At 36.9% G+C, this 57,671-nt stretch carries 41 protein-coding genes (1 of these 41 running past the window's edge); 25 read left to right on the top strand and 16 right to left on the bottom strand.

What is annotated here, in order from left to right:
- From BC008_RS35595 to BC008_RS35575, 5 genes are all read right to left on the bottom strand, one after another.
- Positions 1–2,332, bottom strand: the 5' portion of a protein-coding gene (locus BC008_RS35595; RefSeq protein WP_058184312.1) for a carboxypeptidase-like regulatory domain-containing protein. Its footprint begins 485 nt before the window's first position; 2,332 of the gene's 2,817 nt are visible here — the first part of the coding sequence; its start codon is at positions 2,330–2,332; its stop codon lies off the left edge, out of view.
- Between the two features lie 143 nt (positions 2,333–2,475).
- The gene (locus tag BC008_RS35590; protein WP_235595988.1) at positions 2,476–3,357 is read right to left on the bottom strand and encodes a fimbrial biogenesis chaperone; all 882 of its coding nucleotides are present in this window, start codon (positions 3,355–3,357) and stop codon (positions 2,476–2,478) included.
- Between the two features lie 2 nt (positions 3,358–3,359).
- Positions 3,360–3,821, bottom strand: a complete 462-nt coding sequence (locus tag BC008_RS35585) for a hypothetical protein (protein WP_058184314.1) — start codon at positions 3,819–3,821, stop codon at positions 3,360–3,362.
- Positions 3,822–4,051: 230 nt separating this feature from the next.
- The gene (locus BC008_RS35580) at positions 4,052–4,549 is read right to left on the bottom strand and encodes a hypothetical protein (RefSeq protein WP_027842605.1); all 498 of its coding nucleotides are present in this window, start codon (positions 4,547–4,549) and stop codon (positions 4,052–4,054) included.
- A gap of 467 nt (positions 4,550–5,016) precedes the next feature.
- Positions 5,017–6,264 (bottom strand): vWA domain-containing protein, encoded by a 1,248-nt coding sequence (locus BC008_RS35575; RefSeq protein WP_027842606.1) that lies wholly within the window; start codon positions 6,262–6,264, stop codon positions 5,017–5,019.
- Between the two features lie 352 nt (positions 6,265–6,616).
- On the opposite strand from BC008_RS35575, the gene BC008_RS35570 reads away from it, so the two are divergent.
- The 3 genes from BC008_RS35570 (at position 6,617) to BC008_RS35560 (ending at position 8,897) form a co-directional block, all read left to right on the top strand.
- Positions 6,617–7,279 (top strand): ATP-dependent Clp protease proteolytic subunit, encoded by a 663-nt coding sequence (locus BC008_RS35570; RefSeq protein ID WP_027842607.1) that lies wholly within the window; start codon positions 6,617–6,619, stop codon positions 7,277–7,279.
- Between the two features lie 59 nt (positions 7,280–7,338).
- Positions 7,339–7,932, top strand: a complete 594-nt coding sequence (locus BC008_RS35565) for an ATP-dependent Clp protease proteolytic subunit (RefSeq protein ID WP_027842608.1) — start codon at positions 7,339–7,341, stop codon at positions 7,930–7,932.
- 335 nt (positions 7,933–8,267) lie between these two features.
- Positions 8,268–8,897 carry a J domain-containing protein gene (locus tag BC008_RS35560; RefSeq protein WP_027842609.1) on the top strand — a complete coding sequence of 210 codons (630 nt, stop codon included), beginning with the start codon at positions 8,268–8,270 and terminating at the stop codon, positions 8,895–8,897.
- Between the two features lie 212 nt (positions 8,898–9,109).
- Here BC008_RS35560 and BC008_RS49945 read toward each other — a convergent pair whose 3' ends face one another.
- On the bottom strand, positions 9,110–9,259 hold the full coding sequence (locus BC008_RS49945; protein ID WP_161938199.1) for a hypothetical protein: 150 nt from the start codon (positions 9,257–9,259) through the stop codon (positions 9,110–9,112).
- A gap of 135 nt (positions 9,260–9,394) precedes the next feature.
- Here BC008_RS49945 and BC008_RS35555 point away from each other — a divergent pair, with 135 nt between their 5' ends.
- Positions 9,395–11,800 carry a CHASE2 domain-containing serine/threonine-protein kinase gene (locus tag BC008_RS35555; RefSeq protein ID WP_082650705.1) on the top strand — a complete coding sequence of 802 codons (2,406 nt, stop codon included), beginning with the start codon at positions 9,395–9,397 and terminating at the stop codon, positions 11,798–11,800.
- A 71-nt stretch (positions 11,801–11,871) separates the two neighbouring features.
- On the opposite strand, the gene BC008_RS35550 is transcribed toward BC008_RS35555, so the two are convergent.
- Entirely contained in the window at positions 11,872–12,684 is an 813-nt protein-coding gene (locus BC008_RS35550) for a DUF1838 domain-containing protein (protein WP_058184316.1), read from the bottom strand.
- Between the two features lie 676 nt (positions 12,685–13,360).
- Here BC008_RS35550 and BC008_RS35545 point away from each other — a divergent pair.
- On the top strand, positions 13,361–15,502 hold the full coding sequence (locus BC008_RS35545; RefSeq protein ID WP_027842611.1) for a sensor histidine kinase: 2,142 nt from the start codon (positions 13,361–13,363) through the stop codon (positions 15,500–15,502).
- A gap of 136 nt (positions 15,503–15,638) precedes the next feature.
- On the opposite strand, the gene trpF is transcribed toward BC008_RS35545, so the two are convergent.
- Complete coding sequence (trpF, locus tag BC008_RS48890; protein ID WP_235595995.1) at positions 15,639–15,803, bottom strand: phosphoribosylanthranilate isomerase; 165 nt, start codon at positions 15,801–15,803, stop codon at positions 15,639–15,641.
- Between the two features lies 1 nt (position 15,804).
- Entirely contained in the window at positions 15,805–17,019 is a 1,215-nt protein-coding gene (locus BC008_RS35540) for an AbrB family transcriptional regulator (protein ID WP_027842781.1), read from the bottom strand.
- 1,176 nt (positions 17,020–18,195) lie between these two features.
- Here BC008_RS35540 and pssD point away from each other — a divergent pair.
- The 9 genes from pssD to BC008_RS35495 all read left to right on the top strand — a co-directional run bounded on the left by pssD (position 18,196) and on the right by BC008_RS35495 (position 28,853).
- On the top strand, positions 18,196–18,645 hold the full coding sequence (pssD, locus tag BC008_RS35535) for a PssD/Cps14F family polysaccharide biosynthesis glycosyltransferase (protein WP_027842782.1): 450 nt from the start codon (positions 18,196–18,198) through the stop codon (positions 18,643–18,645).
- Positions 18,642–19,166 carry a glycosyltransferase gene (locus tag BC008_RS35530; RefSeq protein ID WP_027842783.1) on the top strand — a complete coding sequence of 175 codons (525 nt, stop codon included), beginning with the start codon at positions 18,642–18,644 and terminating at the stop codon, positions 19,164–19,166. The genes pssD and BC008_RS35530 overlap by 4 nt, the downstream gene beginning before the upstream one ends.
- Before the next feature lie 198 nt (positions 19,167–19,364).
- Positions 19,365–21,332 carry a GumC family protein gene (locus BC008_RS35525; RefSeq protein WP_161938200.1) on the top strand — a complete coding sequence of 656 codons (1,968 nt, stop codon included), beginning with the start codon at positions 19,365–19,367 and terminating at the stop codon, positions 21,330–21,332.
- Positions 21,329–22,678 carry an O-antigen ligase family protein gene (locus tag BC008_RS35520; RefSeq protein ID WP_027842785.1) on the top strand — a complete coding sequence of 450 codons (1,350 nt, stop codon included), beginning with the start codon at positions 21,329–21,331 and terminating at the stop codon, positions 22,676–22,678. The genes BC008_RS35525 and BC008_RS35520 overlap by 4 nt, the downstream gene beginning before the upstream one ends.
- 1 nt (position 22,679) lies before the next feature.
- Entirely contained in the window at positions 22,680–23,867 is a 1,188-nt protein-coding gene (locus tag BC008_RS35515) for a glycosyltransferase family 4 protein (protein WP_027842786.1), read from the top strand.
- Positions 23,868–23,891: 24 nt separating this feature from the next.
- Complete coding sequence (locus tag BC008_RS35510; protein WP_058184318.1) at positions 23,892–25,097, top strand: glycosyltransferase family 4 protein; 1,206 nt, start codon at positions 23,892–23,894, stop codon at positions 25,095–25,097.
- 44 nt (positions 25,098–25,141) lie between these two features.
- Positions 25,142–26,113 (top strand): glycosyltransferase family protein, encoded by a 972-nt coding sequence (locus BC008_RS35505; protein ID WP_058184320.1) that lies wholly within the window; start codon positions 25,142–25,144, stop codon positions 26,111–26,113.
- Positions 26,114–26,196: 83 nt separating this feature from the next.
- Complete coding sequence (locus BC008_RS35500) at positions 26,197–27,645, top strand: oligosaccharide flippase family protein (RefSeq protein WP_027842789.1); 1,449 nt, start codon at positions 26,197–26,199, stop codon at positions 27,643–27,645.
- Between the two features lie 140 nt (positions 27,646–27,785).
- The gene (locus BC008_RS35495) at positions 27,786–28,853 is read left to right on the top strand and encodes an acyltransferase family protein (RefSeq protein WP_027842790.1); all 1,068 of its coding nucleotides are present in this window, start codon (positions 27,786–27,788) and stop codon (positions 28,851–28,853) included.
- A gap of 178 nt (positions 28,854–29,031) precedes the next feature.
- Here the strand turns inward: BC008_RS35495 and BC008_RS35490 are convergent, their stop codons facing one another.
- Positions 29,032–30,552 carry an HAD family hydrolase gene (locus BC008_RS35490; RefSeq protein WP_153009714.1) on the bottom strand — a complete coding sequence of 507 codons (1,521 nt, stop codon included), beginning with the start codon at positions 30,550–30,552 and terminating at the stop codon, positions 29,032–29,034.
- A 368-nt stretch (positions 30,553–30,920) separates the two neighbouring features.
- Positions 30,921–34,592 (bottom strand): pyruvate:ferredoxin (flavodoxin) oxidoreductase, encoded by a 3,672-nt coding sequence (gene nifJ, locus BC008_RS35485; RefSeq protein ID WP_027842792.1) that lies wholly within the window; start codon positions 34,590–34,592, stop codon positions 30,921–30,923.
- Positions 34,593–35,187: 595 nt separating this feature from the next.
- On the opposite strand from nifJ, the gene BC008_RS35480 reads away from it, so the two are divergent.
- From BC008_RS35480 to BC008_RS35465, 4 genes are all read left to right on the top strand, one after another.
- Positions 35,188–36,444, top strand: a complete 1,257-nt coding sequence (locus tag BC008_RS35480) for an MgtC/SapB family protein (RefSeq protein WP_027842793.1) — start codon at positions 35,188–35,190, stop codon at positions 36,442–36,444.
- A gap of 364 nt (positions 36,445–36,808) precedes the next feature.
- Positions 36,809–37,330 (top strand): host attachment protein, encoded by a 522-nt coding sequence (locus tag BC008_RS35475; RefSeq protein WP_027842794.1) that lies wholly within the window; start codon positions 36,809–36,811, stop codon positions 37,328–37,330.
- Between the two features lie 123 nt (positions 37,331–37,453).
- Positions 37,454–38,185 carry an ABC transporter ATP-binding protein gene (locus BC008_RS35470; RefSeq protein WP_027842795.1) on the top strand — a complete coding sequence of 244 codons (732 nt, stop codon included), beginning with the start codon at positions 37,454–37,456 and terminating at the stop codon, positions 38,183–38,185.
- Positions 38,186–38,264: 79 nt separating this feature from the next.
- A complete protein-coding gene (locus BC008_RS35465) occupies positions 38,265–40,631 on the top strand; it encodes an ABC transporter permease (protein WP_027842796.1) in 2,367 nt (788 codons plus the stop codon).
- A 382-nt stretch (positions 40,632–41,013) separates the two neighbouring features.
- On the opposite strand, the gene BC008_RS35460 is transcribed toward BC008_RS35465, so the two are convergent.
- On the bottom strand, positions 41,014–41,202 hold the full coding sequence (locus BC008_RS35460; RefSeq protein WP_058184322.1) for a DUF2949 domain-containing protein: 189 nt from the start codon (positions 41,200–41,202) through the stop codon (positions 41,014–41,016).
- Between the two features lie 773 nt (positions 41,203–41,975).
- Here BC008_RS35460 and BC008_RS35455 point away from each other — a divergent pair.
- Both BC008_RS35455 and BC008_RS35450 read left to right on the top strand, forming a co-directional pair.
- Positions 41,976–42,647, top strand: coding sequence for an Hsp20/alpha crystallin family protein (locus BC008_RS35455; protein ID WP_027842797.1), 672 nt, complete (start codon positions 41,976–41,978; stop codon positions 42,645–42,647).
- 31 nt (positions 42,648–42,678) lie between these two features.
- The gene (locus BC008_RS35450; RefSeq protein WP_058184324.1) at positions 42,679–43,938 is read left to right on the top strand and encodes a hypothetical protein; all 1,260 of its coding nucleotides are present in this window, start codon (positions 42,679–42,681) and stop codon (positions 43,936–43,938) included.
- 146 nt (positions 43,939–44,084) lie between these two features.
- On the opposite strand, the gene BC008_RS35445 is transcribed toward BC008_RS35450, so the two are convergent.
- Positions 44,085–44,378: an anthrone oxygenase family protein gene (locus BC008_RS35445; RefSeq protein ID WP_058184326.1), complete on the bottom strand. Its 294-nt coding sequence runs from the start codon at positions 44,376–44,378 to the stop codon at positions 44,085–44,087.
- Between the two features lie 51 nt (positions 44,379–44,429).
- Entirely contained in the window at positions 44,430–44,618 is a 189-nt protein-coding gene (locus BC008_RS35440) for a hypothetical protein (RefSeq protein WP_027842798.1), read from the bottom strand.
- Positions 44,619–44,675: 57 nt separating this feature from the next.
- On the opposite strand from BC008_RS35440, the gene BC008_RS35435 reads away from it, so the two are divergent.
- Positions 44,676–45,926 carry an RNA-guided endonuclease InsQ/TnpB family protein gene (locus BC008_RS35435; RefSeq protein WP_058184328.1) on the top strand — a complete coding sequence of 417 codons (1,251 nt, stop codon included), beginning with the start codon at positions 44,676–44,678 and terminating at the stop codon, positions 45,924–45,926.
- 8 nt (positions 45,927–45,934) lie between these two features.
- Positions 45,935–46,309 carry a helix-turn-helix domain-containing protein gene (locus tag BC008_RS35430; RefSeq protein WP_235595989.1) on the top strand — a complete coding sequence of 125 codons (375 nt, stop codon included), beginning with the start codon at positions 45,935–45,937 and terminating at the stop codon, positions 46,307–46,309.
- 196 nt (positions 46,310–46,505) lie between these two features.
- Here the strand turns inward: BC008_RS35430 and BC008_RS35425 are convergent, their stop codons facing one another.
- Both BC008_RS35425 and BC008_RS35420 read right to left on the bottom strand, forming a co-directional pair.
- Positions 46,506–51,170 (bottom strand): tetratricopeptide repeat protein, encoded by a 4,665-nt coding sequence (locus BC008_RS35425; RefSeq protein WP_082650711.1) that lies wholly within the window; start codon positions 51,168–51,170, stop codon positions 46,506–46,508.
- A 736-nt stretch (positions 51,171–51,906) separates the two neighbouring features.
- Complete coding sequence (locus BC008_RS35420) at positions 51,907–52,881, bottom strand: cupin-like domain-containing protein (RefSeq protein ID WP_027845046.1); 975 nt, start codon at positions 52,879–52,881, stop codon at positions 51,907–51,909.
- Positions 52,882–53,713: 832 nt separating this feature from the next.
- Between BC008_RS35420 and BC008_RS35415 the strand changes: the two genes are divergently transcribed.
- The 3 genes from BC008_RS35415 to BC008_RS35405 form a co-directional block, all read left to right on the top strand.
- Positions 53,714–55,183 (top strand): hypothetical protein, encoded by a 1,470-nt coding sequence (locus BC008_RS35415; RefSeq protein ID WP_235595990.1) that lies wholly within the window; start codon positions 53,714–53,716, stop codon positions 55,181–55,183.
- 120 nt (positions 55,184–55,303) lie between these two features.
- On the top strand, positions 55,304–56,674 hold the full coding sequence (locus BC008_RS35410) for a DUF1822 family protein (protein ID WP_235595991.1): 1,371 nt from the start codon (positions 55,304–55,306) through the stop codon (positions 56,672–56,674).
- 274 nt (positions 56,675–56,948) lie between these two features.
- A partial coding sequence (locus tag BC008_RS35405) for a tetratricopeptide repeat protein (protein WP_235595994.1) occupies positions 56,949–57,671 on the top strand: 723 nt, incomplete at its 3' end.

Below are 57,671 nucleotides of genomic sequence, written 5' to 3'. Positions count from 1 at the left end.
TGTCCCGCTTTCCATTATTATTTTTGTCAAAAAATGGTCTCACTAACAGACCACCCTGAGTACGTAAGTCTCTAGAGCGCCGATCCCCTGGGCTGAGACCACCTTGCAAATTTAAACTGGAAACTAAATCAATTTTAAAACTAGATGTATCTGAGGTTAAAGACACTCCTTCATATCGAGCCCGTAACATAATTCCTGGTAATACGGTGGTACCTAACGATGCGATTAAACCATTACCCTGGGAGCCAATACCATAGCCCAATCGTCCTTCCCAACGGTAATTACCATCCCTAGCACGTTCTTGAGAACGATATTGCCATCCTAGAGTTAACAAATTATCATTGCGATTGCGACTGCGGGTTTCGTAATTTAATAAAAAAGAATTACCGGTATTTAAAAAACTGCTGTTATTTGATAAGTTGTAGGTCAATTCTGAGAAAGTACCAATTTCATTTCCACGTTGGGTTAATTTGAGATTACCTAAACGTTGTAACCAATTCCAACGAAACCGATTTTCTGTATCTATGCTTGCACGGGCAAATGTATAGAAATGTTTGCCGCTAAAATTTAGTTGTACGCCAGAAGCAGTTCCACTCTGGCTGGAAGTATTTGCAAATAAACTCAAACCTCTTCCCAAGCGCCAATTTACATTAAAACGATTGGATAAGCGATCGCTAGTGAAGCTTGCATATAAGTTACGAGAGGGATTAAAGCGAATGTCAGAAACTATATCAGCTTCATTACCCATCAAAGCCGAAATCGCAACTTTTAAGGGGAAACCATCGGGAAGATAAAAAATTTCTGCTAAACCTTTAGCTGAATTGTCGTATACTCCACCCAAACCAACCGTAAAATTGTCAGAAACGCCCCAACGTCTAGCGACTGCACCACTAAAATCAGTAAGTTCGCCAAATCCCAAAAAACTGTTTTCCGCAAATTCTCTATCCCAACCACCAGAGAATACCCAAGCAGAAGCACCTACGGGAATTTGTCCTGGTAAGCTTGAATAGCTTGCATTCCGAATTTCTGGTCGAGCTGTTAATCGTCCCTGGGGATACAAAAAAACGCGGAGTTTATTGAAGGAATTACCTTTTGTCTTAATATTCTCAAAACGGTAAATACCAGAAGAATCCACCAATATTTCAGCAATAATATTACTTACACCTCTAACCAACTGAACTAAAGTTCCTGGTTCTGCTTCACCAGTTATAGTACGTCCAATTTCATCCGCTTGCAGACGTTGACGAGGTGATGAAAAACCTCCACCAAAAGGCTTTAGTGGTGTGAAACCCTGTCTTTGAATATAGGTAAAACCCCAATACCTATTTCCACTTCTGGTATCCCAAAAAGTTGACTGAGAACCAAGAAAGTAATCTACTTTATCTGTTTGATGTAAAAACTGCGCTTCAGAAATTCTCCAACTGCTTTGATTTTCTAAATCTCTTTGGTCAGTACGCACAAACCACGAACCACCAAAAGCGCTACCCACAGCAAGGAAATCTCCTCGCAATGATGTCGAAGTATTACCCCTACCGCTTGCGTCTATTCTTTGTTCGATCGCTGTCAGATTAAAATTTTTTGCTTTGAAACTCGGTAAACCATCAAAAATTATAGGAACTTCTTGGTCTGTAACTCCACGTCGAGAACCATTTTTCCAAGGTACTTCTAAAATAATTGCATATTCATTAATATCAAATTCTGCATCAACTCCAAACAGTCTTCTTATCTGTCCAATAGAAAATACGAGTCCTAACTCTTTATCGCTAGTAAGTTTTTTCGGATCGATTCGAATCACAACTCCAGGAGAACGCGCTTCCAACTGACCGTCGGACAAAGTTGTAATATCTATATTCAATACATCGACAACAGCATCATAGGGAATCAACCAATTATTAAAGTTAACAGCTTTTTCCCCATCCTCCGCTCCCCGGATCAAAATACTGCGATTACCATTGCGTACCCCTACATTTATACCGACGGGGAATACATTCATTTCTTGGAAATCCTTAAGCAATTGCACCCAAGTTATATTACTCAGTAGTTCTTCCTTTTGTTCCCTTATTTCTGATAGATTTATTTTTGCTACAGGAGTTTTTTTGGTGTCTTTAAGTCTTTGCACCAAAGTTTTTTTTTGATATTGATCGCGAACAGAATCGGAGCGATTTTTTGAGTTCCTCTTTGATTCTTTAAGTAATTGGACTAAAGTCTGTATAGATGATTTTTTGACATTAACAATTAAAGCATTAGCCCTAACTGGTAAATAAAACAAATAATATTTCAGGAGTAGAAAAGTAATTAAGTAATAACCAAAACGATATAACCTATATTTCACAGTATACTTATTTTTTGTAAGTAAAATTTTTCATAAATTAGGAGACATTGCCATGCAATGCCTCCTCTACATCAATAGCTTTCCCGAAAATACACTGAGACTAACAATAATATTATTTAATTGCTTATTGTTAAATCATAGATTTATTTAACTGCATCTGAAGTCGGAATAGTAACATTTACATTGAAGGGTAGCTTCCGAACATCTTCATCTTCTTTCCATTCCAAGTTTCCACTTAGTTGATAAATACCAGGAGCGAGTTGTTTTTTAGCAGGAAAATTTAACAATATATTGCGATCGCTTTGTGCAATTACAAAATTTTTTCTTGTTTCGTCAGCGTGAATTGTAGTCTTTCCGTGACTTAATTTCCAACGTATTTTGGGTCTAACAGTCTCATTACCTTTGTTACTAACCAAAAGTTGAATTTGCTCTTTCTTGCGATTGAAGCCAGCTTTATCTATCTTTAATTCTGATGCAATATCTCCATTAGCAACAAATACAGTGACCCCAATTCGGGTTTTTAACGCAACATTATTTCCATCACCATCTTTAGTCTGTTTCAGTGTTTCATTAAAGACCACAGCCCTTAATTCTCTGTCAGGTAAATTTGGAGGCATGCGAGTATATAAACGCACTCGACGTCGCGTATTTGGTGGAATAGTTAATTCTCGAGGTGAAAATTGCAGATATGGGGTGAGATCGTTCGGACTAGATTTCAATATTTGAAAACCGGCGTCACGACTATAGGTAAAAGGTTGAGCATATAGACGTACTCGTTTACGAGTATTGCCAGTATTCTTAATTGTAATCATTCCTTGAGCTTGTCCCCGTCGGGCTTCACTTTGTATTATTAACGGCGAAACTCCGACTTGAGCTTTAGCGAGGTTAGGAAATACAGTTAAAGCAGATAGACAAACAGAAGTAATGACTTGAACAAAGAGTTTATTGCCCTTATTACCTAATTTTTGCTTGTCTATAATCTTATTTCCTAAAATTTTATTTTCTAGAATCTTATTGCAAATCATATTTATTCAGAACTGACAACATTAAACTTAAAACCATATCTATAATTTCCTGCTGGAAGAGGCTTTCCTCCATCGATTGCTAAGTTAAACAGCAAAGTAGTTGTTCCCATTGGTAAAGAGAGAGTAGAAATTTCATCGGAACTGATTGATTTTCCAGAAGATGTTTCCACCCTGACAAAGGTAGATGTCGGTTCAATTGCAGGACCAGCAAGCTGAATTGGCTTTAATACACTGAAATTTACAGCTTGCTTACAGGTGATAGAGATTTCTGTTGGGGAACCACCAGCTGTTTCGAAACTCACGAGTCTAGTGGAATGCATTCCAGTCTCAGGAACTAAAGTACCAGAATTTTTCTCACTAAAACTGCATAAATGCGAAGTAAAATTTTCAGCTAATGCAATGTGAGATTCTACGAAATTAACTGCTAGTGTCAAAACCGAAATTAGTAATAAACGACTTACCATTTCGCTTAATTCTTAGATATTTATGCATAACTTTCCGTTTATTCTTAACACAGAATTTAGTTTTTGAAATCACAAAAACCAAAGTTTTTTTAATACGCAAAAACCAAATTTCAGGAACGTTATATGGTAGCATTCCTGAAATAAAATTTATATTTTCCTATAATTGCAGTTATTGTTCCATCCAAAGGATTCAGACTCGGATGGACACAAGACTGCTATTTTTTCTAAGCTTAAGGAGTGGCAGTAATAACTACTTCATAACTGTAAGTACCAGGATCCAGATTAGCACCATTACTCGCCGACATATTTACTCTAATTGTATCTTGCTCACCACTAGCAATAGTATTTTTCGCACCACTACCATCAGAAGCAAAATCCAGACCTAAATTACTACTTGTAGCATTTGCGGACAAAGTAGCACCGGTGAGTGGATCGCCAGTAGCAACTGGTTCGGCAATACTCAAAGTTGCACCAGTAGTACAGTTAATATCAATCGTAGCCTCAGAGCCTTCAGAATACTCAGGATTACTAGAATCACTACCTAAAGCATCGCCTGTTGTGTTGGGTACAAGAATACCAGCAACAGGATCGCTAAAAGTGCAAGCACCACCAACTACTCCACTGAATTCCACAGTACCTGTAGTAGCAGTTTGAGCTTTGGCTTCAGAAGTGAACGCTGTTGTACTTACCAAAATTAATGCAGAAGCGAATAAAAGACGACGCAGCATAAATAAATCCTTTTCCTCTAAGTCAATAAAAATGGGTGTTTAAATTTTGGAACGTTAAATTTGTAAGAGTCATTGATGTCCGTGTTACCGATATTGCATGGTATCCACGATGTTGAAAGACGATAAATAATTACAAATTCAAAGATAAGTGAATAGAACAGAGCCAAACATGCTTAGAATATAGCTCTACAAAAAATACATTGTTAAGAGTGATAATACCTAAGCCTTTGCTCACGGGCTAGTTATTTTATATCCCAATTGCCACAATTTTTAGGACATTTTTCTGTTCCCTGTTCCCTTTAAACCAAAATTACGATGTCCTAAACGAGGTTTTCGTTGCTATAAATCTCAAATTACCTAAAATAATGGGATCGGTACTACAACCAATCCCTTGCTTGGCCCTAAGGCTACCAGTCTTAAATTCATGAATCCTAAAGTTATGGATTCTGAAGTTATAGTTACTGAAACTATGAATCTTGTAACGTTGTTTTTGAGACAATTCTAGTTTTCTTGCGATCAGATTCAGACAATTCTTTTCCTGCTTGCAAGCGAGTTGCAGATGTTTGTAAAACAGTAGCTGCCCCGGTATCTCCCATTTGTAAAGCAGTTTTAGCTGCAGTTTGTAGTAAAGTTGCAGCACCAGCGCGATCGCCTTCTTGCAGTTTCGTTTCTGCCAACTGCGTTTGTCGGTATTTGCCCAAAGCCAAAATATGTTTTTGTACTTCCGAATCAACTACAGGCTGATAAGCGGACGTTGAATTAATTTCTATACAAATAATATCAGAACTTATACCAGTTTCATTTTTCGATGGATCGTCATAAATTACTTGTAACTTAGCAATAGTATTTTTGCCTTCAGGAAACTGCCCCAAGTAGATATTTGTCAATACTACCCGTTCTACATCTTTCATCAGGTCTCCCAGACGAACAGAAAAAATACCATCAGCTTCTGGTTGTACTGGCAATTCAATTGTATCCGGACAGACTTGCGCAACCGGTTTGAGTTCGGCTAGCCGCACCCTAGGCATTAAAGAAAATCTTAAATGAGCATTTGTTAAACCCACAGTTTGAATTCGATCAAACATTTGGTTGAACTTTTCCTCGACTTGGTCGAGTTTTTGGATATGAGATAAACTACCACCCCCTGCATCAGCAATATTTTCTAAAATATCTTGGTTCCAGTTATCGCCAAACCCGAAAGAATTCAAAGTTAAGTTGTAGCTAGTTGCGAGCTCAGCAAACTTTAAACACCGGTGATTATCGCCATGCTCGTTTTCACCATCAGTTAACAAAAACGCCTGGGAAATACTTTCTCTTTTTCCTTTTGCTAATTCTTCTATTCCCAAACGTAAACCTTCATCAATTGCGGTACCGCCATCTGCACTTAAACGGTTAATTTGCTGTTTAATCTTTTCAGGACTTTCAATTGCTTGATTTGGAACTAGGACTTTTGCTCGATGGTCGAAAGCAATTACACTCAAGCGATCTCCAACTTTGAGTCGATCAACTAAGCGATTTGCAGCTTTTTTTACAGTTTCCAAAGGTCGCCCCGTCATTGAACCACTATGGTCAAGAATCAAACATAGGTTCAGGGGGACATTACGGTCTAAACTTTGAGGCTCAGCAGAAATAGAAACAGCCAACTGACGTTGAGAATTTTGCTGATTGGCATCTAAACTCGCATCACTCAACACCGGCTCCAAGCTAACCTTCATAACCCAAACTTCCTATTGTTGGCACAATACGTATTCATAAATAACTTCATAGTGCGATATCAGCACTACGGAAAAACTTTATGTAAAAAATACGTTAATAATATTCACAATCTGTCGTTAAGAGAAACTAACTTAGGGTCTGGAAGAAGAATTTAGTTTCTCATCCTTACGATTCACCTGCAGGAGCACGCGTTAATATCCCCAATTTCTCATTCCCCAATCCAAATTTAACTATAAAAAAAGAAGAAAATCTAACAAATTTTAAAAGTAGCAGGAATCCACACCTCCACCAAAGCTGGCGTCGCGCTAGTATGTATTACAGTTAACGGCATTTATTCAGGCAACAGTTGCTATGGAAACTTCCCCCATCAAGGCTGTGCAAGCCCCCTACTACGCGGATAATCCGAACCGTACCCCCCCACCAGACCTACCTTCTTTGTTATTGAAGGAGCGAATTATTTATCTTGGCATGCCATTAGTGCCTGCTGTCACGGAACTAATAATAGCTCAATTGCTGTACTTAGAGTCTGACGATCCAGAGAAACCAATTAAAGTCTATATCAATTCTACTGGTACTTCCAGTTATAGTGGCGAACCAGTGGGTTTTGAAACCGAAGCGTTTGCAATTTATGACACAATGAGATATACCAAGCCACCAATTCATACCATTTGTATTGGTTCGGCTATGGGGATGTCAGCAATGCTTTTAGGTGCAGGAACTAAAGGTTGTCGCGCCAGTTTGCCCCATGGGACCATTGTCCTTCACCAACCAAAGAGTTACGCCCAAGGACAAGCAACGGATATCCAAATTCGGGCAAAGGAAGTTTTGGCAAACAAGAAGACAATGATTGATATTTTGTCTGAAACAACCGGACAGTCCTACGAAAAAATTGAGAAAGATATGGATCGTCTTTTCTACATGACCCCCCATCAAGCAGTGGAGTACGGTTTAATCGATAAAGTTTTCGAAAAAGAAGAAGTTGCCGATCCCGTCCTACCAGCAGGAGTGATCTAAATAAATAACTTGCAGGTCGAAAACACCAAATTCATTATTATAAAAACGGAGTAGCAAAAATGCCTATAGGCGTTCCTAAAGTTCCATACCGGATGCCGGGAGGACAATACACTCAATGGATTGAAATTTACGATCGTCTCGCAAGGGAACGCATTATTTTCTTGGGACGAGACATTAATGATGAAGTCGCGAACCAAATTATCGCTATTATGCTTTACTTAGATTCAGAAGATCCGGGTAAAGATATTTCTCTTTATATCAATTCTCCCGGTGGTGTTGTTACCTCCGGCTTGGCAATTTACGACACTATGCAACACATTAAATCAGATGTGGTAACAATTTGTGTTGGTTTAGCCGCTTCGATGGGGTCGTTTTTGCTAGCTGCTGGTACCAAAGGTAAGCGTTTAGCGCTACCACATTCGCGAATTATGATTCACCAACCATCTGGTGGAACTCGCGGACAAGCCACTGATATTGAAATTGAAGCAAAAGAAATTCTGCGAATTCGTCACCAACTCAATGGTATTTACGCTCAAAATACCGGTCAGGGGATCGAAAAGATTGAGAAAGATATGGATCGCGATTTCTTTATGTCTGCTCATGAAGCAAAAAAGTACGGCTTGATTGACAAAGTAATTGAAGATCGTCCGTAAATATTATTTTACCCAAAATCCAAATATTCTTGGTCTTCGGGTTTGATGTAGAGACGTGCTAAGGTGCGTCTCTATGAGTTTAATAGCACGCTTTAATATTAGTTAACAGTAATATCAGTTAACAGTTGCCAGTTACCAGTTGTCAGTTTAAGGCACGCTTTTACAGTACACAAACAACACTAAGTATTTCTTACTTGTTACTTATTACTCATTACTTATTACTCATAATTGTTAATTACGAACTTTCAAGAAAAAAAATAATCTATATGATTATCACCTGATTGTTTTAAGCTTGTAGCTAATTGCCGTTTCGAAGTAAAGATAGCTAACAGCCAATGGATGTTGTAGACTGCTACCGTTTATTAGGTTTAAGGTCAGGAGCCTCCGCTAGTGAGATTAAATCGTCTTATCGGCGCTTGGCGCAGCGATATCATCCTGACACAAACCCCAATGATAAAAGAGCAAAAGAAAAATTTATTGCCGTTACTGAAGCATACAAGTTGCTGTTAAAAGTGGTACCACCACATAAAACACATCAACAGCAAACCTCTTCTTCTCAGGCAAACTCAATATATTCGGAAAATAAAGCTAATGGCAAAGAGGTATCAACGAAGGAAAAAGTAAAAACCAAGAACAAGTCAAGAACAAAGCCTCCCAACCTTTCTGAAACTGAAAATCGACTCAAGTGGAAAACTTACAAACAATTACTGCAATTCTTAAAACAAAGACGTTTTCCCCAGGCTACAGCCCTAGTGGAAGCTCTAGTACAGCGTTTACCACAAGATGCAGAAGTTCGTCAGTGGCAGGCTATTTGCTATCAAATGTGGGCAAAACAACTAATTGCCCAAAGAAAATTACTTAAAGCGAGAATCTATCTTAAAAAAGCTCTCAAAGCCGACCCGAAAAATAAAAGTTTACAAAAAGAGGTACAGCGGGATTTTAAATACTTGGAAAAAATTCTTTAATGGTTGTGCACCACTGGTCATTTGTCACTTGAAATAAAACAAAATATAAATAACAAGTGATAAATGACGAGACATAAATTTAACCTAAATTATATGAACTCGGGGTAATTATGGCTTTTGATAAAACTAAATAGTTAATCTCAGTCATATTAGTTTCAAGATTTCATTCTTCTATCCATATATTTTCTGGCTATGTTTGTGTCTGGAAATACTTAGCGATAGAAGAATTTTTTGTGCTTATATATTTGATTGAGAATATTTCCTGTTTCTTTGCCCTTCTTACCTGTCAGCTTTGAAGCAAAATCTATATCTCTACTATTATGACCTTGTGGTGTTGGCAAAGCAATTATTTCAGCAAACATCAGTTACAGTATTATTAAGTTAGGTCAGAACATGAAAATTGACGAAGAATAAATAATGTATTCGGAGATAAAGTATCCTAAATCTCTAAACATACTTTCAACGCAAAGTCGTAATTTATACCATTAATTATCAGCATGTTCAAAAAAATTCGTGCTGTATTGACAAGTAAAAAAAATCCTTTACGTTTACACAATTTCTTTTTTTTGCCCCCACCAAGTGATTCTCATCGTGCTTCGAGATACCAGGGTAGCGAGCACACCAACCTAAGCCAGAAAAACTTAGGTATTACTTCCATAAAATCCTTAGATCGCAATAGAAATGCGATCGAGTACTTGGGATTACTTACAATTGGTAGTGCTGGAGTAGCAGCTTTAATATTAGGAATAAGAGAAATCAGATGGTTGGAAGATTGGGAATTAAATACTTACGACCAAATGCTGCGCATTCGTCCATCTGAACCTGTTGACAAACGACTATTGATAGTTGGTATTGACGGTAAGGATCGTCAAAATTATTCAAATCCCCTTTCCGACGACTTGATTAATAAGTTGTTAGAGAAAATACAGTCCCATAAACCACGTATCATTGGTTTAAATATCCTGCGCCCACAACAAAAAAATTTAGCTTCTGGTCAAAATATAGAAAATCTTATTACTGCTTGTACCCACAGAACTAAAACTAAAGAGGAAATTCCCCCACCACCGAACTTTCCTGAAGTAAATATAGGTTTTAACGATCTACTTCCCGACGCAGATCGAACAATTCGTCGCAGTTTACTAACTTCCAAAATCGATTTATCTGAAACTTCAGAGAATCAATGTAAAGCAGAATACTCCTTTGCAACCTTATTGGCGATTGACTATCTGAAAGAAGAAGGTATTGATTACGAAGTTGAACCATTTCAAGTAGGTGAAATTTTATTACCAGGATTAACAGTAAATTCCGGTGGCTATAAAAATCTTGATTCCAGAGGTCACCAAATATTATTGAATTACCGCCATCTTGATCGCCGTCTCGATAAATTTGTCCAGACAGTAAGTCTTTCTGATATTCTCGAAAATGGAGTTAAACCTAGTATTATTCAAGATAGATTGGTAATTATCGGTATTACAGACCGCAACCAAGACAATTCTGTTTACACTCCCTACACGAATTCTGAAGAACCACAATATTCAACTGCTTCAGTATATATTCACGCTCAAATTGCAAGTCAACTAATTAGTACTGCGTTGGATCATCGTCCTTTGATTGGTTATTTACCCGAGCAACTTGAGGTGATATGGATATGGTTGTGGGCGGCGATGGGTGCTTTTTTTGGGTGGCGCTTGAGAAATCCAATTATTTTATCGGTGTGTGGGAGTATAGTTTTTGCTGCTTTGGTGGGAATTTGTTATCTAGCATTTTTACAAGCAATTTGGATACCTATAATACCCCCTGCTCTCGCTTTAGTAATTTCTAGTGCTGGTATGATGACTTATATCAATTACCAAGTGCAGCAGCAAACTAAATTAATTATTCTACAAGTTGCGAAACAAAAGGAAGCTATCGAACAATTAGATCTTCTTCTCAAAGAAAATTCTGCAGTTCAAGACATAGCCCAACAAGAAGATAAATCTAAACAACCAAAAATATCTAAACAACAAGAAAAATCTGGACAAGAAGATGAATTATTAGATAAGCCGCATTCGCAAATCAGTCCTGCTTATTCTAGGTCTTTTTCTTCTCCACCTTCTTTACTTTCCCAAAGATATGAAATTAAAAGAATACTCGGTCAAGGTGGTTTTGGCTGTACTTATTTAGCCAAAGATACCCAACGTCCTGGAAATCCAACTTGTGTGGTCAAGCAACTAATGCCTGCACGCAGAGATACAAGATTTTTACAAGTTGCGAGAAGATTATTTGATGCTGAAGCTGAAATTTTGGAGACTGTAGGTAAACATCCTCAAATTCCAGAATTACTAGCATATTTTGAAGAAAACCAAGAATTTTATCTAGTAGAAGAATACATTCGAGGTCAATCCTTGGAAACTGAATTATCGACAAGTAATCGGATGTGGAACGAAATCTCTGTAATTGAAATGTTGATAGAAATTTTGGAAATTCTCAATTTCATTCACAAACACCGAGTGATTCATCGAGATATCAAACCCAGTAATATAATCAGAAATAAATTAGATCGCCGTTTAGTATTGATTGACTTTGGCGCAGTCAAGAAAATGCAGCCGCTAGACGCAGAACAAACAGAATTAGCTACAGTTGCAATTGGGACTAGGGGATATACACCACCAGAACAATTTGCCGGACATCCCCGCTTGGCGAGTGATATATATGCTGTGGGTATGATTGGCATTCAAGCATTAACAGGAATATTTCCACAGGAGTTGACGCTAGATCGAGACACAGGAAATATCTTTTGGCGACAGAATGTACAAGTGAGTGATGAATTGGCAATGATTTTGGATAAGATGATATGCTACCACTTTTCCGAGCGATATCAATCTGCTGCAGAGGTTTTAAAAGATTTAAAATCAATAGCTTAGTTTACAAATAAGCTATACTCAATCATCTCATATTTTTCATTACCAATTACCAATTACCAACCAAAGAAATCTTACCCTGCTTTTGGATATGATTGATTTTGGGAATCAAAGCAAGCATTAAAATGTTGCTTGAAGTAAATTCCGGACGTTGTCATTCCTTCAACGTTGTAATGAGAACTTGGTGCTTCTTTGTATGACGGACAACGAGTGTTAATTTCCTTTTGCAATATTTTTGGTAACTGTGTAAAGTCATTAGCTTTCTTGCCACGAGCAGCATATATTAGGTAGCCTGGGAACTTTCCCATTCTCATCCAGGGAAGCCATTGACCTGTTCTGTTCCAGTTTAATTCAAGTTTAGATACAGTCTTGACTTTCAAATCAAGTAAGTCTGCAGTAGAAACTGTGAGTTTGAAAAATTCTGCTGTTTCATAAGTTGGTTGGGGGCTATATTCAACAAATTTTGGTTCTTTGGTTAAAGGATTAGGATAAGTGGGAAAAATATCAAATGCAAAAGTTGTTCTGTCACCATCTACATAAGCCGGAAACTTGCCTTTAAAGTATCCTTGTACTGGATTATTAACAATTTGAACAATTGGAACTGTTTCCCTTGTCCAAGGATTTTCCCACCTACGCAAAACTTCATTTGTTACTGGATGTAAATAATAGTTGAGTTCCCTAGAAATATAATCCCATCCTCCACCAGCATTGGGAATGCACCGACTGACACTTACTCCTATAAGATTAAACAATAGTTTTCTCTTTTTCCCTGGGATAGATGCGTATATCGAACCATTCCAAAATAAAAAAGTAGATTGTTCGGGGTTTAGAGATGCACGAGTTTTTACCCAGTATTGGGTATCAAATTCTTGGATGTTGGCAATCATAACTAAAAATATATGTATGGTATGAATAGGAGCCAATAAATCTCAAGAATATGTATCTGCTTAGAAAAAATAATTCTGTAGTTTTGAGTCAAAAGCAATCTTTTGCTCAGATGCATATGCTGAGACAGATGCAGCTCCATGTAACTTTTAGTTTTAACTTAACCTAGATTAACGGGAAGTATTAAATCTGGCGATAGGTTATAAATCCCTTGCCAATCAAAGAAACTGAAGGTTATATTAAAAAGTTGGCTTTCTGTAAGTAAATGGAGTTTGTAGTGCAATTGACATAAAAAATACTCAAAATACTTGGGCTTTAGGTAAATGCAATTACATATGGGACGTTGGGAAAGTTACAAATCATGAATTGATAGAAAAATAAATCAATCCCAATATAAATTCATTTAGTATCTAAATGCATTCCCTATATCCAGGGTAACTATTACGAAGGAACTATGGGAAGAGCATCAGTAATAACTGTAATGAAAACGAAAAAATCTAGATATTTTCCCAAAGCTATTTACTGCAGATCGAAATAACAGATAAATTCTCTTTAGTCCGGATTTGAAAAAAATATACAGCTATAGATACTGGGGGTTGATATTAAAAATTTATACTTTATAAATAGATTAAAAATATATTTTTAAATTGATTTAATTTTACTTTTGATTTATGGTTTATGACTCATAAGAGTTTCCTTGTCCGCTGGTTTTATAATTTACCGATTCGACGCAAGCAGCTAACTGGGTTATTTGCTTCAGAAATTATTTCAACTATTGGATTAGTTGGAGTCGGAGCAATTTTAATTGTTACTGGGGGACAAAGTATATTATTTCATCAGGCTAAATCTGAGTTAATAGTCAGCCAGATGAGCTATGATATCAAAATTAACCAAATGGGATTTGGTTTTCGCGGTCAGTCAGATAATATAGCTATTATTAATGCACTCAAGGAAAGTAAAGGTTCAAGAAATTTAAATCCTAGTTTGCAAAAACAAGTTAAACAAATTCTCCAAAATGAAATTACAGCCAGAGAGATTGAAGATGCTGTTTTAGTGGGAAAAGATTTACGGGTAATTGTTAATGGCAAAACTGATAAGAGTGGTGAAATATACAATCCAAATAATTTGGTCAGTAAAGTTTTGGAATCTAATACACAAATTAAAACTACTGAAATAATTAACGAAAAAGAGCTATATCAAAGGGATTTACCATTACCTTCAGAAGTAAAAGGCGAGGATATATTAATTCGTTATACTGTTACACCAGTACAAGACCCTAAGACAGGGGAAGTTTTAGGAGCTTTACTTTCTGGTGATGTAATTAATCATCAGTCACAAATAGTTAAACAAATTCTTAATGCTACTGGAGGTGGTTATAGTGCTATTTATCTACATCAATCCACCGGAAAATTTAGTCTTGTTACAGCCGCTTTAGAAAGGAGACAACATCGAGAAAATCGAGATAAAAATTTAAATCAAAGAAATGAAAAGTATTATAATAAATATCGATTTAATGTTCCTTTAGAAAATAATTTCTTACTTAAACTTGCTGTTGAAAAACCTGGTCAAGTAGCAACTACACGTTTAAAAGTAGGAAATAATACTTATACTATAGCAGCACAATCAATTAATAATTTTGCAAAACAACCTGTAGCAGTTTTAGTCAGAGGAACTCCAGAAAGAGATTTAAATCTTTTACTCAGAGATAATTTGTTTGTTCAAGGGGTGGTTGCAATTATAGCATTGGCAATCGACATTGGGTTAGCAATCTTGTTAGGAAGAGCGATTGTCTATCCAATAAAGTGTTTACAGAAAGCCGCTCAGGATTTTTCGACGGGAGACTTACAAGCACGAGCGGAGGTAATCGCACAAGATGAAATAGGAGAGTTAGCACATAGTTTTAACTTAATGGTAGAACAAATTGCTAGACGCGATAGAACTATTTTGCAACAAATGCAACAACTACAAGGTACTTTAGAACAACTCCAAAATACTCAGAATCAGTTAATTCAAACAGAGAAAATGTCTGGTTTGGGTCAAATGGTCGCAGGGATTGCTCACGAAATTAATAATCCTGTCAACTTTATTTATGGTAATCTCGATTACGCGAAAGAATATACACAAAATCTAATTGAATTATTACAAATTTACCAAATAAAATATCCCGAACCAGATTCTACAATTAAGGCTAAAGTTGAAGCTATAGATGTTGATTTCTTACAAAAAGATTTGCCCAAACTTCTGAATTCTATGGAAGTAGGTTCTGAGCGTATTAAGGAAATCGTTAATTCTCTACGTAATTTTTCTCGAGTCGATGAAGCCGAATTTAAAGCAGTTAATATCCATGAAGGGATTGACAACACATTAATAATTTTAGCAAATAGGTTGAAAGAAAATATAGATCGTCCTGAAATAGATGTTATTAAAGAATATGGCAATATTCCTTTAGTTGAATGCTACGCAGGTCAAATAAATCAAGTATTTATGAATTTGATTAGTAATGCAATTGATGCCTTAAACGAACACACCATAAATGTACATTCACCTAAAATTTGGATTTATACTGAGCGGCTCAAATCAAACTGGATAGTAATTAAAATCAAAGATAATGGACAAGGAATAGATAGAGAAGTTAGCTCTAAGTTATTTGAACCTTTTTTTACTACCAAACCAGTTGGTAAAGGTACGGGATTAGGTCTTTCAATTAGCTATCAAATTGTTGTGGAAAAACATCATGGTAGCATCTCATGTAACTCTAATTTAGGTGAAGGAACTGAATTTGTCGTGAAGATACCGATTCAACAAACTATTGAGTTATAGCGGATTGCAACTAAGTGAGGTACAGTTCAAAAACTGAAAGTCAGTTATAAAGCAGATTCTACTCCTGACTNGTCTTCAAACAAATCAATAAGAATTGGCAGAACTGAAATTAGCTCCGTCAGGTTTTTAATTAAATCTAAAAATTTAAATTTTCGAAGAAAGACCTGAGTTTGCTCTCATCTAAATCACCTAAACTGCAAACTCCACTACATACATCTACTCCAAAAGGAGCTACTTTTTCAACCGCAAGATTAATATTTTCCGGGTTTAATTCCTGCTCTGACTTATAACTTATTCTCAAATTAAGCAGCTTCGGAAAGCTGACGATCAAGACGACGGAATAAAAATACCCAGACAGGTAAAGAACTATTAATTGCAATTAACCTTACCAAATGACCAACGGTTACCACTTCTACATTATGATTTAAAGTCAAAGCCACCAAAATCATTTCTGCAGCGCCTCCTGGTGCAGTTACTAACATACAAGTTAACCAGTCCCAAGACGTTAATTGCATAGCAAAATAAGCTGCGATCGCACCTGCAAATAAAGTCATAAGAGTTGACATCACAGCATAAGCAATAGTTTTCTTACCAAAATCTGGTTTTTCACCCCAATATTCGCCAATAGTAATCCCCAGGAGCGTTTGACCAATGATACGAATAATTGGCGGTAATGCAAAGTGAGTAATTCCAGTTGCGATATGTAAACTATGAATTAGTGGATTAAATGTTATTCCCACCAGTAAAGCTGCAAAAAAATGAGCTGCGGGAATTTTAAATAATGTGGCAATATAAACTGCAATTAAGCTTACAACTAAGAGTAATAAAAACAAACCAAAATATGAAGGTGTAAAAGTGATAAATTCTACTGCTGTAATAATTGTTGGAGAGGTGATGTGATCATCTGTTAAAATTCTTGCGATCGCTGGGATAAATAATACTACTGAGGTCACACGAATAACCTGTACTAATGCTACTTGTGTAACGTTTTTATTATAGTCTGCAGCTATAGCTGCCATAACACCAACACCTCCAGGAACTGTGGCTAGCATTGCTGTTAATAAATTTGTTTTACTGAGGCGAGAATAAATGTAACCAATCAGAGTACCACTTATGAGTAAAAAAAGAGTCAGAAAAACAAAAATAGGAATTCCTGTTACAACACCAATTAAATTATTTTGAGTTACAGAGAAACCAATGGTCAAACCTACTAAGACTAAACCAACATGTCTAGCACTCCGGTTTGGTTTAAGTGTAAGCTGATAAAAAATCCGACTGACTTGCAGAACGATTACGCCGGCTATTATCCCAGAAAATATCCATGCCATTCCACCAATATTGAAATGGGAAAGAATTAGACCTACAGGTAATGCTAAACATATCTGCAAAGCAAGAATGGTCAAGGATTGCCAAAATAACTGCTTTGTGCTTTTAGAGGAGGCGTCTATATCGATATTATTTAAGTTTCTATCGCTACTTATCTGATCGGAAGTAACTAACTTTACAGCTTGTTTCATAGATAAATATTTTTTAACTTTACTTTACTATGTATCCACGCTAACGCGATCTTGGTTGTAAAGATAGTCAGATAAGTAGATTTGACAGAGATTAGAACTCTGAAGCAAGAAACAACGGAGAATAGTATGGAATGTGATTCTTTGTCAACAGCTTTAAGTCATATCAAGTCCGGTAAATTAGTTTTACCTCAGGGCTGAATAACAAGATCATCATATCCTCGAATAATACTTTTGAAGAATCAAAGTCTGTTAAAGCAAGTAAGGTCCACGGAAGTGGACTTTTTATTTACACAATTTGAATATCTCGATTGCTGCTCACATGTATTTCTCGCTACACACAAACTGCCTGGAAGTTAACTATGATAAATACCTATAGTATTTGCTAAATCTTATCTTACCAGTCTATGGAGTTTTGTACTTGTAGAAAAAATATATTTTTTTATTATATGGTTAATCAAAATAAGTATTAAGAATTACTTGATTTACTTTCGTTAATAAGTATATTTTTATATTGCATCTTACCTTAAATCTTTCTCAAAAATATTCAGCGATATTTCACTGATATTTCTCTTAAACCGCGTTCATTTATCTATCACTTATTATACAAGTGATAGTATGATATTTTTTGCATCATTTTTTCCAAAAAATATATATTGACTAAATTTGTAATATTACGGTTTGAATAAATATATTTTATTTAACTCAATTTGCTTGGTCTTAATATAGTCAATTAATAACTTTTGGGAATCAAAGTAAATGACTTAAATAGGTTTACTTATTTTATTGCTAGATTTGTTATATCTATTGAAATTATAAAGTAATAAATGTATTAGCTATTTTATAATAGGCGAACTAATACATTAATACTCAGAAGTAAATAAATATTAGTGACATTGTTTAAATGTGTTTTAGCTAACTTTTTTTATTTTTTACACGATTTTATTGAGAATGAATAAAATACTCATCTAAAACACCCATCGTTTTTTGCATCATAAGTCATGAGTAATTTTTAATTACTTACAGTGATTAATGTCACTTTAATTAAATATTTTTTATCTTTCGCAATCTTAGCTAAATAAGCAAAAATAATATTGTATTTTGACGAGTGATTCTCTTAAATTAGGGCTCTAACCAATCAATTGAAACTATTTTTAACTACTCAAGCAGCCAACAAAAATGAAACTACTCCTAGTATGTACTTCTGGCGGACACTTTTCTACAATGCGAAGTCTTAAATCTTTCTGGTCCGTTCATGAAAGAGTTTGGGTTACTGATTTAAAGAAAGATACAGAAATGCTTGAGGATAATGAAAAAGTACATTGGTTACCTTATCAAGCCCCAAGAGATTTCCTAGCTCTAATATTTAATATCCCCGAAACTTTAAAAATTATTCTGACTGAAAAACCAGATTTAATCATTTCCACAGGAGCAAGTATAGCTATAAACTTTGCATTTATGGCTAAACTTCTTGGGGTTAAATTTCTTTATGTAGAAAGTATTTCTCGTGCTGAAGAATTAAGTGTGACAGGAAGAATAGTTTATTTACTGTCCCACGAATTTTATGTTCAATGGCCTGAGTTAAGTAAAAAATATTCTAAAGTACTGTTCAAGGGTTATGCTTCATGATTTTTATGACGCTAGGAACTATATCTTTCCAGTTCAATCGAGCTATTAATTGGTTAAGTGTTTTAATAGAAAATGGTGTAATTTCGGAACCTGTCTTTTTACAGCATGGTTCCAGCGATGCTTCTAGGCTTGTAGGACATCCTTTAGTAACCTTAGAGTCGACAGTTAACGGACGAAAAATGACTGAGCTCGTTGAAAATTCTCGTCTAGTTATTTCCCATGCAGGTCAAGGTTCAACGCGTATGCTAGCAGCTAAGGGATGTAGTTTTATTCTTATACCAAGGCTAAATAAATACAGCGAACACGTTGACAATCATCAGTTATTATTTGCCCAAGCGGTGGAAAAATTTGGCATCAAAAGCTGCTTATCTTTAGAAGAGCTTAAAAGTGCAGTTTTACAGCCACCACCTATTTTTCAGGGGCAAATCTTCCAAAATCCTAAGCTGACAGAACATCTTTTGCAATTGTATCCACCAGAACATAAAAAAGTGGAACAGCAGCAAGCATTAAATTCAAATTAAATTGAATTACCTTAACTAAATATTGAGACGAAACGGAAAATTAAAATTTTATATATTTCCGATTCATTTATCTCTTTTTGGTATGACACGTGTATTTTGTAAGAATTAAGGTTGAGGACTGTGAAGGTATCTGCAATTATACAGAGGCTATGGTTACCTCTACTTGGGTTAAATGGTGTTATTGTTGGGTCTGTGATAATGATTGCTACATTTTCACAGAAAACTTGGACAGCTAACGCCCAGTTGATTTTGCCTGATACCACAACAAATCTAGATGCTAGTTTAGGTACATTGGGTCAGTTGAAGGAGCAAGGGGTTGCTTTTACTAACGAGCTTAATCCGCTTAAAGTTCTAACTTCTATCATTACTAGCGATGATGCGATCCGTCCTGTTCTCTTATCTGATCCTGAAAAAGATAAGTTTCGTAGTTTGAGTAGTTATAAAAAGTTGTTTAAGGTAAAACCTACCGATCAGTCAACAAATATTCAGCTACAAGTTACAGCTTCGGAGCCAGAATTAGCAAAACAAAGGGCAAAAAGATTAATTGAAAGTTATCAAGAGCGCTTAAATGAACTGAGACAGGGTACAGCAAATGCTCGAGAGCAATTCACTCAGCGTCAGCTTAAAGATGCTGAACGTAACTTGCAGTTAGTCAAGAGTAAATTAGCACAATTTAAAAAGTCTACGGGGTTCGTTAGTGATGAGGAGCAGACTAAAAATCTAGTTACGGCGATTAATACTCTAAGAACAACCCAAACAGATGTACTTGCTCAAGCAAAAGCAACAGCTACCCGTTCTCAAGAATTAAGCCGCACACTGGGAATGGCTCCACAGCAGGCTATTAATTCATTACGTTTAAGCGAAAATAAAGAATACCAAGCATTACGACAAAAGTTAACTGAAGTAAATACTGAAATTGCAGTTAACCGGGGAACTTTAACAGAGGAACATCCTACTGTTAGAGCCTTATTGCAACAGCGTCAGAAATTACTAATGGCGCTTAATCGACAGCTTAACGCAGTGGTACCGAGTGCTGATGGAATAGATGCTAATTTTGGTGGTAACAATTTCAAAGATGCCACTATAGAATTGATTGCACAGCTAATTCAGGTTGAAAGTGAGAGTAAAGGGTTGCAACAGCAGGTATTAATAATTCAGAACAAATTAGAAAGACTGCAAACAGAACTTAAAAATATCTCTACTCTGCAAGCTCAATTATTGGATCTGCAGCGTCAATATGATATTGCAGAAGGCGTTTACAAAGGGATTGTAGCTCAGTTAGAGCAATCAAAAATTGCTGCTTTTAATGCTTACCCCAATCTGCAAGTACTCGATCAACCCACTGTCGATCCAAAACCGACGAGTCCGAAAAAATCTCTAATTGCTATTGGTGGGATTTTAACTTCGGTTTTTGCTAGTCTTGCCTTGATCTTATTTTCTGAATCTCGTAACCCATTACTCAAACAAAAAGATCTGCAAGATATTGAGCTACCATTGCTGGCGCGGATTCCGATTTTTAAATCTGCTCCATTGGGTTTAACAATGGAATCTGATGCACAGATACCCTTTCAACGCTTGGCATCTACCATTAGTTTAATGTCATTAGAAAATCACCGCTTAATGGTAACTAGCTCTACTGCAGGAGAAGGTAAAACTACTGTCACTCTTGGGTTAGCAAAAGCTTTAATGGTTTTAGGTTTTCGGGTGTTGATGGTAGATGGTGATTTCCGTAAAGCTAAGTTGAGTCGGCAATTTGGTCATGTTATGCACCCACAAAGTAATGATTTGCCTCAACCAATGCAAATCAGTCCCGGCTTGGATATATTACCAACTGCGCCCAATCAAAATAACAAAGTAATGGAATTTGTAGCCCGTGGGGGTTTTGAAAAGTATCTTAATACCATTCAAACCAATGGTAATTACGATTACGTAATTGTTGACACGGCTCCAGTGACCTCTACCAGTGAAACCGCTCTAATGGCAAAAGTGATCGCCAATGTGCTCCCAGTCATTCGGCTAGGGATAAGCGACCGCTACATGGTTCAAGAAACCATAGAACAATTGATGCGTCATAATGCCAACATTATTGGCTTGGCGCTTAATGGTATTGAACAACGCTCCGAAGGTTACATCTACAAGCACGATAGTTCGCAAGTTAACTCATGAAACAGCAACGGCGCTTTCTGGCGCGTTCATCCACAGTCGCAACCGAAGAAAGCCTCATACATAGGGGTTTAATTCGTTGGGGTGCTTTAACCGAAGCGGAGCAGCTCTTTTGTAGCTTCATTATTCTTACCCCTGTGTGGTGGTTAATGGGATGGGGTTATCAGTTACTGCTATGGTCAATAATAGTTGCTATCAATCAGATACTCCGGAATGGAACACTTGGTCTGAAGCGTCCCAGTCTGACCGTAATTTCAATTATTGGATTTGGTATATATAGAGCTATATCCACAAGTATTAATAGTTCACAGATCAAACCAAGTTTTATCTTAGGTCCACTCGCAAGTTTGTGTTGCTTAGGATTAATCATTTGGTATTTACAGAGTAAAAATATCCGCATACGTTTGGAGGTTATAACCTGGGCGTTTTCCGTTTTGGTTATTGAAATGTTAGTGTTTTGGATTGTTGCTCAATTAATTTTACAAACACCACACTACACCCCAAATCTTTCCCTTTTTGGTTACCTTACCAATAAAAGAGAACGGTTTATTCCTGGAGCTGGGAATGGGAATTATCTACTTCCTTACTTTCCCGATGATAAAGTAGCTGCAGGATTTAGTCGTTTTAGTTTTTTCTTCCCTGGTCCAGAGTCACTCGCCATATTGGTAGGGTTTATTGGTCTAGTTGCTTTAGAAGTTAAAAATCGTTCGTGGTCAATTGCACTTTTTTTTGCGAGTGCTTTTCTATTGTTGACTAGTGCGACTCGTTCTAACTGGATTGTGTTTCCCTTAATACTGGTTATTCGCTATGTAACAACTATTGGTAAAGGAATGCAAACTTGGCTGATATTCTCCTTGATTGCTGTGGTAAGTTTCGTTTCATTTTCACTACCACCTGCAACTGATTTTATCACTAATACTTTTACAAATACGGTAGAGAGTACGGGTAATGCTCGCGCTGATTCTACTGAAGTTCGTGCATTAATTTACCAAAGAACATGGGAAACCATTATAACGGAACCAGAAGATTTTATATTTGGTCGCGGACTTCAAGGGCCCACAGTATTACCTGGATATGCACCTGCACAAATTGGCTCCCACAGTTTTATCTTGGGAACATTGTTCTATCGTTCTGGGTTTATGGGTAGTACCATTTTTGTGAGTTTTTGGGTTTCGCTAATTCTCTACTTGTATCGAACCCGGAAAGATAGACCAATCTGCTCTTTTTTGATGATTCTCTACATAAGCATGACATTTAGTGTGATGGAACTTGAATCCACAGTTCCGTTAATACTTATTATTTGTGTCGCCTTAACTACAACTGCAAAGCCTATCAGGGGGAGGATTTAACATGCGCAAACTTATGATTTTACCTGGAACTTGTCATGCTCTTGGAGGAACATTAATTACACTCTCCCTATTAATTAAAGGATTTGAGCAATATGGTGTAAGAGAAGAATTCTGTGTTTTAGTGCATGCAGGCTCGATTACACAGAAGTATTTGCAGGATGCTGGACAGGGTGCTTACTTAAAAGTAATAGCTGCTCCAACAGAACCTGAATTTTTTAGAAAAGCATTGCAATGGGTAAAACAGCAACCCCGTGACTACCCGTTATTATTAGATAACTGTCTTAATCGTTCTTTACTATTTACACTTGTAGCTGCTGCTCCTTGGATGCGCTGGAGTGGTCGCCCGATTTACCACTTTTTTCATGACTTAGCACTTTCTTATAATCGTATGGGTGAAGTGTTAAGAAAATTAATCTGCAAATGTCTTGCTCCACAAGCTATCTGTAACTCTCAATTCACCGCTGAGTGTATTCGTCGTCGCTTAATATCTGATATTGTAGGTATTCTCTATCAACCAGTAAATACAGAACGTTTTAACGTTCGAGTTTCTTGTGCTCTCCCTGCTCCTTTAGAACCTATTCTCAAATCAGGAGCAAAGTTAATACTGACCCCATCAAGAATTAATCAGCCAAAGATTGTCAATGATAAAAATCTACGTGCCTTAATCCCAGTATTAGTCTCCTTAAAAGCAAGTGGTCATTTCTACCACAGTGTGGTTATAGGAGAGGATTTATCTCCTGGTAAAATCTATTCCCAGGAGTTACTCCAACTTGCTAAAGATGCAGGTGTTGAAGATCGCTTTACGATGTTACCTCCCACATTTGCGATTGAAGATTATTACCAACATGCTTCAGTAGTCTTGACCCTTGCTCCCAGAGAACCCTTTGGGCGTACCGTTGTTGAAGCACTCGCCTGTGGTGTTCCTGTAATTGGTAGCAAGAGTGGAGGAATTGGGGAAATCCTGAGTAATTTTGCACCGGAGTGGATGGTAGATCCAGAAGATGCAAAAGCTGCTGCTGAAGCAATTGTGCGTGTCACTACCGATGCGAATACAACTCAAATACTTGAAAAAGCAAGAAATTGGGTGCACTCAGAATGCAGTGTTACTAGCTATGCAAAAAAGATGATGCAAATCACAGGGATTGCTCTACCCGAGAACAATCAAAAGGAATTAGTTCAAATCAGTTAAATCAGACCTTCCTCTATTAATAATATGCTCCAAATAGCAAATACAGATGGTGTTAAAACTGAACCATCTCAACAACCTGATATTTTGGTTATCTCCCGTGTTTTTCCTCCCGATGCAGGGGGAATTCAAGAGTATGCTTACAATCGCTGCTTGCAAGATCCAGATCGAATAATGGTTCTTTCCTCTGCTTGTGCGGGTGATGAGTCATTTGATAGAGTGCAACCATTTCCAATATACCGCTGGTTAATGCCTGCACTATCTCGCTTTGGTGCATGGGGGAGTATTCTCAAACAGATTCTGAATATGTTTTGGTCGGTGGTGCTTGGGGTTCAACTATATCAACGCCATCGCTATCGTTATATTGAATGGTGTCACGGTTATGATTTTCCATCATTGCTAGTTTTGAGCTATTTATTACCTGTGGAATGTTTTATGTATCTCCACGGTGACGACGTACTTTGTCCCCAAAAAAATCCTGTTTTTCGCTGGTTATTTGAGTGGACACTCCAGCGCACCAAAGTAATTATCTGTAACAGTAATTTTACTGGCGATCGCCTTAAAGAAAGTTTTCGAGTTGATAGTCCGACTCAAACAATTAATCCAACTGTCAGACCAGAAAAATTTGGTAACGTAAACCTGGAGGAATTAAATACCCTAGGCTCTCAAATTCGCTCCAAATACCAAATTCCCCAAGAAGCTATTGTCATTTTGTCTGTAGGACGATTAGTTAGGCGCAAGGGTTTTGACCGCGTAATCGAACATTTACCAACTTTGTTAGCTGAAGGAATTGACATCTACTATATAATCTGCGGTAAAGGCGGGATGGAGTCCGAACTCAGAGAATTCGCTGCAAACTTGGATGTCGCCTCGCGGGTTATTTTTGCAGGATATGTACCTGATGAAAAATTAGCTAGCTATTACGCTGCGTGCGACTTATTCTCGATGCTGACTTTCTTTGATAGCAAAGATAAAAGTATTGAAGGCTTCGGAATTGTTTATTTAGAAGCAGGTTATTTCGGTAAACCTGTAATTGCTTCACGAGTTGGAGGTGTTGGGGAAGCTGTGATTCATGGAGAAAATGGTTTACTCGTAGACCCAAATTCGACCAATGAAACTTTGAACATTTTACGTCAGTTATGTACAGATGAGGAATTGCGGGAAAAGCTTGGGCGCAAAGGTAAAGAATTGACAAATAGGGTTGTTCCTCATTCTTGTCTTTATATAAATTAATTACTTCTTATAATTACCTCTTACTGATTAAGTATATACAATTAATGCAACAAGAAATACAGAATATGTCTCAAAAAGATAGTGGTGTTATCACCTTGGCTTATGGGATACCCAAGTATGTTGAAATGGCAAAAACTCTTGCACGTTCTTTACGTCTTCATTCACCAAATATTCCCCGTGCAATTGTTACTGATAATCAAGACGATCGAGAGTTAATGGAACTTTTCGATGACATTATTCCATTAAGAAAAGAATACGGATCGAATCTGAGACAAAAACTCCACCTCGACAAGTATTCGCCATATGAAAAAACTGTTTACATTGACAGTGACTGCATTGCAGTAAGAGAAATTAACTTTTTTTTTGAACTTTTGAAAGACAGAAATTTTAGCGTTCCAGGAGAAAATTTACTTAAGCCGGGTCACAAAGACAGTTTCATTGACGTAGATTTTGTACTTACACATTTCGGCTTGGAAGCCTTACCTCAATTTAACGGAGGTCTTTTCTATTTCAATAAAAATGAAACTGCAAACTTGGTTTTTGATACAGCACGAGATATCTTAAATGATTGGAAAAAACTTGGCTTTTCCGAATGGCGTAGCGATGGACCTAACGATGAACGTATATTCGCGATCGCGATGACCTTGCATAAAGAAACCATGTTTCAAGATAAAGGTCAGATGATGTGTACTCCTATCGGACTTAAAGGTCATTTTGATATAGATGTTTTCACAGGTAAATCTACTTTCCAAAAGTACGATAAAGTTGTATCTCCTGCTATTGTCCATTTCGCATGTGTTTGGGGCGAGCATCCTGTATATTCTCGCGAAGTTTTAAAGTTAAAAAATATTAGTTCGGGTAAAGAAAATAATATTGAATCTGGAATATTGTCTGCAATTAAATATAGATTTGGTTATCAAATTGCTTTTGTCAGATATTTGGTTTATCGAGTGCCTAAAAAGCCTAAATATTTTATATCTATGGCTAAAAGAATTTGGAAGAAAGTATTTAGTTGAGGTCGCCAATTGAGTATTAACAACTGCAATTAAATGTAAGTTGAGCTACTAAGTATCCGAACAAATGAAATATATAACCAATTATGACTAAAACCAACTCCACAAGGATTGTCAAAGCCAGTCTATGGATGACTATAAGCTTTGCTTTAAGTAAAGTTGCTCAACTAATTTCTCAAATTATTTTAGCTCGCTTACTGTCGCCCAAAGACTTTGGTATTTGGGCTATGGTGTTGATTGTAAGTAATTTTTCAATCCTGTTTAGAGATGTGGCGATCGCCCAGGTTTTAGTACAGCGAGGCTTAGATGACAAAAAGATAGTTAATACTGTTTACAGTTTGGGTGTAAATATCTCGATTGGTTTGTTTCTCGTACAAGCAATCGCAGGTTTCCCACTTTCTCATTTTTTTGGAGTATCTATAGTATTTCCACTAACTGTATTGTCTGCGGCTGTATTTTTGATTGGTGCAGGTGCGGGTTCACATACTGCTGTCATGCAACGACAAATGAAATTTACTCAACTCGCGATCTGTGACAGTGTTGCTAGCTTTGCAAGAGTTGGTGGTGCTATTACTTGTGCTGTGATGGGTGGAGGAGTTTGGTCTTTTGCGGTGGGAGAGCTTGCTATGGGGTTAGCAGATAACTTACTCAAACAATCATTTAGTGGATATCGCTTCACCTACCGTTTCCGATTGGATCCCTCTGCTGTGAAAGAGGTAAGAAAATTTATTGCTGGTATTCTTGGGAGTAAGTTTGCTGTTCAGATCAATACAAATAGCGACAACCTAATTATTGGTAGAACCCTAGGTACACAAGCACTTGGATATTATAATTTAGCGTACCAATTGGCAATGATGCCTGTATATGCTTTATCTCAAGTAAATAGAGTAGTTTTTGCTGCTCTGTCGCAAAAAGATAATGCGGGTCAGAAAGTTTTTCTGGCGAAGGTATTGGAATTATATGCAGTACTTTCTGCGCCAATTTACGGTGTAGGACTAGCGATCGCACCTTGGGTAATTCCTTTAGTGTTTGGTTCTGAATGGGTGGAGACAGTTAGACTTTTTCAGATTGTATTGATTTTTGCCTATACAAGAGGCTTCATGTCAATTCTGGGAACTACGCTACTTGCTTTAGATAAACCTTTAAAAATTGCCATAATTGATTGGGTCTTAGTCCCAGTTTCTATCTCTTCATATTTATTTGGGGCTAATTTAGCAGGAATTCAAGGGGTTGCGATCGCTGTTGCACTAGTTATGGGTGTTGGTGCAACTATCTGGTTTTTGTTCGCAACTTGTCGTGCTGCTGGTTGGAATCTTGGACTTTTAATTCAACCAATTTTATTACCAACTGTCGCAATGAGTATTGGATTAATGCTAATCTTCGCGATTCCTTTTCCTGAAAGTTTACGGCCTTTTTTACAACTAGTAATTCTGATTTTAATTTATGGAACTACTCTAAGTATATTTTCCAAAGGACGTATTCCTACAATGCTAATAAATTTGATTAAAATTTCTATGAATAAGAGTAATAAATAATATAACTTGAATTTCCGATGTTTCATGTATATTTTTACCTATATCAGTCAAAATTATTTATGAAAAAATAATTATGTTTATTACAAAAAATATACTCCCGACGTAATTACTAAGAATTGAATAGTGATCGTATATAAACTATGAACAATCAGCAAACAGGTAGGCTATTCTCACTTGACTTGCTCAAAGCAATGAGTATTGTTGCTGTAGTCTCTTTTCACTCAATGATTTTACCAAAGGAAAGTTTATCATCAAGTCAGCTAGCTGAAGGTATTCTCTTTTCTCCTTTAAAATTCTGTGTTCCAGTTTTTCTGACAATTTCTTTTTTACTTTTTGAGAGGGGAGCAGATAAATATAATGATTCTAAATTAGCTGCGATTAAGAAGCGTTTATACCGTCTTTTTATCCCAACCATATTTTGGTTTACTATCGCAACTTTATTAAAGCTATTAAATAGAAAACCTATACCAGAAATCATTGGAGACTTAGCTAGAGGTGAAGTATTTACAGGAGCTTATTATTTATTAGTCATTATCCAGCTTATTCCCATTTTTATTCTTATTAGAGGCTGGTTAAATAAGAAACTAAATATTTGGTTTTTAGGAATTATTCAAGCTTTAGTTTTTTTATCAATTTATATCATACCTTCTAACTCATACCAGGAACAAATACTTACGATATTAAGGAGCATCAATAGACCTTTATTAATTTATTGGTTTATTTACATTGGCTTAGGTATTTTTTTCTTTAAAAATTGGTTATTAGTTGTTAAATTTTCTAGTCGAATTAATATAAAAATCAAGGCATTATTATTAATAATATATTGCGTCGTTCAAATGATAGAGTATCGCTGGCTATTTATTAGATTTGAAGGGAATATACTACCATTTGATTATGTAATGTTTTCCTGCATTATTAGTGTATTTATAATGTTTTTTTGTTTTGCATCTCTTCAAGAGACACAAGTTTCTTCATCAATTAGGGATCTAGTTAAAATTTTATCAAAATATAGTTTGGGTATTTTTTGTATTAATGGTATTGTTTCGCAAATTTTTATTTCAATTAGTACTCGCTTTCTTAGCCAAGCTACATTCAGTTTTCCTGAAATCATAGGTTTGAAGCTTTTCGTTTGGATGATATTACTCTTTATTTCTTTGGGGTTATCAATATTCTTAGAACGTATTGGTCTCAAAGCAGTCGTTTGTTGATAGGACAGAACATATTTAGGTTTTAGAAGTACAGTATATAAACTTGAAGGTAAGTGTAGAATCCTTCTTACTTATCAATCTGTACTTTATCATTTTGAGATTCCAAATACCTAATTGATACGACACCTAATTGCTCATTATGGGTAGATGAACTCTGGTTCAATTAATTCGAATGACTTCATTTACTTTCTGAATTGTGTGTACCCCATTGGTCTTTCCACACTGGATGTGCGGACCGAATTATCTCTAAGGGAAGACGGCGTCCTCTGTATCCACAATAAGCAAAGATTGTAAATGTCTGCCAACTAATTAAAATGGAAGTGTCTTGAGTTCCTAAAGTAACCGCAGTAAGTAATAGACCAAATATAAGAACGCGGAATAATTGGGCTATGTTTTTTGGCCAACCATCAACCTTTGCGTAGCGGTAAATAATGTAGGGAACCCAACGAGAAATTACGTGAGCTGTAAATATCATTGTTCCAACCAGGTTACTAACAGTCACAGTTAGAAATCCAAAACATCTACAAGCTTGTAGAACTGGATACAACCAAACCCGTGTCTTCTTATCGATATGGTTGTAAATCCAGAAAACAACTCGGACAAAAATAAGTAAACTTATCCAAATTAAGGTGTCAGTTAAAAGGCTGGTTGCGTGACTAGAAACAAATTCAAAGTTAAGAGTTAGATTAGCCGTTAATTCTTTACTTAGCTCTAGAAGCAGGATTCCTGGAATTGTGAGAATTATTGACCAAATCCAGGGTTGCCATAGATTAATTCTTGTCTTGTAACGTTGATATGTATCTGTTAGTTTAGGTTTTTTCTCAAATTTCTCGGCAACTAAATCATTCTCCATATAGCCTGTTTCATAGATACACCAGAAAGAAAGTATCATAAAGGTCATGCTAAAGGCATGAATAATTGGTTGAAAACTTATCCAACTTGATGCCAAAATTAGGAATAGCAGGTCATTTCCGAGAATTTCATTCATAAAGTATGGTTGACCTGGCTTTTTGACTTTTTCTAAATAAAAGAAGGGAATGTATACGTCAATCATTGCATGAATATTTTTTGCCTCGGGCCACACTAATAAACAGGGCTTAGATACACGAGACAGTAAGGGTAGATCATCATTGGAATCTGTAATTAGTATTGCATCTTTGACAACATCTTCACCTAATGCTGTTGTTGTCATTGCTAATTTACCTTTGTATCGGTCGCTTCCTCCCTGCCAAAATCTACAACAAATTATTTGCTCTATTTTTACTGGTAAGTGTTTTGCTAGAGGACGAATGATAAAATCGAAGCCCAGAGAAGAAATAATTACACGAGAATTAGGATTATTGTTAATCGCTTCAATTAGAATTTTGTTACCATAAAGCCGGGCAATTTTTTTAGCTTTAAATTGCCATAAAATAAGAGTCCATGGAAAAAATAAAGTTGCTAATACAACTTTTAACCAATCTCTTGATATGTCTCCTTTAATATTATTTGGTAACCAATTCCAAGGTTTAATTAAGCTCAGCATAACTAGGAAAAAAGACCCAAGTATACGAGGTTGCAAAGAGTTAAGATACTCCTGTGTTGAGTTGCGAAGAAAGAGAGTCTCATCGAAATCTACAAGAATAGAAGTACCATCTGGCGCTGTCTCAATTAGATTTACCACTTCTACAATAGACGACTCGGGATAGTTATTTTCCATAGTTGTTAAAACCTGAAGTATGGGTAATAGAAATAAAAATATTCTATTCTTATAATCAATCTACAGCTTAAGTATAAAATAGTACGTCTTGTTTTTGTTTAAGTATTATATTAAGCTTTAACAACCTTGGATGAATTTTATTTAAATAAGAACTTGTATTTGTTTTATCTTATATAAATACTTTGAAAAAAAAACAATTAACGAGTGCGTAAGTCCTATATTGAAAAGGTTAATAGTAAATTTAAAATGATAGTAAATGTATGGCAATACTAAATAATTTATAAAAATTAGTATACATATAAAAATTAATATATAGAGACCTAGCATTGCTAGATCTCTACATTTTTGGTAACTAATTGTATGTGATATCAATCCTCGCTGTTTGTGATTTTCCGTTCTGCTAAATATTGATAAAGTTTCCATCTTGCATTAACTTGAGCTTGTGCTGCTTGCAAGAGATTTTTAGCGAGTTCGGGTTTGCTTTTAGTCAGCATCTTGAAGCGGTTTTCTTGATAGACTGATTGTTCGATTGATTGCTTTGGTTGCTTCATATCCAGTTGCAAGGGATTTTTTCCTTGTTGAACTAAATTAGGATTGTAACGATATAGCAACCAACGTCCCGAATCTACCAAGGCTTTTTGATGGGTCATGGCGGTTGTCATATTAATACCATGGGCGATGCAATGACTGTAGGCAATAATTAGAGATGGACCATTATGGGCTTCAGCTTCAATAAATGCTTTAAGTGTGTGTTCGTCCCGCGCACCCAATGCAACGCTAGCGACATAAACATTATCATAGGTCATTGCAATTAAGCCCAAGTCTTTTTTCCCTGCAGGTTTACCACTTGCAGCAAACTTAGCCACTGCACCGATTGGTGTTGCTTTGGATGATTGACCACCAGTATTGGAATAGACTTCCGTATCCATAACCAAGATATTGACATTGCGACCGCTTGCAAGTATATGGTCTATACCATCAAAATCAATATCATAAGCCCAGCCATCACCTCCTACAATCCAAACACTTTTCTTGACCAGATAATCAGCTAGGGATTTGAGGTTTTGAATTTTGGATTTTTGTAGAGATGTACCAGAGCCTGCGGTGTCGGCGTTAAGCCTCTGGTAAGTCTCTACAGGATGGCACGTTTTCATAGAGGTCAACAAGTTGTCTAATTCTTTTTTAAGTTGTGCAACCCGTTCCCTTTGTTCCCAAATATCAGCTTCACTATTTTGTTCTGCGTTCAGAATGGAATTAACTAGGTCTTGAGGAATTAAAGTTTGTTTATCCTTCCCATTTCCTGTTTCCCATTTCTGATTTCCTAATTTTTCTAACAATTGGGCTGCATATTCTGTTTGCTTGTCTACAGATAAACGAAAGCCAAAACCAAATTCGGCGTTATCTTCAAACAAACTATTAGACCAAGCTGGACCCCGACCTTCAGCGTTAGTTGTCCAGGGAGTCGTCGGTAAATTACCCCCATATATGGACGAACAACCCGTTGCATTTGCAATTAAAGCGCGATCACCAAATAGTTGAGTTAATAATTTTAGGTAAGGTGTCTCCCCACAACCAGCACAAGCACCAGAAAATTCAAATAAGGGTTCTTGCAGTTGTTGTTGACGAATTTGTTTGAGTTTTAAATGTCTGCGATCTGGAAGTGGTAAATTTAGGAAAAAGTCCCAATTTTCTCGTTCTTGCGATCGCAAAGGTAATTGGGGTTCCATATTAATTGCTTTGCGTTCGGGTTGGGATTTATTTTTTGCGGGACAAATATCAACGCAGATACCACAACCAGTACAGTCTTCTGGCGCTACCTGAATAGTAAGTTTTTGGTTTGCAAAGTCCTTATCTTTAGCATCAATAGATTTGAAACTAATTGGTGCATTTACTAATTCAGATTCGCCATAAATCTTGCTGCGAATAGCTCCATGGGGACAAACCATCACACACTTATTACATTGAACACATGCATCTGGTTCCCAAACTGGAATCTCTTGGGCGACATTACGTTTTTCCCATTTTGCCGTTCCTGTTGGAAAGGTACCATCTATTGGTAAAGCACTTACAGGTAGTTCGTCACCTTCCCAAACCATCATCTTACCAAGGACATCCCGGACAAATTCCGGCGCATTTGCAGAAACTGCTGCTTCTAGTTCTAGATTACTACTAACAGTTGCAGGGACATCTACTTTTTGTAAGTTTGCGACCGCATTATCTACTGCTTTTAAATTCTTATTGACAATATCTACCCCTTTCTTACCATAAGTCTTTTCAATCGCTTGTTTAATTTTAGCGATCGCTTCTGATTGGGGTAACACATCGGCTAATGCAAAGAAGCATACTTGCATTATTGTATTAATTCTTTTGCCCATACCACTTTCTCGGGCAACTTTATTGGCATCGATGATATAAAATTTCAGCTGCTTGTTAATTATTTCGGCTTGAACTGAAGCAGGTAAATACTCCCATACAGTCTCGGAATTATAGGGACTATTAAGCAAAAATATTCCCCCAAGAACAGCGGATTTGAGAATATCAACTTTTTCTAGGAATACCCACTGGTGACAAGCAATGAAGTTAGCTTTGTCAATTAAATAGGTAGAACGAATAGCTTGGGGACCAAAACGCAAATGGGAAACAGTCATCGACCCAGATTTCTTTGAATCATAAACAAAGTAACCTTGGGCGTTATTATCAGTTCCTTCACCAATAATTTTAATAGTATTTTTATTTGCTCCAACTGTACCATCAGAACCCAAGCCATAGAACATTCCTCGGACAACGTTGTCTGCTTCCGTAGAGAAACTGGGGTCAAATTCCAGAGAACTGTGACTCAAATCATCATTAATCCCGACTGTAAAATGATTTTTTGGTTGTTCTTGGGCTAAATTTTCCAAAACCGCCAATACCATCGCCGGGGTAAATTCTTTGGAGGAAAGACCGTAACGACCACCAACTATTTTTGGTAATGGTGTTGCAGATAATCTTTCGACAAAGGCGGTGATGACGTCTAAATATAGTGGTTCGCCAGCACTACCGGGTTCTTTAGTGCGATCGAGAACAGCGATTGCTTTGACGCTATCGGGTAAGACTTCGACAAATTTTTCAATATCAAAAGGACGGAACAGTCTAACTTTAACTACGCCAACCTTTTCTCCTCGAGCATTAAGATAATCTATAGTTTCATGTACGGTTTCACACCCCGAACCCATTAGTACAATGACCCGTTGTGCATCCTCTGCACCGTGATACTCAAAAATTTTATAATGCCTTCCCGTCCGTTCTCCAAATTCATCCATTACCTGTTGTACAATTCCCGGACAAGCATTATAGAAAGGATTAATGCGTTCCCGAGCTTGGAAATAAACATCAGGGTTTTGTGCAGTTCCCCGTAACACCGGACGATCTGGAGTTAAGGCGCGATCGCGGTGAGCTAAAATCAATTCTTCATCAATTAACGCCCGCAAATCGTCATCTGTTAGTAGCTCGACCTTTTGAATTTCATGGGAAGTGCGAAAACCATCAAAAAAATGAATAAAAGGTACTCGTGCTCTTAAAGTTGCAGCTTGAGCAATTAATGCAAAATCATGTGCTTCTTGTACCGATGTTGAACAAAGTAATGCAAAACCACTCCCCCGGGTCGCCATCACATCACTTTGGTCCCCAAAGATTGATAAAGCATGGGTAGCCAAAGAACGAGCAGCGACGTGAATTACAGCGCTTGTTAATTCGCCAGCAATTTTGTACAGGTTGGGAAGCATTAATAACAAACCTTGAGAGGAGGTAAAGGTTGTTGTTAGGGATCCCGTTTGTAGCGAACCATGTACTGCTGCTGCTGCACCACCTTCACTTTGCATTTCTACAACACTGGGAATTGTATCCCACAAGTTAGGACGACCCCCAGCTGACCAAGTATCAGCCCATTCTCCCATCGGTGAAGAGGGGGTGATCGGATAAATTGCAACTACTTCGTTTAAACGATAAGCAACACGGGAAACAGCCTCATTCCCATCAATTGTTGCAAAGGTTTTTTTCATTTGTTTTACCTGGTTCTGCTAGATTGAAGTTCCACACCAATTAATTCCATACCCATTAATTCCAAACCCATTGCAATGACCCTGGGGTATGATTATTTTTCCAGTGTTGTGTCAATCAATAAGTATTAAAAAAACATTTGCTTTGGAAGCAAAAGTAACCAAGAGTTACTGTAAATGAGAAGGTTGATGATGAGTCAATCTCTAATGCATGCAGAGTTAGAGGAGAGGCTCTACTATTTAGTTAATTAATGTGACACAGTTATCTCGATTTTATTGCTATTCTGTTACATAAAAACAGCAAAGAAATGTTAATTCAGCTTTACCTCAGATATTTGTATTAGACAATAAATATATAAGCAGCAATTAGTTTTGAGAAGCCTCAAATTTTAGGAAAAAGGCTGCTCTGGAGGTGGAACTATGTTTGATATTTCAGTATCCGATGTAATTAAACATATAACTCTCAAAATAAGCGTGTTGATTCTGTTAGTTTTGCTAATACTGGCTATAACTGCAATCCCAGTTTTTTAATCCCAGTTTTTTAATCATGACTGAGGGTTAATTAACTATTAATTAACCGCTTAATTGGTCGTAAAAAATGAATACTATAACTGCATTTAGGCTAGCGCTCGCCCTTGCTGTGGGTCTTATTATCGGTATGGAACGCGGTTGGAAAAGCCGAAAAAGTCCCACAGGTTGGCGGGTTGCAGGGGTGAGGAGCTTTGCATCCATAGGGTTATTTGGCGGTATATCAGCCCTTTTAGGAGAAAAGTTTGGTGCAGGTTTCCTAGCGGTGACATTTTTTGGTCTAGCGCTAATGGTTGCTGTGTCTTACGTGATGACTGTCAAAGATACCCAGGATTTTGGGATCACAACTGAATTATCTTTATTAATTACGTTTGTTTTAGGTGCATTAGCTGTAAGTGGTTTTGAGAGTGAAGCCGTTGCAGGTTCTGTTATTTTGGCGGCATTGCTAGGATATAAACGGGAATTACACCGAATTCTGAGAAAACTAGATCGACGAGAACTAATTGCCACATTACAACTATTGATAGTTGCAGCAGTTGCACTTCCTCTACTTCCCAATAGTAATATTGGTCCTTGGGAAGCATTGAATCCTCGGACGATTGGTTGGTTGGTACTGTTAATTGCAGGTATTTCTTATATTGGCTACTTTACAATGCGAATCTTTGGGAGTCGCATTGGTTTGCTTGCGACTGCGATCGTTGGTGGATTAGTCTCATCCACAGCAGTTACGGTCGCCTACGGAAGAATGGCGCGCAAGGAAAAAGGAAATTTTGCTTTACTGGGTGCGGGTATTTCTCTTGCTGCTGCTACTATGGCTGTTCGTTTACTAATTGAAGTTGGAGTTGTCAATCCTGCTTTACTCCCTTGGCTTACGGCTCCAGTAGCTTTATTAGCAATAGTTCCCCTTATAGCGTCAGTTGTGATTGCAACTCGAGTTGAGCAAAACCCATCATCAGCACAGTTAAAGCTAAATAATCCAGTCGAATTGGGAGCAGCTTTCGGTTTTGCTGTGGTTCTGAGCATTTTATTTGTCCTTGTTCGTGTAGCTCAAAGCTGGTTTGGAAATACGGGTATCTATGCGCTCTCAGCAATTTCGGGAATAGCAGATGTAGATGCAGTGAGTTTATCTTTGGCACAAGCTACTCGAGGAAACTTACCTCTTCCAATTGGAGCGACGGGAATTCTAATAGCTGCAACGGTGAATACAGTTGTCAAAGCTTTGCTAGCTTCATTTATTGGTGGAGTGTTTTTAGCTCGATGGTGTGCAACTATTTTGTTGGGTGCATTGGGGTTGAGTTTAATTACAGCTTTTTTTATATACAGCTAAGAAATAAATTTACAGCCGATTTCATCTAAGTGAGGTACACCTAATATCTTTATAATGCAAGGGAGTAGGGAGCAGGGGGAATGCACCTCATCTACTTACAAAGTGCTGTATCTCTCTTTAAACTTTTGTTGACAACATTTTCCTCACGATTTCCTCATATTTATTTTCTAATCTTAAAATAAACGGGACTTACGCCTTTAAAAGCAGATTTCTAAAAAGGCTTGTGCAAAGTAAATATATTTTAGAGTCTATTTTTAGTCACAAACCTCAATCTTGCTGATGAATGAAAGCGTAAATTCCCATCAATGTAAACTCTCATAAATTCAGAATCAAGCGGTATCGTTTCATAGAAGCTATACGAAAAATGAACGTTAATACATCGCTCGAAAGCACAAGATTTCTCGTTGCAGTAATTGATAGTACAAAGGCAAGATTTTTGACTTTGGAACTAGAAGAATTAGTTGATAATGATTTTGGACCAAATTTGATCGAACGGGAAACTTTACATAATCCAACGAAAAAACTACCGGGTCAAGAACTTTGGGCAAATACTAAAACCGGACGGAATCGTGGTGCAGGGGCTCGAGCCCATAGCTATGATGACCATCGTGAAAATCATATGGTTGAATTTGAACGGCGCTTTGCTCAAAATATTTCTAACCAAATTTTTAGTTTAATTCGGGTTTATAAAACTGGGCATTTACTTTTGATTGCCGAACACCGAATTTTAGGATTGATGCGAGACATTGTCGTACCCATATTACCTAAAAATCTTAGATTATTTGAGTTAGCTAAAGATTTGTGTCAAGTTAAGCCAAAAGAACTTCATGAATATCTAGCTCAGAAAAAATTACTACCAGAACGACAGGGCGTATCTCAAAAATAGTATTTTTTGACACTCTGCCGTCCTATAAGGACGGAGATTCTTAGTTCAACAAATCCACGTAATTTTCCTATATTAAGATCTAAAGGAAGATTTTGGATTTTGACTTCACAGAAATTTCAGTAAATGCAAAATGTTATTGCAAATTCGCCACCAAAAGTAATTTTTCATATCCAAGAAATCACTAAGGTTTATCGCATGGGTGAAGTGGAAGTGCAGGCGCTCCACTCAGTTAACCTCGATCTTTATGAAGGGGAATTAGTAGTCCTACTAGGACCTTCCGGAAGTGGTAAGTCAACTTTACTTAACATTATTGGGGGACTAGATATACCTTCTAGTGGTTACGTTTTCTTTCACCAACGTGACCTCACAGATGCTAATGATGCGGTGCTAACTCGCTTTCGGCGCGAATGCGTGGGTTTTATTTTTCAGTTTTACAATCTGATTCCCAGTCTTACCGCACGGGAAAATGTTGCTCTTGTTACCGAAATTGCCTCAAATCCCATGCTTCCGGAAGAAGCACTAGAACTTGTAGGTTTGGAGGAACGTCTAAATCATTTTCCATCCCAGATGTCCGGAGGAGAACAACAAAGGGTAGCGATCGCCCGCGCGATCGCTAAACGTCCAGAGGTTTTACTATGTGACGAACCTACTGGAGCCCTTGATTTCCAAACAGGTAAACTAGTGTTGGATGCATTAGAACGGGTGAACCGAGAACTTGGAACCACGACAGCAGTAATTACCCATAATGCTGGAATTGCAGCAATGGCAGATCGGGTTATAACTATGCGTAGTGGTGAGATTACCAGTATTCATTGCAATCAAGCAAAGGTAAAACCTGAAGAACTGGAATGGTGATTTTTAAAGATGATGGCTTGGGGAACAGGAAACCTGGAACGGAAAAGATTAAAACTTTAGGGACTATTTTCGTAATTTAATGAAAGCCCTGGATAAAAAACTACTACGAGATATTCTCCACTGGCGCGGTCAAATTATTGCAATCGCCTTAGTTGTTGCTTGCGGAATTGCCAGTTTTGTCAGTATGTTGAGTGCTTATGAATCTCTGCAACTTTCCCAGACAACTTACTATGATAACTATCGTTTTGCGCAGGTATTTGTACAGTTAAAGCGAGCACCAGAAAGCTTAGCCAGAAAGATTGGAGATATTCCAGGGGTAATGCAGGTAAATACAAGGGTCGTAGTTGATGTAACTCTTGATGTTCCCAAGCTTTCAGAACCAGCGACAGGTAGACTGGTTTCAATCCCAGAACGGCAAACACCAATCCTCAACGATCTATACATTCGTCAAGGACGTTATATCGAACCGGGTAAGAGTGATGAGGTTTTAATTAGTGAAGCTTTTGCTAAAGCTAATAATCTAAAATTGGGCGATAATGTTGAAGCAGTAATTAATGGACGCTGGCAAAAGTTACAAATTGTTGGTATCGCACTTTCACCAGAGTATGTTTATGCAATTCGCGGTGCTGGAGATTTGCTTCCTGACGATAAACTATTTGGTGTTCTGTGGATGGGTCGTAAGGCTTTAGGTACTGCTTTTAATATGGATGGGGCATTTAATGATGTAGCGTTAACATTAATGCCAAGGACAAACGAAAAAGAGGTAATCTTTCGATTAGATAGACTTTTGGAGAAGTATGGTGGATTAGGTGCTTATGATCGAGAAGACCAAATTTCCAACCGCTTTCTCTCCGAAGAAATCGAACAACTCCAAGGAAGTGCAATCTTTGTCCCGACAATTTTCCTTGGTATCGCAGCATTTTTGTTGCACATGTTGCTTTCACGTTTAGTTAGTACCCAGCGTGACCAAATTGCAGTACTCAAAGCTTTTGGTTACAACAATATCAGTATTGGTTTACACTATCTGAAGTTTGTCCTAATCATTGTCTTTTTTGGTGCTTTTCTCGGTACGGCTTTGGGTCTGTGGTTTGGTATAGCTGTCACCCAAAATTACACTAGGTTTTTTAATTTTCCCTTGCTGCGCTACGAAGCAAGCTTAGGTTTGATTTTAGGGTCAATTTTTATTAGCGGTGGTTCGGGTGTGTTTGGAGCTTTTGTTGCCGTAAAACAAGCAGTTTCCTTACCACCAGCAGAAGCAATGCGTCCCGAACCACCAGCACAGTTTCGAGCAACTCTTTTAGAACGTCTAGGGTTGCAACAATTAGTTTCTCCCGCCGTCAGAATAATTCTACGTAACATTGAACGCAAACCATTCCAGGCTTTATTTTCTGCGTTAGGAATTGCTTTGGCTGTCGCCATACTAGTTGTCGGACGTTATTTCTCTGATGTGATGGTACATATTATTGACGTACAGTTCCGTAATGTCCAGCGCGAGGATGTAACTATTGTTTTCAACGAACCACGTCCCGCACGAGCAAGATATGAGGTCGAACATTTACCTGGGGTTATATATGCCGAACCTTTTCGTACTGTAGCGGTGAGACTGCGCTTTGAACATCGTAGCTATCGCAGTGCTTTAACAGGAATTAATCCTCAAGCTGAATTAAGACGTTTAATTAACCGCGATTTAAATTCCGTGAACTTGCCTGGTAATGGAGTTGTATTAACAACACAGCTAGCAAATACTCTAGGGGTAGATTTAGGTGAATCATTAACGGTGGAAGTATTGGAAGGCGCTAGACCTATTCGCACTGTCCAAGTTGTGGGAAAAGTTGATGAATTACTAGGGATGTCTGCATATATGGATATCGGAGCCCTCAACCAATTAATGCGGGAAGGCGGAACAATTTCAGGTGCTTATTTGATGGTTGATGACAATATTCTTAATCGCCTTTATGGTTTACTCAAACGAACTCCTGCAGTCGCTGGTGTCTCGATCCGTAAAACTGCAATTGAAAGATTTGAAGAAACGATTGCAGGAAGTTTAAGTATTTTTACCACTGTCTTGGTTATATTTGCTAGCATTATAGCCTTTGGAGTAGTTTACAATGCCGCCCGTATTGCACTTTCCGAACGCAGTCGCGAGCTTGCAACGCTGCGAATTATTGGGTTTACCCAAGCTGAAATTGCTTTTATTTTGCTAGGAGAACAAGCAATCATTACCTTAATAGCAATTCCCTTAGGTTTTATGATGGGTTTTGGGTTATGTGCTTTGATGTCCAGTGCTTACCAGTCAGAACTTTACCGCCTTCCTTTGGTTGTCACTAATACTAGTTATGGGTTTGCATTAATTGTAATTGTGATAACTGCAATTCTTTCTGGGTTTATAGTTCGCCGTCAGTTGAAGGATTTGGATCTAATTGCTGTACTAAAGACTAAAGAATGATGTCTTTGATTTTTTCTTAGGGAACCAAAACTATTCATAAAAAACTGCTTATAAATAGTTGTATAAAGTTGTACATATCTAGACTTTTCCATATTTTCTATAATTTTAATAGGGAAAATACTGTATGTAATTAATTTAGTTTTTAAATTTATCTATTTGTGACTTTAATTTATGACTATTCTATTTTCAGAAAATTTTTCAGGCAATGTCATATTCTATTTTGAGAGATAATTTTTCAATACATTATCCTCCCAAATTCTAATTACTCATAGATATTTGGAAGGATAAAATTTATTAAACAAGTAAATACTATTGATTATCGATTTAATTTTTGCTAAGTTATGAAGTTTTATTAATGATTAATTCACTACTTTCAGCACTTTTAACTTTCAAGCCAGTCGAAAATTTCATCCAACTGTGAGATATTTACTAAGCCATATTGCCAAAGTGTCATTGGTAATAAGCTAGGACAATCCTTAATATCTCGTAAAGCTAAATCGATCGCAGCAATAGAAATACCAAAATGTTTCTCTAAAAAGCTAATGAATTCAGATTGTCTTGTAGATAGCATTTCACTTTCCCCATCTGAAATAGATTCTAATTTGTAAGTTTTAGGCTGTAAGTGGGTTAAAGATATATTATAAATTTGAGGAAAATATGAGGAAATCCAGGAAATTATAAAACTTCACCTAACTTTATAAATCAGGATTTGCAAGATATTCTCGGAGGAGTATCTCAATTTTTTAAATTTACCAAAATTTAGGTTGTCATTGCTTAGCCTTCGCGTTAACGAAGTCTACCTCAAAGGTTTAGCGCGTTCTCAGCGTATGCAAAGGGCATAAGTATGTTAGTAAGAAAAATCATAACTTGTTTGTAAGAGCGCTTTAGCGCTAAAGCGCTACTACGAGCAAAATACAGATATTTTATATTTATTTACATAGTTTACTTTTTTTTTCTTCCCTACTTACTTATGCAGTGTAGCGAAGCTGTTAGCAGAAGGGTGACTTTATTCATACGCAAGAAGAAAACATGTTTTTCAAAATGTGAGATGTTCCCTGTTTTCAGGAATCTAAGTAAAGGATAAAAGCTGTTAATTTATATTAATATATATACTCGCAAATTGTTAACTATTTTGTCATTCAGGCTTAGCAATGCGGAGAAAAATAGATAATTGGTAATTTATTTCTCCCATTACTCTTAAATCTTATAAATTACGATATATCCTCACAACTTCCCCAAATTTTTTCCTTAATCTAAAAATAGAGCCGATGCTAGGAAACAATTATTCTTCATCTTTGCTTTGGCTCCCGATTCAGTTGCAAAAAAATTATTAGAGGAAGGAAAATGTCTTGGATTGGTTGGCAACCACTTAAAGATTTAGATATTTTGCGACATCAAATGAATCATCTATTTGATGAACTAATGGAAATTAAGCATACAGAAAATACTGCCTGGAAACCGGCGATTGAAATCAAACAGACAGATATAGATATTATCTTACAGGCTGAAATTCCCGGTTTAGATGCTCAAGACTTAGATGTTGAAGTGAGTGAAGAAGCCGTTTCTATTGCAGGAGAACGAAAAGAAGAAAAATATATTTCTCAACAAGGTTTGTTCCGCTCAGAATTTAACTACGGTAAATTTCGACGTGTGGTACCGTTACCTGTTTCTGTCAATTATAGAGAAGTCAAAGCAGAATTAGAACGTGGTATTTTGAAGCTGAAATTACCCAAATTAAAACTAGATACACCCAAGAGTGTAAAAATTGATTTGACTATAGAAGAAAAAGCACGCGAAGCAATGACTGGAACACGCCAAGATGAAGAGCACTTGGTTGAAACAATGCGCGGACGTGCTGGTGAGGATTTAGAAATATCAAATCACGCTAATATCTCAGAAGAAGCAAGAACTGCACTAAGCAAACAACGCCATCATAAAGAACATTTAGAAGAAACAATGCATGAGCGTACTGCAAGTGAAATTCAGGTACCGACAAAAATCAAAAGCGAGAAATAAGTCCAACAAATAAGTTAACAAATACAAGAATATGTCAGCGATTAATTTATTAACTGTCTTCAATCCCTCTAACTATTTACGAGGGGGTTATGTAATACTACCTTGGGAAGCGATTTATAAAAAATTTCAAATTTCATCGGAAGAAATCGTACTAAGCGATCTGCATGACCTTTCACACAACCCAATCAACGCCCAAGTTGACAGGATCGATCCTAACGATCCGAGTCGCGATACCCTAGTTTTTTCTTTGTCAAAACCTATATTCCCTGGTTCTGAATCAGATCGGCTTGCTTCTGGTTTTATTCGAATAGATAAAGGTAAAGCAATACCAAAACAACTGGGTGAGTCATACTTAGATGTGGTTTATGGAGCTTCAGGACAGGTAAGGGGAGTGAGGCTTGTTAATAGTCGTTTAATAGTTTGGTTTAACTTGATACCTTCTCCTGAAGATAACGAACGTAATTGGTTTTCTGGATCTGCTAGCAGCGTGCAGCTCGACCGTGAGGAAATTCTCGACCCATTTCGTGCTGCGAGAGGTGAATGGTTGGGACAAGATCCAGAAAAGCGTTGCATGCAAATATCAGAACTTTTGTTACCTGGATCTTCCCACCCAAAATCACCTTACTACCGCGTTTCCTTATTTAATCATTCCTACAGACTCATATCTCACTCGAGTGGAAGTGTCAGAGCCTGTATAACCATAGCCTCAGAACCCTTTGATTACATTGGTGCAGATCCAGTTACAGGTGCAAATCGTCATTTAGTGTGTGAGTTATATCGCGTAATTAGTTTATATGCTGGAGCAGACTACTTGATAGAAGAATTATTTGTGAAGGGAAAACCAAAAGCTGCTGAAGGCAAAATTTTAGATTCATCACTAATTGTCAATCTTGATTTTGCTGCTCGCTACTTTGCACACATGGATATGGGAAAAACTGAGGATATTGAACAAGTATTTCCCCGAATGGACTGGTTTGCTGTTAGTTCTATTGCACCACCTTACCCAGCTTATGGTTTTGCGGCTGATGTACATATAGATTCAGTGACACATCCACACGAACAAAAGGAAAACTGTTTTTCTTGGCAGCTATTACCAGGGAAATCTGCAAAATGTCTACACCTATTCATGCGCGATCGAGCAGAAGGATTTGATGCTCGGGTAGGTCATGCGTGGTACGAGATGATCTACCATCCACTGAAAGCACGAGTGTATTCTGATGTTGCTGTTCGTAATACAGATTTAGAAACTAATAATACTGATGCGTTAGCACTTGCTGAACATAAATATTAAATTTTTGAATGAGGTGGTAATTTTTCTATAATTAGACCTCTCCGCAAATTGAATATGCATAACCCAAAATCTTTGTAGAGACGTACCAGAGGCTAACGCCGACGCCGCAGGCTCTGGTACGTCTCTACATTCTTTTCCGGAGATGTCTATTGTGTGGTTCGCTCGCAAAGCGATAGCGTCAACAATGCTGCTGCTACAATTGCGGCTGTTGTCCGAACGTGGTTCCAAAATGTCCAATCTATCAGGAATCTTCCCCATAGCGTTGCACCTTCAGAACTATTTGGGGTAACGATCGCAAGGGCATCATTCAGCGGGATGTTACAGGTGATCGTCACACCAATTGTACCAATCAGGTAAAATAGGCTACCCACTAGCCAATACAGAGCACCCGGTTGCTTCCACTGCAGCAATAAGAAAATAGTTATAACAATACAAGCCACGCCAGTTCCCAAAAATTTTGGGTCTAAAGCCTCGTCCTTAAGCGGACGACTTTATTCTGCATCTAAATCTTTTCTAATTAATCGCTCCAAATACTCAGAAGCACTTAATCCCGCTTTGATAGCTTTTTCTTGCATTCCATGCCATGCGTAATCTGTTATCAACGGATTCCTCTTCTTCTTAATTCCTTCGTATAAAACAGGCTGATTCTTCATACGTTTTTTCCCTTTTCCTGTTGACATAAATAGAATAGCCTCCTAAGCTAAATATAGTTTATTCAAGGAGCAGGAGAAAATCAAGTGTTAGTTCTGGAATACAAAGTAGTTGCTAAGAAAATTCAATATCAGGCGATAGAGGATGCTATTAGAACTACCCAATTTATCCGGAACAAAGCTATTAGATATTGGATGGATGCACCTAAAGAAAAGAACGTAAACAAAGCTGTTCTAAGCGCATACTCTAAGGTGCTGCGGGATGAATTTAAGTTTGTTAAAGATTTGAATTCTATGGCTTGTCAAGCAGCCACTGAAAGAGCGTGGTCAGCAATTTATAGATTCTACGGTAACTGCAAAAAGAAAGTTGCTGGAAAGAAAGGTTTCCCCAGATTTCAAAAAGATAACCGCTCTGTTGAGTACAAAAATACAGGCTGGAAACTGCATCCAACCAAACGACGGATAACCATTACTGATAAAAAAGGTATTGGTGAATTAAAGCTTTTGGGTAAATGGGATATCCACACCTATGACGTAAAGCTAGTCAAACGAGTTCGTTTGGTGCGTCGCGCTGATGGGTATTACTGTCAGTTTGCTGTCAAGGTAGACAATTCTCAACCATTAGAACCAACTGGGAATCAAGTGGGGCTAGATGTTGGATTAGAGTATTTCTACTCTGACAGTAACGGTAATCACGTTGAGAATCCAAGGTTTTTAAGAAAGGCTGAGAAAAATATTAAACGTTCCCAACGTCGAATCTACAAGCACAAAAAAGGTTCTAATCGACGCCGTAAGTCAAGAAAAGTATATGCTCAAAAACATTTAAGAGTAAGTAGGCAGCGTACCGAGTTTGCTAAGAGACTAGCACTCACGCTTGTGCGATCTAGCGATCTAGTCGCCTATGAAGACTTAAATGTTAAGAACATGGTAAAAAATCACTGCCTAGCTAAATCCATCAACGATGCAGCATGGTATCAGTTCAGGGAATGGATAGAATATTTTTCTGATAAATACGGTCGTCAATATATTGCTGTAGCACCACACTACACATCTCAAAACTGTTCTAGTTGTGGTGCAAAAGTTAAGAAGTCTCTAAGCACTCGTACCCATAAATGTAGTTGTGGATGTGAGTTGCAAAGAGACGTGAATGCAGCGATAAACATTCTTGTAAAAGCGCTTGGACCCCGCGACGACGTAAGTCGCAAGGGAATGCCAAGCAAGACAGCTACCGGCGGGCAGCCGGAAAGTAACGCTCGGGGAGTTGCAACCTCTACTCTGCTTGGTGAAAGCCTGGTAGAGCAAGTGGCGACATTGAACCGAGAATCCTCATGCCTTTAGGCTGAGGAGTGTCAATCAGACAGCATGCTGCAACAAAACCTCAGTTACCAATTTATGAGGGTGGTTTACCTCTGCATCAATTACAAAAAATCTTGAATTACATTGATGCACATTTAGAACGAGACATCAAACTTACAGATTTAGCTCGATTGTTGGATATGAGCCAATTTCACTTCAGTCATTTATTCAAACAATCAATTGGGATTTCTCCCTACCAATACTTGATTCAGCAACGGGTTGAACGGGCGAAGAAGTTGTTGAAACAAACAGATCGATTAATTGTGGATATTGCTTTGGAGTGTGGGTTTAACAGTCACAGTCATTTAAGCAAGAAGTTTAGACAATTTACCGGGATGACACCGAAAGCATATAGAGCTAGCTAAATCAATACGATTTTTACAGTAAAAGCATAAAGTTTTAATTGAGTAGCCAAAAGTAAATTTTACGCGATCGCCAGAATTGTTGGGTAGAATGAAGCAAAAATAAAATTCAAACAAAACCTAACTCAGCGATCGGCAAAATCATCTTAAAATAAATTAGATACTAATTGAATATGAATCAATTCAGCATTTTTACTACTTATAAGCCATTACCAATTAGGACGAATGGAGCCCAATAGTAAGGATGAGCAAAATTTGTTTTTGTCTTTGTACTTTGGCTTGAGTCTGTTAAAGCTTCTGAAGGAACTATCCCACCAGCACGCTTAATATCATCTAGTTTAAATTTCTTACCGTAAAGAAGTTTTAATTGTGCTAAACGCATAGCTTCAGCTTTTGTGATTGGTGTTTTGCTGGTAGCTAGATTTTGATAGAAGTTTTGCATCAGTTCGCTAGTACTTTGGTCTGCAACTTGCCATAATGAAGCCATTACTGATTTTGCACCTTTATTAATAAAAGAATAGGCAAGACTTGCAATTTCGACACCATCTTGACGCTCATTTGCAAGGGCTGTTTGACAAGCGGATAGTACTACCAAATGAATATTATTTAAACCTGCTAAAGTTTTAATTTTGGGTATTGCTAATTTTTTGCCATTTCCTAATAGCAAATATGATGCGTTTTTCTGCTCTGGAACAAATTTTCCATGAGTCGCAAGGTGTAATATTTTGTTACCTGTAAGATTATCTCGCAAGCTCTTATAATCGAAGGATTTATTGAGATATTCTTTACCTGGGTATATCCCTTTATCCTTGCTACTACTTCTAACAATTGTATCAACTTCTTTAGGTACATTATTTAAGGCAGAGAAACCAGGAAATGCACTCGAGACTCCCATTGCTAAAACGCTTGTATTTTGAGCTTGTGCGGGTAGTCTGCTGCTAGTATCTGTTAAGTCTGCAGAAAGTACATTATTAATCGTGTAGTTTTCAATTAAATATTGCTTACCGTCATATAATGCACTCATGGGAACATAGCGGGTGACTCGATCGAGTGCAAACACCAGATTTTTAATTTTATTTTGTTTAAGTTCCCCTTCCAAGGGCTTAATTAGCCAGTTATAAAGCTTTTGACTCACTGGTTTGATTTTGGCAATATCCGCAGCACCGCAATAAGAACGTTTTTCGCATTCTTCCATTAACCCACGGAATTGTTTAACAGTATTTCCTAATTCATCCCGAGATACTTTGACTTCGAATTTTTTCGCTGCATCACCGGAATATAATAACAACCAAAGTTTATCTTCCATCACTAATGGATAAATCATCACCGTATTCGGTTGTGCTTTGACAAGATCTACCGCTTTGGGACTATCAGGACGAAATGCACCGGGGTCGTTCGCTAGGCGATCGCGAATTTCTGTTTCGATTTTTTCTAAGTCTCGGTTAAACTCATTGATTGAAGCTGTGAGTCTGTCATTGAGCTTACTTTTATCTTTGCAGTTTGTGCGATCGCATTCACTGATTTGTCTAGATAAAGCTACTATCGACTGACTTCCAGTTTTAATTTTTTGTTCGCTTTGATTTAGGGGTAATTGAGTTTTTGTTGTGTCTGTTTTATCTTTAGCAAAATCGCGGATTTCCTGGATTTTCAATAAATCTAATACCTGTCGTGCTTCAGCTTGTCTTCCTTGAGAAATCAACAATTCTGCTAGTTCGCGATAAATATCAGCAGTTTTAGTTCCTTTGAAATCAATAACCGTATCCAAGAAAGATTTTTGTAACTCTGGGGGTAAACCTTCGATTCCGCGACGAAATTCTTCAATACCGTTGACTGCTTGTTTGTAATAACCAATAGCAATGCTAGGTTGATTTAATTTGCGATAAACCCGACCTAAACCAGCATAAATACCAGACTTGTCACCAGTTACGTTTTCAGGAGTTTGAATTGCAAGTGCTTGTTGATATGCTTTGATTGCTTCTTGATTTCTACCAAAATTGTAATGCAAGCTCCCTAAAAGACTAAGTGCACCTTTTTCAAATACCGGATTTTCAACTCTTCTTGCAAATTCTAAAAAGCTTTGGGCTGATTTCATTGCATTCGCATCATTACCCAACTCACCATAACCAATACTTAACATTCGATGAGCAAAAGCTTGTAGTCTAGGTACTTTAATTTCCTGGAAAATGGTTAAAGCTTGTTGAGATAGCTCTACAGTTTTTTGTGGTTCTCCTTGAGTAAAATAATTACCTGCAAGAGATAATAATGCTATACCTTCACTACGACGGTTTTTCAGTTTTTGTGATGTCGTTAGTGCTTGTTGATAAAAATTACGGCTTTTTGGGTAATCTCCTAAACTACTGTAAATATCACCTAAACTGAACTGAGGAGAAATCAAAAGATATGAACTATCTTTAAGCTCTTGAGCAATTTGCAAGCTTTTCTGCGTTAGTTCTAAAGCTTTCTGATAATTTTTCTGTGCAGCGTAGTAATCACCAAGACTATTCAAAGCGATGAGTTCCAAGGGATAATTTTTTAATTCTCGTCCGATTTTCAATCCTTGCTCAATCAATTCTTTGGCTTTAGTATATTCACCAACTATTCTATAAGCATTACCTAAATTAATTAGTAACTTTGCTTCTTTGTCAGGTTTATTAATCTTTCTCGCTTTTGTTATTGAAGGTTGAGCAACAGCAATGACTTTTTTATAATCCCCCAATTGATTATACATTTCACTCAGACCAACTGAAGCTGTTAGTTCTCCCTGAAAGTTTGAAATTTCTTTTGATGTCGCTAAAACTTGTTTTGCTGTTTGTATACCTTGTTCATATTTTCCTTGAAGCTTATATGCGTTAGTCAGATATATTAAAGCTAATATCTTTCCAAACTTATTACCACTTGTTTTTGCTATTCTTATAGCTTGCTTTGCAGTTTCCTCAGCTTTAACTGTGTCTCCTAATAAAATATAAATTTGACTCAGACTACCCAATACACTAATGCTATACACCTCAAGATTTCCTTTTTGCACTAAAGCATAAGTTTGTTGTGCAAATTCTAATGCTTTTTGATAATTCCCTTGTTCGCGGTAAATATCACTGAAGGTATCCAACGCTTGATATTCTAAGTTGGAGTTTTTCAATTGTTTAGCAATTATTAGAACCTTCTCAATTGTTCCCAGGGCTAAAGTATAATTTCTTTGTTTATTATAAATATTGCTCAGCTTAAGCAATGCATCTGCTTCTATTTCTGGTTGTTTAATTTGTTGCGCGATTTTTAAAGCCCTCTGAGAGAATTCAGTTGCTTTTGGTAAATTTTCAAAAGGATTATCATACAAAGAAGCTAAATCAAGCAGCGCTTTTACTTCTAGCTGAGGTTTTTGAAGAGATTGAGCTTTTTTTAAGGTTTTCTGAGCAAAATCTAGTGCTTGATTATATTTTCCTAAAGCTTGGTAACTAGAACTTAATCCATATAAAGTATAAAATTCATATTCAAGCAATACCCCTTTTTGAACAGGTAATAGCTTATTAGTATTAATTTGTCTTAGTACAGCCAAAGATTCTTGGTTTGCTTTCAATGCTTTTTCATGGTCTCCTATAGCATTGTAAGTAACAGATAAACCCATTAAAGTACTTAATTCACTTAATTGGTCTTTCTGCAATCGATAAATTTCTAATTCTCTAAGACTATTTTTGATAACTCTATCACGTTTTCCCCATTGAGTGTAAATCAAATTTAGTTGTGATAAAGCAGATGATTCTATATCTAAATCCTTGACTTCTCGTGCAAGCATTACTGATGTTTGTAAAACATCTAAAGCTTTTTGGTAATCTCTTGATAAGATATAAACCTGACCCAAATTACTTAAAGCATCAGCTTCTAGTTTTGATTTTTTTAGTTCCCTTGCAATATTTATAGCTTCTTGAGCGTACTCAACCAAACGGGAAGCAGAAGTACCCTTTGTAGTAATGTAAACTGGTATTAGCCAATTTAGTCTGTACAATTCGTCAAGACGAAGATTATTTTCTCGTGCAAAAGCTAAAGCTTGCTCACCAACTTCTACAGCACGTTTTTTGTTATTCTGTATGAAGTAAATCCAAGCTAAAGCAGCAATCCTTCTAGCTTCAGCAAGGCGGTTGTCTGTCTCACGGTTCACTAATTTCGCTTTTTCTAATGCTGCAAAAGCGCTATTATAGTTATTTAGTTCAGCATATACTTGCGCAATTGCATAGAGAGTAARGCCTGATTGAAATTTATCTCCTACTTCTTCTTGAATAGTTAAAGCTTGCTGTAGAAATTCTAATCCTTTTGCATGTTGATTTAAGCCATAACTGTAAACCGATCCAATCCTTGCAAGGCTTTTACCTTCTCCTTTCTTATCTTTTACTTCATGACGAATAGCTAAGGCTTGCTGTAATAACTCTAAAGCTTTGTCATATTCTTTCTTAAGATAATAAACAAAACCAATATTATCTAAGGTTTCTCCCTCACCTTTTCTATCTTTTAACTCCCGACGAATAATTAGAGCTTGCTGTAAAACTTTATTTGCTTTATCAGGTTCTTCTAAACGGTTATAAACTTCACCAATGTTATTGAGAGTTTGAGCAATTCCTGCTCGATCGCTCTGCTGTTTTCGTATTTCCAACACTTGCTCATAGGTTTGTAATGCTTGTGGAAATCTCCCACGACGAAACTGTTGTAACCCTTGCTCAAATAGCTTATCTACTTGTGTCTTTGGGTTATCAGTTGTGGTTGTTTGCGCTAAAGCTTTGGAATAATGATCACTCTGTCCCGAAAGAAACGGAGGAATAGCATTAGAGAAGAACACAGAACAAGTCACTAGGAGAAGATATCTGAAGCGATAATTCATTATTAAATCCTTTCAAAACCAAATAAGTGATAGTAGTGGTGCGTTTGTTTCATTGATTTTGACTGTTTTTTTGGTCGTCAAAATACTCGTAGAGACGCAGCATGCTACGTTTCTACAACAGGTCAAGGCTAATGAAGCAAACTAGTCAAATATGAGTCAAGTCAGTATTTTGAGTATGTGCACTCAAAATTGGAAGTCATCAATCCGTTCTTCTTCCTTTACTACCCCCTCAACTGACGGAATCAAAGCTTCCTACGATTTTTGCTACTGCTTACCACTTGTCTGCTAAGCTTTGTGAGCTATGTTATTTTATTTGCACATTATCACAGGATGTATGCTATCTGATTACATCTTCAAATCAAATTATTTTTAGATTGACTTTATAAATCATCTCACAAACCACCTCTAACTGCTTGACACTCATGTATATTTCTAGAGGAAGAGGGGTTATGCAGTTTTTGATAAAGAAGAAGGAACGAAAAAATAGTCGAAAAATTATACCAATTTAGAAAAATAATCAGACAAATAGATTTCTGTAGAGATGTAGCAATGCTACGTCTCTACCGGAGAATCTGTTGCAATGATTTATTGAATTGGTATTAAATTTACAAATTAAACTTGCAAAAAAATAGAACATAATATCAGACGGTTATCAGTATTAATGACTATCTGATATCATGCTCGATAAATTGATTATTGAAGAATTGATATTGGAACCGAGTTTACGCCGTTTCAGTTAAAGCCTTTGTACCAAATGACGCAACTTTTGTTTTCTATCTTTACTGGCGATCGCAGTGAACCAGGCGCTAACAATATGAGGTGCAGCCATTAAAGCACCAAGGTGTAAACGCCATTTATTCCAAGTGGTAATTGCCCTTAATAGAGGCAAAACATGCCAAAAGCGATTAATTGAACAAACAAATCCATCGCCCAAAGAAGTAACTTCATGCCACCATCCAGCAGGAATAAAGAGGATTTCACCTGGTTTGAGAATTACTTCATAACCGTGAGAAAGTGCCTGTTCAAACTTAGGGAATTTTACTAGGTCAGGGCGTTCAGGATATACTTGTGAGTAACTACCACGCAATTTTAAACCGTAGCGCAAATAATTAAGTATTGACAGTGGGTAAAGGTTGTAAGTTTGAGAAGGTGGAAATAGTAGGACCCGCTTTGAACCATATAACTGTATTAGAGTACCATCCATTGGATCGTAGTGGAGTGGTGCAACATGATTACCTGGAGCAACCCAAAGGTTAAGGCTGGTAGCTGGCATCTTAAAACCCATTTGTGCTTCAGCCTGTTTAAGTTCGGATATATTTTCAAGAGGTGTATTCTTTAAAGAACATCTACCGAGATAAATATCGTTGTTATAGGCTTCTTGGCTTCGTAGCATTTGAGCATATTTACGAAATGTCATGCTGCGAGACTCAACACCACTACCAATGTTAGACCACTGACTTTTTTCCTGGTTATACCTTTCCCAACCATTGACACGAAATGGATATTCACCATCTCCTAATTTTTCACAGAGGAAGTCTAAATCCCAAGTAGGCATAGAATCAAGCAATCCAGTAACCACTACTGGAATACCATCAAATTTATACTTTTGGAAAAAATTTTCTGGAGTTAGGGAGGTTTTATTAATTCGTACAACTTTCTGAAAAGAATAGTTTGTTGAGGACGAATTATTTTTGTCAAATTTTTTTTCCATTGACCTGTATTGAGCTGTTAATAAAGGTAAATGTTGGCCCTAATTGTAGTTTGATTATTTATTTGTAATCAAACAATCTAACTAACGGTAGGAATCTGTAATTTTTAGTTATTTGGGGTTGTGTCACTAAAGTTTAAAGATGCTGATGTATTTTGAAGAAGTATTAATTATTGTGTATATATATTTACCAGTTTATAAATAATAATTTTTTACCACTGTTAATTAACCTCTCCATATTTTCTCTGACTCTTTTTCAAAAATCAAATCGGATTTCTATATAAGTTTTCCAAAAAAAACTTGCAGCCATATTCGAGGATACTTCTGGTGCTCTTGGTGTTCTTCCTTACTTTTATCTTTACTATGGTGGGTTAGAGCCAGTAAAACTTAAACAAGAAAATACTCCACCTACCCTAGAAGCTTAAACAGATATTAGATGGATAGTAAAACACTGATATCGAGTATATCATGATGTTTTACTTATATACCGATGGACATATCTGTTAGGACATCACATTTTGCTTCAAAGGAAAGAACGCTCAAAATCTACACTTTTTCAAAGCGCATCCACCGCAAGTTTTTGCACGCATCTGCGGTGTTAGTACCTATCCTGCGGATGTTTGGACGCACTACGTGTTCATCCGCAGGATGCGTCCAAACACCTCCGGTGCGTGCGTCAACAAACAGCTTGCTGTGTCCAAATGCGTACGTAGCGTAGCGGGTTCAAACGAGAAAGGGAACGGGAAAAGGGGGACAGATAAATGTCCTAAAGGTAAAGAAAAAACTGCATAACCCCAAATCAATCAAGAACTAAGAATAAACGACAGCAAAAATTATGGGAGATAAATCAAATCAGCATCAATTCAAATCTATGACCAATGTCAATAATCAAGTCATGAATTTTTCCAAATATTGGATGCTAGTAACAATTGATGGGATGGGAGAGCGCAAACTCAAAGAAATCGCACTTGCAAAGACTTTTATGATCGATGTTTTTGCTAATTTAAGGGGTATTGATGAAATGTCAGATACCTTAATTCAAAAGCAGTTATTTAACTTGTTTGAGAATAACACGGGCGAGCAAAGTCTTCTTGCACAACGCTCTTTACTTTGTTTTATCTCTTGGAATATTGAGCAAGTCTGCTTACAACTTGTCAGACAGTTTGGAACTTTTCATGGATTTACTCAACGGGATTTATTACCCTATGTTCTAGATGATGATGGTAGCTTACAACCATCAAATAAATATCAATGTGTATCTAGACAAATTTTACAAACTTTCAACCCAGAAAAAAGTAGTCTTAGCAGTTGGACGAGCAGAAAAGTTAAACAGCACGATCCATTGAATAAATTTCTTTTGGAATGTGGAGTATATCTTATTAGTGATTGGGCTATTCTCAATGATACTAAAACTCAACAATTACCAAAGATTTTAGGTGAGTTTCATTCCTTAACATCAATTGAAATTGAGCGATCGCAAAAAATCCTTGCAGCATATCACAGTATATATCGTATAGAAAGACTAGAACAACGAGGTCGAGGGTATAGGGGAAGGTGTAAGGTACCGACAACTGAACAACTGGAGAAAATTCGAGGAATATTAAATCAAACAGAAATGTCTAAATTTTCCCATGAAAGATTATTAGGAGAATTACAACAACTTGCGAGTCAACTGAGAGAATATCGGATTTATGTGCGGGGTGGTAAATTTATTAGAGATTCTTTAGACGAACAGCTAAATCAAAACTATACTTTATTAGAAAATATTCCAGCTGAAAATTCGGAAAATCTGACAATAGAAGTTGATCGCACTCAAGAATTTTTGAAAGCTTATCGTTTACAAATGTCAAATTGTTTAGATAGTGCGCTAAATTCAGTTGTGCGATCGCGAGTGGGAAAACTACAGAAAAAAAATGTAGATAAAGCAAACAACTTCACCACAGCATTATATTTATTTCACTGTGAAAGGTTATCAATGAGTGAAATTGCAAAAAAATTAGGTTTACGGGCCCAAGATACAGTAACTCGATTATTAAAACTCAAAGAATTTCGTGCTGATGTACGACAAGAAATATTATTAAGATTACGAGAAAACATTCTGGAACTAGCTCAAAGTTATTCTACTCCAGAACGTTTAAAAAAATTATATTTACAAATTAATGAAGCTATAGAAGAAGAAATCAATAAAGTAATTTCCCAAGCTGATAAGGAAGCATCGACAATTAAGAGCAATGTTCCAATGAGTTGTTTTTCTCAAACCCTTTGCAAACAATTAGAAGAAAGAAGAAAAATTCATGACTCATAAATTAAACTTTATATTTTTTGATTTTCGCTATCGACGAATACTATTTTTTAGCTCAAAATTAAAAATTCAAAACCTAAAATTCAAAAATATCTAAATTCCATTCCCATGAGTACTTTACTAATGTCTACCCATTTTGAACCTTTACCGATTGAAACAATTTATCTTGATTCTGAAGATATTAGTCGGGCTGTAGAAGTTAGCAACAAAATTCCTAATTATTCGCGTCAATGGCAAACTTATTTAAATGCTTTGACGTTATGTATTTTTGAAAAATGGTTAGAAGAACGTTATAACACCCTAACTGTTGATTGGGAAGAATCTACAATCAATAAACCAGCATTAGCAAATCTAATTCCAGCCACTACTAACTTGAAAGTTGGTGAATTTAAAATTTGTTTAATTACCATTCCCAGTATTTTTGAAGAACAAGTATCTCTATCAAAAATAGTCGTAGATATTCCAGAATTTGTTCCTTACTTTTATGTTTTAGTAGAAGTTTTGGAAGAACAAGAATGTGGTTGTGTTAGGGGATTTCTTTCTTATTCTAAATTACTTGAAAATCTTGAAAATATCGGGACTATAGAAAAAAACTCTCTACAAACAGACTGGAATTATCAAATACCTTTAACTTGTTTTGAAAATAATCCTAATAACTTACTATTATATTTACGCGCTTTGGAACCAACAGCTATTTCCTTACCTGCAATCCCAAGCGATCGCAGGGAAATATTAGCAGCCATGGAGAGCGAATTCGTAAAATTATTACCTAACTTGCGATCGCCAGAAACAGAATTTTGGCAAGTTTTAAATTGGGAACAAGCAACAGCAGTTCTTACCAATATTGAATTAGTTGATTGGATATATAATCTACAGATTCAAACACGAAATCATCAAACACAAAATAATCAAACTCAAAACCATCAAACTCACAACTTAGAATTAAATACTAGTGTAAGAGATTTAATTCAATTACTCGTACAACCTGCGATCAATGTCGGACGTTGGTTATGGGATGAATTAGATGAAGTCGGAGAGCAACTATCTTGGACATTATTACCCAGCTTTGCATCTGCTACAGCTTTCAGAAGTCCTCTAGAAGAATTTGAAGCAATTAAATTACAACTGGAAACTCAAGGTATAGAAATTTCCTCAGTAGCACGATCTGGATACCATGATTTTGTCTTAGCTGGTATTCCCTTGAGATTATATGCTGTGACATGGAATTCATCTACAGAAAATGAGCCTAGTTCCTGGAGTTTACTATTAATTTTAGGTACACCTGTACCAGATACTTTACCGGAAAATTTGAAGTTACGAGTCAGCGACCAAACTGGTATTTTAGTCGAGCAGGGGGTAAATCCAGAGCAAGTTGAATCTTATCTGTATACTTGCGTGGCTGGAAATTGGAATGAGAAATTTATTGTAACTGCGAGTTTAAGCAATGGTGTGGAAGTCACATTACCACCATTTGCGTTTGATATTAGGCGATGATTTTTTATTAATAACACAATTCACCCAGGGATAACCTAATTAAATTCGTTACGATGCAAGCTTAGCAAAGTATTTCCATGGAGAAGTAGCAATTCGAAATATTTGATTTCTGGTAATGAGCAAGAATATTTCCTATAGATTCCTCATAAAGATTGCATACCCTGTATGATGCTCAGAACTATATGTGATTAGCAAAGAATTTATGCAGCATGTTGAGACAAATAACGCAATATTCGTTGTAAGGATTCCTTAAATTAGTTGTGGCTCAAAAAAAGTGAATCAAAAAACCTTAGTCCGAAAAACTCAAATCATCAGTTGCACGAAATTAGCGTCCTTTTCAGTCACATTTGCAATGGTACTGGGATTGCTCGTGAGTATACCCAAGGAAGTTGGAGGAGAAACCCAGCCAACACCTTCAGCCCAACAGTCAGCAGCACTGGAGGAAGGTAAGCGGTTATATCAAGAAGCTTTGAAGTTGAAGGAGGAAGGAAAATATACACAAGCGATTCCTTTGGCGGAACGTTCACTGGCAATATTAGAAAAGTTATTAGGTCAAGAATATCCTATTGTTGCTACTAGCCTTAATGATTTGGCATTACTTTATAAAAAAAGCGGSAGTTATGAGAAAGCACAACCACTCTATCAGCGATCGCTAGCTATTAGAGAGAAGATACTAGGTGCATATCATCCCCATGTTGCCACTAGCCTCAACAATTTGGCACAACTATACCGGGCACAAGGGAGTTATGAGAAGGCACAACCACTCTATCAGCGATCACTAGCAATTTTTGAGAAGGTGTTCGGTGCATATCATCCCGACGTTGCAGCAAGCCTCAACAATTTGGCACAACTGTATGAAGAACAAGGGAGCTATGAGAAGGCAGAACCACTCTATCAGCGATCGCTAGCTATTAGCGAAAAGGTACTGGGTGCATATCATCCCCAAGTTGCAGTAAGTCTCAACAATTTGGCAGTACTATACAAGACACAGGGAAAC

Origin of the sequence: Mastigocoleus testarum BC008 (assembly GCF_001456025.1) — a bacterium.
Lineage (GTDB): Bacteria > Cyanobacteriota > Cyanobacteriia > Cyanobacteriales > Nostocaceae > Mastigocoleus > Mastigocoleus testarum.
Note: the sequence above shows the minus strand (reverse complement) of the source record. Positions and strands in the feature narration are given on the sequence as shown.

What these genes read in the sequence shown, in the direction of transcription:
- BC008_RS35515 (WP_027842786.1), top strand. Translation starts at nt 22,680, where the DNA reads ATGCGCAAACTTATGATTTTACCTGGAACTTGTCATGCTCTTGGAGGA.
- BC008_RS35560 (WP_027842609.1), top strand. Translation starts at nt 8,268, where the DNA reads ATGGATGTTGTAGACTGCTACCGTTTATTAGGTTTAAGGTCAGGAGCC.
- BC008_RS35520 (WP_027842785.1), top strand. Translation starts at nt 21,329, where the DNA reads ATGAAACAGCAACGGCGCTTTCTGGCGCGTTCATCCACAGTCGCAACC.
- BC008_RS35530 (WP_027842783.1), top strand. Translation starts at nt 18,642, where the DNA reads ATGATTTTTATGACGCTAGGAACTATATCTTTCCAGTTCAATCGAGCT.
- nifJ (WP_027842792.1), bottom strand. Translation starts at nt 34,592, where the DNA reads ATGAAAAAAACCTTTGCAACAATTGATGGGAATGAGGCTGTTTCCCGT.
- BC008_RS35550 (WP_058184316.1), bottom strand. Translation starts at nt 12,684, where the DNA reads ATGATTGCCAACATCCAAGAATTTGATACCCAATACTGGGTAAAAACT.
- BC008_RS35545 (WP_027842611.1), top strand. Translation starts at nt 13,361, where the DNA reads ATGACTCATAAGAGTTTCCTTGTCCGCTGGTTTTATAATTTACCGATT.
- BC008_RS35470 (WP_027842795.1), top strand. Translation starts at nt 37,454, where the DNA reads ATGCAAAATGTTATTGCAAATTCGCCACCAAAAGTAATTTTTCATATC.
- BC008_RS35455 (WP_027842797.1), top strand. Translation starts at nt 41,976, where the DNA reads ATGTCTTGGATTGGTTGGCAACCACTTAAAGATTTAGATATTTTGCGA.
- BC008_RS35410 (WP_235595991.1), top strand. Translation starts at nt 55,304, where the DNA reads ATGTCTACCCATTTTGAACCTTTACCGATTGAAACAATTTATCTTGAT.
- BC008_RS35505 (WP_058184320.1), top strand. Translation starts at nt 25,142, where the DNA reads ATGCAACAAGAAATACAGAATATGTCTCAAAAAGATAGTGGTGTTATC.
- BC008_RS35495 (WP_027842790.1), top strand. Translation starts at nt 27,786, where the DNA reads ATGAACAATCAGCAAACAGGTAGGCTATTCTCACTTGACTTGCTCAAA.
- BC008_RS35440 (WP_027842798.1), bottom strand. Translation starts at nt 44,618, where the DNA reads ATGTCAACAGGAAAAGGGAAAAAACGTATGAAGAATCAGCCTGTTTTA.
- BC008_RS35450 (WP_058184324.1), top strand. Translation starts at nt 42,679, where the DNA reads ATGTCAGCGATTAATTTATTAACTGTCTTCAATCCCTCTAACTATTTA.
- BC008_RS35460 (WP_058184322.1), bottom strand. Translation starts at nt 41,202, where the DNA reads ATGCTATCTACAAGACAATCTGAATTCATTAGCTTTTTAGAGAAACAT.
- BC008_RS35415 (WP_235595990.1), top strand. Translation starts at nt 53,714, where the DNA reads ATGGGAGATAAATCAAATCAGCATCAATTCAAATCTATGACCAATGTC.
- BC008_RS35580 (WP_027842605.1), bottom strand. Translation starts at nt 4,549, where the DNA reads ATGCTGCGTCGTCTTTTATTCGCTTCTGCATTAATTTTGGTAAGTACA.
- BC008_RS35590 (WP_235595988.1), bottom strand. Translation starts at nt 3,357, where the DNA reads ATGATTTGCAATAAGATTCTAGAAAATAAAATTTTAGGAAATAAGATT.
- BC008_RS35525 (WP_161938200.1), top strand. Translation starts at nt 19,365, where the DNA reads ATGATTGCTACATTTTCACAGAAAACTTGGACAGCTAACGCCCAGTTG.
- BC008_RS35555 (WP_082650705.1), top strand. Translation starts at nt 9,395, where the DNA reads ATGTTCAAAAAAATTCGTGCTGTATTGACAAGTAAAAAAAATCCTTTA.
- BC008_RS35510 (WP_058184318.1), top strand. Translation starts at nt 23,892, where the DNA reads ATGCTCCAAATAGCAAATACAGATGGTGTTAAAACTGAACCATCTCAA.
- BC008_RS35490 (WP_153009714.1), bottom strand. Translation starts at nt 30,552, where the DNA reads ATGGAAAATAACTATCCCGAGTCGTCTATTGTAGAAGTGGTAAATCTA.
- BC008_RS35475 (WP_027842794.1), top strand. Translation starts at nt 36,809, where the DNA reads ATGAACGTTAATACATCGCTCGAAAGCACAAGATTTCTCGTTGCAGTA.
- BC008_RS35420 (WP_027845046.1), bottom strand. Translation starts at nt 52,881, where the DNA reads ATGGAAAAAAAATTTGACAAAAATAATTCGTCCTCAACAAACTATTCT.
- BC008_RS35570 (WP_027842607.1), top strand. Translation starts at nt 6,617, where the DNA reads ATGGAAACTTCCCCCATCAAGGCTGTGCAAGCCCCCTACTACGCGGAT.
- BC008_RS49945 (WP_161938199.1), bottom strand. Translation starts at nt 9,259, where the DNA reads ATGTTTGCTGAAATAATTGCTTTGCCAACACCACAAGGTCATAATAGT.
- BC008_RS35585 (WP_058184314.1), bottom strand. Translation starts at nt 3,821, where the DNA reads ATGGTAAGTCGTTTATTACTAATTTCGGTTTTGACACTAGCAGTTAAT.
- BC008_RS35575 (WP_027842606.1), bottom strand. Translation starts at nt 6,264, where the DNA reads ATGAAGGTTAGCTTGGAGCCGGTGTTGAGTGATGCGAGTTTAGATGCC.
- BC008_RS35500 (WP_027842789.1), top strand. Translation starts at nt 26,197, where the DNA reads ATGACTAAAACCAACTCCACAAGGATTGTCAAAGCCAGTCTATGGATG.
- pssD (WP_027842782.1), top strand. Translation starts at nt 18,196, where the DNA reads ATGAAACTACTCCTAGTATGTACTTCTGGCGGACACTTTTCTACAATG.
- BC008_RS35565 (WP_027842608.1), top strand. Translation starts at nt 7,339, where the DNA reads ATGCCTATAGGCGTTCCTAAAGTTCCATACCGGATGCCGGGAGGACAA.
- BC008_RS35480 (WP_027842793.1), top strand. Translation starts at nt 35,188, where the DNA reads ATGAATACTATAACTGCATTTAGGCTAGCGCTCGCCCTTGCTGTGGGT.
- BC008_RS35540 (WP_027842781.1), bottom strand. Translation starts at nt 17,019, where the DNA reads ATGAAACAAGCTGTAAAGTTAGTTACTTCCGATCAGATAAGTAGCGAT.
- BC008_RS35465 (WP_027842796.1), top strand. Translation starts at nt 38,265, where the DNA reads ATGAAAGCCCTGGATAAAAAACTACTACGAGATATTCTCCACTGGCGC.